General features: G+C 63.7%; 55 protein-coding genes (2 of these 55 only partly in view). 41 read left to right on the top strand and 14 right to left on the bottom strand.

The genetic code is table 11. The features are described from left to right. Together ACW5W4_RS04705 and ACW5W4_RS04710 are read left to right on the top strand one after the other, a co-directional pair. Nucleotides 1–140, top strand: partial view of an MFS transporter gene (locus ACW5W4_RS04705; protein ID WP_408796559.1) — the 3' portion only. The gene continues 1123 nt to the left of window position 1, outside the view; only the last 140 of its 1263 coding nucleotides appear in the window; the start codon falls outside the window, past its left edge; it ends in the stop codon at nt 138–140. Between the two features lie 92 nt (nt 141–232). Then, nucleotides 233–706: a GNAT family N-acetyltransferase gene (locus ACW5W4_RS04710; protein WP_408796558.1), complete on the top strand. Its 474-nt coding sequence runs from the start codon at nt 233–235 to the stop codon at nt 704–706. Nucleotides 707–799: 93 nt separating this feature from the next. Here ACW5W4_RS04710 and ahpF read toward each other — a convergent pair whose 3' ends face one another. The 3 genes from ahpF to ACW5W4_RS04725 form a co-directional block, all read right to left on the bottom strand. Next, nucleotides 800–2383, bottom strand: a complete 1584-nt coding sequence (gene ahpF / locus ACW5W4_RS04715) for an alkyl hydroperoxide reductase subunit F (RefSeq protein ID WP_456688591.1) — start codon at nt 2381–2383, stop codon at nt 800–802. Between the two features lie 134 nt (nt 2384–2517). Continuing rightward, the gene (gene ahpC, locus ACW5W4_RS04720; RefSeq protein ID WP_408796556.1) at nt 2518–3084 is read right to left on the bottom strand and encodes an alkyl hydroperoxide reductase subunit C; all 567 of its coding nucleotides are present in this window, start codon (nt 3082–3084) and stop codon (nt 2518–2520) included. 622 nt (nt 3085–3706) lie between these two features. Beyond that, nucleotides 3707–4183, bottom strand: a complete 477-nt coding sequence (locus ACW5W4_RS04725) for a CBS domain-containing protein (protein ID WP_456688592.1) — start codon at nt 4181–4183, stop codon at nt 3707–3709. 229 nt (nt 4184–4412) lie between these two features. Between ACW5W4_RS04725 and queA the strand changes: the two genes are divergently transcribed. The 7 genes from queA (at nt 4413) to nlpI (ending at nt 11528) form a co-directional block, all read left to right on the top strand. After that, nucleotides 4413–5480, top strand: coding sequence for a tRNA preQ1(34) S-adenosylmethionine ribosyltransferase-isomerase QueA (gene queA, locus ACW5W4_RS04730; RefSeq protein WP_456688593.1), 1068 nt, complete (start codon nt 4413–4415; stop codon nt 5478–5480). A 118-nt stretch (nt 5481–5598) separates the two neighbouring features. Further along, nucleotides 5599–6732 carry a tRNA guanosine(34) transglycosylase Tgt gene (tgt, locus tag ACW5W4_RS04735; RefSeq protein WP_408796552.1) on the top strand — a complete coding sequence of 378 codons (1134 nt, stop codon included), beginning with the start codon at nt 5599–5601 and terminating at the stop codon, nt 6730–6732. 57 nt (nt 6733–6789) lie between these two features. Next, nucleotides 6790–7122, top strand: a complete 333-nt coding sequence (gene yajC / locus ACW5W4_RS04740; RefSeq protein ID WP_041994478.1) for a preprotein translocase subunit YajC — start codon at nt 6790–6792, stop codon at nt 7120–7122. 18 nt (nt 7123–7140) lie between these two features. Continuing rightward, a complete protein-coding gene (gene secD, locus ACW5W4_RS04745) occupies nt 7141–8994 on the top strand; it encodes a protein translocase subunit SecD (protein WP_427262268.1) in 1854 nt (617 codons plus the stop codon). A gap of 10 nt (nt 8995–9004) precedes the next feature. Then, nucleotides 9005–9949 carry a protein translocase subunit SecF gene (secF, locus tag ACW5W4_RS04750; RefSeq protein ID WP_456688594.1) on the top strand — a complete coding sequence of 315 codons (945 nt, stop codon included), beginning with the start codon at nt 9005–9007 and terminating at the stop codon, nt 9947–9949. A 173-nt stretch (nt 9950–10122) separates the two neighbouring features. Further along, nucleotides 10123–10491, top strand: a complete 369-nt coding sequence (locus tag ACW5W4_RS04755) for a rhodanese-like domain-containing protein (protein ID WP_456688595.1) — start codon at nt 10123–10125, stop codon at nt 10489–10491. 89 nt (nt 10492–10580) lie between these two features. Further along, on the top strand, nt 10581–11528 hold the full coding sequence (gene nlpI / locus ACW5W4_RS04760; RefSeq protein ID WP_408796548.1) for a lipoprotein NlpI: 948 nt from the start codon (nt 10581–10583) through the stop codon (nt 11526–11528). Nucleotides 11529–11596: 68 nt separating this feature from the next. On the opposite strand, the gene ACW5W4_RS04765 is transcribed toward nlpI, so the two are convergent. Together ACW5W4_RS04765 and ubiU are read right to left on the bottom strand one after the other, a co-directional pair. Continuing rightward, a complete protein-coding gene (locus tag ACW5W4_RS04765) occupies nt 11597–12469 on the bottom strand; it encodes a U32 family peptidase (protein WP_456688596.1) in 873 nt (290 codons plus the stop codon). 11 nt (nt 12470–12480) lie between these two features. Beyond that, nucleotides 12481–13476 (bottom strand): ubiquinone anaerobic biosynthesis protein UbiU, encoded by a 996-nt coding sequence (ubiU, locus tag ACW5W4_RS04770; protein WP_427262270.1) that lies wholly within the window; start codon nt 13474–13476, stop codon nt 12481–12483. A 185-nt stretch (nt 13477–13661) separates the two neighbouring features. On the opposite strand from ubiU, the gene ubiT reads away from it, so the two are divergent. Beyond that, on the top strand, nt 13662–14186 hold the full coding sequence (gene ubiT, locus ACW5W4_RS04775) for a ubiquinone anaerobic biosynthesis accessory factor UbiT (RefSeq protein WP_456688597.1): 525 nt from the start codon (nt 13662–13664) through the stop codon (nt 14184–14186). On the opposite strand, the gene ACW5W4_RS04780 is transcribed toward ubiT, so the two are convergent. Further along, a complete protein-coding gene (locus ACW5W4_RS04780; RefSeq protein ID WP_111874542.1) occupies nt 14145–14552 on the bottom strand; it encodes a hypothetical protein in 408 nt (135 codons plus the stop codon). The two genes, ubiT and ACW5W4_RS04780, sit on opposite strands and share 42 nt — an antisense overlap. A 154-nt stretch (nt 14553–14706) precedes the next feature. Between ACW5W4_RS04780 and trmJ the strand changes: the two genes are divergently transcribed. From trmJ to ACW5W4_RS04880, 20 genes are all read left to right on the top strand, one after another. Then, on the top strand, nt 14707–15435 hold the full coding sequence (gene trmJ / locus ACW5W4_RS04785; protein ID WP_427262272.1) for a tRNA (cytosine(32)/uridine(32)-2'-O)-methyltransferase TrmJ: 729 nt from the start codon (nt 14707–14709) through the stop codon (nt 15433–15435). Between the two features lie 89 nt (nt 15436–15524). Then, a complete protein-coding gene (gene iscR / locus ACW5W4_RS04790; RefSeq protein ID WP_041994452.1) occupies nt 15525–16028 on the top strand; it encodes a Fe-S cluster assembly transcriptional regulator IscR in 504 nt (167 codons plus the stop codon). Nucleotides 16029–16080: 52 nt separating this feature from the next. Next, nucleotides 16081–17295, top strand: coding sequence for an IscS subfamily cysteine desulfurase (locus tag ACW5W4_RS04795; RefSeq protein ID WP_041994450.1), 1215 nt, complete (start codon nt 16081–16083; stop codon nt 17293–17295). 44 nt (nt 17296–17339) lie between these two features. Next, complete coding sequence (gene iscU, locus ACW5W4_RS04800; protein ID WP_005907033.1) at nt 17340–17726, top strand: Fe-S cluster assembly scaffold IscU; 387 nt, start codon at nt 17340–17342, stop codon at nt 17724–17726. A 15-nt stretch (nt 17727–17741) separates the two neighbouring features. Further along, nucleotides 17742–18065 carry an iron-sulfur cluster assembly protein IscA gene (iscA, locus tag ACW5W4_RS04805; protein WP_041994443.1) on the top strand — a complete coding sequence of 108 codons (324 nt, stop codon included), beginning with the start codon at nt 17742–17744 and terminating at the stop codon, nt 18063–18065. A 9-nt stretch (nt 18066–18074) separates the two neighbouring features. After that, on the top strand, nt 18075–18593 hold the full coding sequence (gene hscB, locus ACW5W4_RS04810; protein ID WP_408796541.1) for a co-chaperone HscB: 519 nt from the start codon (nt 18075–18077) through the stop codon (nt 18591–18593). A 27-nt stretch (nt 18594–18620) separates the two neighbouring features. Continuing rightward, nucleotides 18621–20468 carry a Fe-S protein assembly chaperone HscA gene (hscA, locus tag ACW5W4_RS04815; protein ID WP_456688598.1) on the top strand — a complete coding sequence of 616 codons (1848 nt, stop codon included), beginning with the start codon at nt 18621–18623 and terminating at the stop codon, nt 20466–20468. A gap of 1 nt (nt 20469) precedes the next feature. Further along, nucleotides 20470–20808 carry an ISC system 2Fe-2S type ferredoxin gene (fdx, locus tag ACW5W4_RS04820; RefSeq protein ID WP_005907038.1) on the top strand — a complete coding sequence of 113 codons (339 nt, stop codon included), beginning with the start codon at nt 20470–20472 and terminating at the stop codon, nt 20806–20808. 144 nt (nt 20809–20952) lie between these two features. Continuing rightward, a complete protein-coding gene (pepB, locus tag ACW5W4_RS04825) occupies nt 20953–22242 on the top strand; it encodes an aminopeptidase PepB (RefSeq protein WP_427262276.1) in 1290 nt (429 codons plus the stop codon). A gap of 91 nt (nt 22243–22333) precedes the next feature. After that, complete coding sequence (gene pepB / locus ACW5W4_RS04830) at nt 22334–23617, top strand: aminopeptidase PepB (protein WP_041994426.1); 1284 nt, start codon at nt 22334–22336, stop codon at nt 23615–23617. A 331-nt stretch (nt 23618–23948) separates the two neighbouring features. Then, nucleotides 23949–24377, top strand: coding sequence for a nucleoside-diphosphate kinase (gene ndk, locus ACW5W4_RS04835; protein ID WP_041994423.1), 429 nt, complete (start codon nt 23949–23951; stop codon nt 24375–24377). A 171-nt stretch (nt 24378–24548) separates the two neighbouring features. Beyond that, nucleotides 24549–25652, top strand: a complete 1104-nt coding sequence (locus ACW5W4_RS04840; protein WP_408796537.1) for a bifunctional tRNA (adenosine(37)-C2)-methyltransferase TrmG/ribosomal RNA large subunit methyltransferase RlmN — start codon at nt 24549–24551, stop codon at nt 25650–25652. A 27-nt stretch (nt 25653–25679) separates the two neighbouring features. Next, nucleotides 25680–26456 (top strand): type IV pilus biogenesis/stability protein PilW, encoded by a 777-nt coding sequence (gene pilW / locus ACW5W4_RS04845; protein ID WP_456688599.1) that lies wholly within the window; start codon nt 25680–25682, stop codon nt 26454–26456. Continuing rightward, entirely contained in the window at nt 26446–27369 is a 924-nt protein-coding gene (locus tag ACW5W4_RS04850; RefSeq protein ID WP_456688600.1) for a RodZ domain-containing protein, read from the top strand. The genes pilW and ACW5W4_RS04850 overlap by 11 nt, the downstream gene beginning before the upstream one ends. A 9-nt stretch (nt 27370–27378) precedes the next feature. Next, entirely contained in the window at nt 27379–28494 is a 1116-nt protein-coding gene (ispG, locus tag ACW5W4_RS04855; protein ID WP_427262279.1) for a flavodoxin-dependent (E)-4-hydroxy-3-methylbut-2-enyl-diphosphate synthase, read from the top strand. Between the two features lie 153 nt (nt 28495–28647). Next, nucleotides 28648–29925, top strand: coding sequence for a histidine--tRNA ligase (gene hisS, locus ACW5W4_RS04860; protein WP_427262280.1), 1278 nt, complete (start codon nt 28648–28650; stop codon nt 29923–29925). A 3-nt stretch (nt 29926–29928) separates the two neighbouring features. Then, nucleotides 29929–30579 carry a YfgM family protein gene (locus tag ACW5W4_RS04865; RefSeq protein ID WP_427262281.1) on the top strand — a complete coding sequence of 217 codons (651 nt, stop codon included), beginning with the start codon at nt 29929–29931 and terminating at the stop codon, nt 30577–30579. Beyond that, nucleotides 30572–31777: an outer membrane protein assembly factor BamB gene (bamB, locus tag ACW5W4_RS04870; RefSeq protein ID WP_456688601.1), complete on the top strand. Its 1206-nt coding sequence runs from the start codon at nt 30572–30574 to the stop codon at nt 31775–31777. The genes ACW5W4_RS04865 and bamB overlap by 8 nt, the downstream gene beginning before the upstream one ends. Before the next feature lie 74 nt (nt 31778–31851). Continuing rightward, complete coding sequence (der, locus tag ACW5W4_RS04875; RefSeq protein WP_427262283.1) at nt 31852–33348, top strand: ribosome biogenesis GTPase Der; 1497 nt, start codon at nt 31852–31854, stop codon at nt 33346–33348. A gap of 161 nt (nt 33349–33509) precedes the next feature. Beyond that, entirely contained in the window at nt 33510–33746 is a 237-nt protein-coding gene (locus ACW5W4_RS04880; RefSeq protein ID WP_408796529.1) for a zinc ribbon domain-containing protein, read from the top strand. Between the two features lie 109 nt (nt 33747–33855). Here ACW5W4_RS04880 and ACW5W4_RS04885 read toward each other — a convergent pair whose 3' ends face one another. Continuing rightward, complete coding sequence (locus ACW5W4_RS04885; RefSeq protein WP_456688602.1) at nt 33856–35232, bottom strand: amino acid permease; 1377 nt, start codon at nt 35230–35232, stop codon at nt 33856–33858. 448 nt (nt 35233–35680) lie between these two features. On the opposite strand from ACW5W4_RS04885, the gene ACW5W4_RS04890 reads away from it, so the two are divergent. Next, complete coding sequence (locus tag ACW5W4_RS04890) at nt 35681–35947, top strand: hypothetical protein (protein ID WP_456688603.1); 267 nt, start codon at nt 35681–35683, stop codon at nt 35945–35947. Nucleotides 35948–36064: 117 nt separating this feature from the next. Here the strand turns inward: ACW5W4_RS04890 and ppsR are convergent, their stop codons facing one another. Next, nucleotides 36065–36877 (bottom strand): posphoenolpyruvate synthetase regulatory kinase/phosphorylase PpsR, encoded by an 813-nt coding sequence (gene ppsR, locus ACW5W4_RS04895; RefSeq protein ID WP_408796526.1) that lies wholly within the window; start codon nt 36875–36877, stop codon nt 36065–36067. A 296-nt stretch (nt 36878–37173) separates the two neighbouring features. Between ppsR and ppsA the strand changes: the two genes are divergently transcribed. Both ppsA and modF read left to right on the top strand, forming a co-directional pair. Next, nucleotides 37174–39552 (top strand): phosphoenolpyruvate synthase, encoded by a 2379-nt coding sequence (ppsA, locus tag ACW5W4_RS04900; protein ID WP_456688604.1) that lies wholly within the window; start codon nt 37174–37176, stop codon nt 39550–39552. A gap of 118 nt (nt 39553–39670) precedes the next feature. After that, complete coding sequence (modF, locus tag ACW5W4_RS04905; RefSeq protein WP_456688605.1) at nt 39671–41125, top strand: molybdate ABC transporter ATP-binding protein ModF; 1455 nt, start codon at nt 39671–39673, stop codon at nt 41123–41125. Between the two features lie 18 nt (nt 41126–41143). On the opposite strand, the gene ACW5W4_RS04910 is transcribed toward modF, so the two are convergent. Both ACW5W4_RS04910 and ACW5W4_RS04915 read right to left on the bottom strand, forming a co-directional pair. Continuing rightward, nucleotides 41144–41335 carry a hypothetical protein gene (locus tag ACW5W4_RS04910; RefSeq protein ID WP_456688606.1) on the bottom strand — a complete coding sequence of 64 codons (192 nt, stop codon included), beginning with the start codon at nt 41333–41335 and terminating at the stop codon, nt 41144–41146. Nucleotides 41336–41340: 5 nt separating this feature from the next. Then, nucleotides 41341–41880 (bottom strand): hydrolase, encoded by a 540-nt coding sequence (locus tag ACW5W4_RS04915; RefSeq protein WP_456688607.1) that lies wholly within the window; start codon nt 41878–41880, stop codon nt 41341–41343. Nucleotides 41881–42206: 326 nt separating this feature from the next. Here ACW5W4_RS04915 and ACW5W4_RS04920 point away from each other — a divergent pair, with 326 nt between their 5' ends. Beyond that, nucleotides 42207–43034 (top strand): MetQ/NlpA family ABC transporter substrate-binding protein, encoded by an 828-nt coding sequence (locus tag ACW5W4_RS04920; RefSeq protein WP_456688608.1) that lies wholly within the window; start codon nt 42207–42209, stop codon nt 43032–43034. 52 nt (nt 43035–43086) lie between these two features. On the opposite strand, the gene ACW5W4_RS04925 is transcribed toward ACW5W4_RS04920, so the two are convergent. Further along, entirely contained in the window at nt 43087–43857 is a 771-nt protein-coding gene (locus ACW5W4_RS04925; protein ID WP_456688609.1) for a phosphatase PAP2 family protein, read from the bottom strand. Nucleotides 43858–44212: 355 nt separating this feature from the next. Between ACW5W4_RS04925 and ACW5W4_RS04930 the strand changes: the two genes are divergently transcribed. From ACW5W4_RS04930 to dedD, 7 genes are all read left to right on the top strand, one after another. After that, nucleotides 44213–45334, top strand: a complete 1122-nt coding sequence (locus ACW5W4_RS04930) for a 4-phosphoerythronate dehydrogenase (RefSeq protein ID WP_456688648.1) — start codon at nt 44213–44215, stop codon at nt 45332–45334. Between the two features lie 96 nt (nt 45335–45430). Beyond that, nucleotides 45431–46447, top strand: coding sequence for an aspartate-semialdehyde dehydrogenase (locus tag ACW5W4_RS04935; protein ID WP_456688610.1), 1017 nt, complete (start codon nt 45431–45433; stop codon nt 46445–46447). Between the two features lie 242 nt (nt 46448–46689). After that, nucleotides 46690–48750, top strand: coding sequence for a FimV/HubP family polar landmark protein (locus ACW5W4_RS04940; protein ID WP_456688611.1), 2061 nt, complete (start codon nt 46690–46692; stop codon nt 48748–48750). 105 nt (nt 48751–48855) lie between these two features. Continuing rightward, complete coding sequence (truA, locus tag ACW5W4_RS04945; protein WP_408772944.1) at nt 48856–49665, top strand: tRNA pseudouridine(38-40) synthase TruA; 810 nt, start codon at nt 48856–48858, stop codon at nt 49663–49665. A gap of 119 nt (nt 49666–49784) precedes the next feature. Continuing rightward, on the top strand, nt 49785–50648 hold the full coding sequence (gene accD, locus ACW5W4_RS04950; RefSeq protein WP_408796516.1) for an acetyl-CoA carboxylase, carboxyltransferase subunit beta: 864 nt from the start codon (nt 49785–49787) through the stop codon (nt 50646–50648). A gap of 2 nt (nt 50649–50650) precedes the next feature. Next, complete coding sequence (gene folC, locus ACW5W4_RS04955) at nt 50651–51904, top strand: bifunctional tetrahydrofolate synthase/dihydrofolate synthase (RefSeq protein WP_456688612.1); 1254 nt, start codon at nt 50651–50653, stop codon at nt 51902–51904. 49 nt (nt 51905–51953) lie between these two features. Beyond that, on the top strand, nt 51954–52727 hold the full coding sequence (dedD, locus tag ACW5W4_RS04960) for a cell division protein DedD (protein ID WP_456688613.1): 774 nt from the start codon (nt 51954–51956) through the stop codon (nt 52725–52727). Nucleotides 52728–52791: 64 nt separating this feature from the next. Here the strand turns inward: dedD and ACW5W4_RS04965 are convergent, their stop codons facing one another. The 3 genes from ACW5W4_RS04965 to ACW5W4_RS04975 all read right to left on the bottom strand — a co-directional run. After that, nucleotides 52792–53136, bottom strand: coding sequence for a TusE/DsrC/DsvC family sulfur relay protein (locus ACW5W4_RS04965; protein ID WP_408796513.1), 345 nt, complete (start codon nt 53134–53136; stop codon nt 52792–52794). Nucleotides 53137–53155: 19 nt separating this feature from the next. Beyond that, entirely contained in the window at nt 53156–55312 is a 2157-nt protein-coding gene (yccS, locus tag ACW5W4_RS04970) for a YccS family putative transporter (RefSeq protein ID WP_456688614.1), read from the bottom strand. Nucleotides 55313–55439: 127 nt separating this feature from the next. Further along, on the bottom strand, nt 55440–55960 hold the 3' portion of the coding sequence (locus ACW5W4_RS04975; protein WP_427263191.1) for a Bax inhibitor-1/YccA family protein. Its footprint extends 136 nt past the window's final position; 521 of the gene's 657 nt are visible here — the last part of the coding sequence; the start codon falls outside the window, past its right edge; its stop codon occupies nt 55440–55442.

Here is a 55960-nt window from a genome sequence, read left to right on the forward strand (position 1 = left end):
GGCGCCAGCGGGTGCGGGCCCCCGTGCCCCTGGCCGAGCATCAACAGTTCATCCCCGTGCCGCCCAACACCCCCATGACCGCCGAGCTGGAGCCCAGACCCGATGTGGAGCTGACCCAGGCGCAGGGCCAGACGAGCTGAGCCTGCCCCAGCAAGGTGCCTGGTATTGCCCTGGCATCCGCGATGGGATGGTGGGGCGGGCAAGCGAAACATCAACATATAAAGGAGTCGTCATGCAGACCGAGCTGGTGGCCATGAGCCAGGGGCAGTATGAGCGCTATGTGGCGCAGTCATGGCGTGATTACGCCGAGGAGAATGTGGCGACCGGGCGCTGGCCGCAGGCGGGCGCCCTGGCGCGAGCCAGGGCCGAATATGAGGCCCTGCTGCCTCAGGGGCTGGCGACCCCCTCCCAGCAGCTGTTCGCGATCCAGGATGGCGCGGGGCAGACGGTCGGCGGGCTCTGGCTGGCCATCCGCACCGCGCCGGATGGTCAGCGCAGCGGGTTTGTCTATGACATCACCATCTTGCCGGGCGCCAGGCGCCAGGGTCATGGTCGGCGCGCCTTCACCTTGCTCGAGTCCCTGGCCCGTGCCCAGGGATTGGTCAGCATTGGGCTCAATGTCTTTGCCAATAACCCGGCAGCCCTGGCCCTCTATCGCCGGCTCGGTTATCGGGTGACCAACCTGGCCATGAGCAAGGCGCTTTGACCCCGATGGCGGGGCGAGCGGGACCCGTCGTGCCAGCAAGAGGATAAAAAAAACCGGTGCCTGGGCACCGGTTTGCGATCGAGGGGTGAGGGATCAGGCCAGGGCCGGTTCCGCGTTCGCCACCTGGCTGGGCTCAGGGGTGCGAATGAGGTAATCGAACGCCCCCAGGGCGGCGGTGGCGCCGGCACCCATGGAGATGATGATCTGCTTGAACGGCACCGTGGTGGCATCCCCTGCGGCGTAGACGCCGGGCAGGGAGGTAGCCCCCTTGGTGTCGATCTCGATCTCGCCAAAGCGGGTCAGGGCAATCTCGCTCCCTTTGAGGAACTCGGTGTTCGGCACCAGACCGATCTGGACGAAGATGCCGGCCACCGCCAGGTGCTTGATCTCGCCTGTGGTGCGGTCCTCGTAGTCCATGCCCACCACCTTGCTGCCGTCACCGATCACTTCCGTGGTGCGGGCGCTCATGATGATGTCGATGTTGCTCATGGAGCGGGCCTTCTTCTGCAGCACCTCGTCGGCGCGCAGGGTATCGGCGAACTCCACCACGGTGACGTGCTCGACGATGCCGGCCAAGTCGATGGCCGCCTCGATGCCGGAGTTGCCGCCACCTATCACCGCCACCCGCTTGCCCTTGAAGAAGGGGCCGTCACAGTGGGGGCAGTAGGCCACGCCCTTGGTGCGGTATTCCACCTCACCCGGCACGTTCAGGTCGCGCCAGCGGGCACCGGTCGCCAGGATCACGGCACGGCTCTTCAAGGTGGCGCCGGAGGCGAGATCCACGTTGACGTAACCATCCTTGCTGATGGCGGCGGCGCGCTGCTCGGTGATCACTTCCACGCCGTACTGCTTGACGTGCTGCTCCAGGCTCGCGGCCAGCTTGGGGCCCTCGGTGTAGGGCACGGAGATGAAGTTCTCGATACCGACGGTGTCCATCACCTGACCACCGAAACGTTCGGCGACGATGGCGGTGCGAATGCCTTTGCGGGCGGCATAGATGGCCGCTGCGGCGCCGGCCGGGCCACCACCCACCACCAGCACGTCGTAGGGTGCCTTTTCGTTGAGTTCTTCAGCCTTGCGCTCTGCGGCGCCGGTATCGAGCTTGGCGACGATCTCTTCGAGCGAGGTGCGGCCCTGGCTGAACGGTTGACCATTCAGGTAGACGTTCGGCACCGCCATGATCTGACGCTCGTTCACCTCATCCTGGAACAGGGCGCCGTCGATCATGGTGTGGCTGATGCCGGGGTTCAGGGTAGCCATCAGGTTGAGGGCCTGCACCACGTCCGGGCAGTTGTGGCAGGAGAGGGAGATATAGGTCTCGAAGTGGAACTCGCCCTTGAGGTTTTTCACCTGCTCCAGCACGGCCGGATCGGCCTTGGAGGGGTGACCGCCGCTTTGCAGCAGGGCGAGCACCAGGGAGGTAAATTCATGACCCATGGGGATGCCGGCAAAGTGCACGCGCGGGGCTTGGCCTTGGGGCGCGATGCTCATGGAAGGCTTGCGGGCATTGCTGCCATCGGTCATGGCAATCTTGGGGGACATCTCGCTTATCTCTTGGCCCAAGGCCAGGAGTTCGGCGGATTTGTCGCTGTCATTGCCGGACACGCTGATCTCGATGGGATTGACGATGTACTGCAAGTAACCGTTGAGCTGCTGTTTGAGGTTGGTATCCAACATCTTCGAATTCCTTCTTGTAATTGCGGTCGACACTGTTTGCAGGCCGTGAGAATGCGCCTGGAAAGCAGGACAGAAAGTCATAGGCCAGAAAGCAGACCGGCCCTTGAATGGGCCGGTCTTGGAGAGCAGGAGGCTTAGATTTTGCCTACCAGATCCAGGGACGGGGCCAGGGTGGCGTCGCCTTCTTTCCACTTGGCCGGGCACACTTCACCCGGGTGAGCGGCAACGTACTGGGCAGCCTTGACCTTGCGCAGCAGCTCCAGGGCGTCACGGCCGATGCCACCGGCGTTGATTTCAACGATCTGGATGACGCCTTTCGGGTCGATGACGAAGGTACCGCGGTCAGCCAGACCGGCTTCTTCGATCATCACGCCGAAGTTGCGGGTGATGGCACCGGTGGGGTCGCCGATCATCGGGTACTGGATCTTGTTGATGGTGTCGGAGGTGTCGTGCCACGCCTTGTGAGTGAAGTGGGTGTCGGTGGAGACGGAGTAGATCTCGACGCCCAGCTTCTGGAATTCGGCGTAGTTGTCAGCCAGATCGCCCAGCTCGGTCGGGCAAACGAAGGTGAAGTCAGCCGGGTAGAAGAAGACCACGGACCACTTGTCTTTCAGGTCACGTTCGGAGACCTCAACGAATTTGCCATTGTGATAGGCGGTAGCGGTGAACGGCTTGATCTCGGTATTGATATAGGTAGACATCTATTTGCTCCTGTGAATCCCTGGTGCAACGATTTGCGACCCCGGGTTAGTTGACTTGGGCCATGATAGAGGCTGGTCCCAATCGATTAAAGCGGCAATTATCAATCGGGCAAATCTGTTTTTTAGATTAACCATCCTGCCTGTACCCAGGATGAATATACCGACCCATTATGAATAAACATATGTTTTACAAAGATAAGCTAGATGTTGCATCCCTCTTTGCCCAGCAGTCGGGGTGATGCGAGCTCACCTGAGCCGGGTGAGGAACCAGAGACATACTGCTCGTGGCACGGGGTCGGTTGCAAGGGGAAGCGCATCAGGGGGCAGGGGGGAAGGGGTGACAGATAAAAAAATCCCGGCGCAGGGGCCGGGCTATCAAAACAAGGAATGGCAATAAAAATAAAGACTTGGGGTGTGCAAACGTGCAGATGATGAGAGGAAGCTTGTTGGCTGCACACACCACAGGCACCCCCTCGGCAATTTTGCAGGGGGATAATAGTGTGACGAGCGTCACATTGCAACCCTGCTTTGTTGTTTTATTACCATTTAAGGCCGTTTTCTCGCTGGCAATGGCGATTAAATGGTCTTGTTATCGTTATTTCTGTAACTTTATTACTCTTTTTCAGGGCCGACTCCACTCGCCCTCATCCAGGCTGTCCGAGGTCGGTGGCTCACGCTCTTCCATCAGTTCCAGCAGATTGATGGCCACGGCGATGAAGTCCGACTCGGTGACGATGCCTATCAGCACTCCCTTGTCCTGTACCGGCAGGCAGCCGTATTTGTGGCGTTGCAGATAGAGCGCCGCCTCCTTGATGCCGGCATGGGGGCTGACGCTGGCCACCTTGCGGGTCATGATCTCCTCGAGGCGGACGCTGTCGGTGAACTCGGCCTCCCGCTCCGGGTCTATCAGCAGCAACTTGGACTCCCTAGTCGCCAGGATATCGGTGAGGGTCACCAACCCCAGCAGCTGTTGCTGTTCATCGACGATGGGGACGTGGCGGATCCGCTCCTGCTGCATCAGATCCATCGCCTGCTTGACGCTGTTGTCCGGTCCCAGGGTGAGGGGGTGCTCTGTCATTATCTCGCTCAGGGTCATCATGGGAGCCTCCTATGGCTGATGTCGAGTGCCTGAGTTCACCCTAGCCCAGGGGCCCGGGTTGCAACATGATCGGGGTCAAGGGGGAAGGGGATAGCCGGGTGAGGGGGACCGACGCGCCAGGCTGGCCTCTACCCCTTGTATCCCCTGTGTTTTTGGCCTTTTCGGTTGCCATGCCTGTGGGGGATAACTAGACTAGCCGCCGATCCTATTGCCAAGCCAAGTAGTCACGATGCAAGTATCCGATTTTTCCTTTGAGCTGCCCGACGCCCTGATCGCCCGCTATCCCATGAGCGAGCGCAGTGCCAGTCGTCTGCTGCAACTCGATGGCGACAGCGGCGCCCTGCGCCACGGCCAGTTTGTCGACCTCCTGGAGAGACTCAATCCGGGGGATCTGCTGGTGTTCAACAACACCCGGGTCATTCCGGCGCGCATGTTTGGCCAGAAGGCCAGCGGCGGCAAGTTGGAGGTGCTGGTGGAGCGCATGCTGGACGAGCACAGCGTGCTGGCCCATGTCCGCTCTTCCAAGTCCCCCAAGCCAGGTACCCGCCTCATCCTGGAGGGCGGCCCCGACGGGGAGAAGGTGGAGGCCGAGATGCGTGCCCGCCACGATGCCCTGTTCGAGATCCACTTCCTGGACCCCCGCCCGGTGCTGACTATCCTGGAGGCCATCGGCCACATGCCGCTGCCCCCCTATATCGACAGGCCCGACGAGGACGCCGACAAGGAGCGTTACCAGACCGTCTACAACGCCAAACCGGGCGCCGTGGCGGCGCCCACCGCCGGCCTGCACTTCGATGAGGCCATGCTCGAGCAGATCCGGGCCAAGGGGGTGGAGACCGCCTTCGTCACCCTGCACGTGGGGGCGGGCACCTTCCAGCCGGTGCGGGTGGACAAGATTGAAGATCATCACATGCACTCGGAATACGCCGAGGTGCCGCAAGAGGTGGTGGACGCCATCGCGGCGACCCGCGCCCGGGGCGGCCGGGTGATCGCGGTGGGCACCACCTCGGTGCGATCGCTCGAGAGCGCGGCCAGGGTGACCCTGGCCCAGGGCAAGCCGCTGGCGCCCTTTTTCAGCGACACCGACATCTTCATCTTCCCGGGCTACGAGTTCCAGCTGGTCGATGCCATGATCACCAACTTCCACCTGCCCGAATCGACCCTGATCATGCTGGTCAGCGCCTTCGCCGGGTACGACCACGTGATGGCGGCCTACCGGGCGGCGGTGGCCGAGCAGTACCGTTTCTTCAGCTACGGGGACGCCATGTTCGTCACCCGTCGCCGGGCGCAAGGCTAAGCCTCGCCCTTCAGAAGCCGTTCAGGGACACCTTGTCACTATCCTGGCCGGCTTCTTTGTCTCGGGTCCATCGGGCCCCCTGCTGTCAGACTGTTTCTCTGACTGAATCGAGGTAGCAATGAAATTTGAATTGAAAACCACAGATGGGCGCGCCCGTCGCGGCCAGCTGGTGTTCGAGCGCGGCACGGTCCAGACCCCGGCCTTCATGCCGGTCGGTACCTACGGCACCGTCAAGGGGATGACCCCGGAAGAGGTGCGCGAGACCGGCGCCCAGATCCTGCTCGGCAACACCTTCCACCTCTGGCTGCGGCCGGGTCAGGAGGTGATGCGCGCCCATGGGGATCTCCATGACTTCATGAACTGGCAGGGGCCCATCCTGACCGACTCCGGCGGTTTCCAGGTGTTCAGCCTGGGTCACATCCGCAAGATCACCGAGGAGGGGGTGCATTTTCGTCATCCCATCAACGGCGAGAAGATCTTCCTCGACCCCGAGAAGTCCATGGAGATCCAGTATGATCTGGGCTCTGACATCGTGATGATCTTCGACGAGTGCACCCCGTACCCGGCGACGTACGAAGAGGCGCGCAAGTCCATGGAGATGTCCCTGCGCTGGGCCAGGCGCTCCCGCGACAAGTTTGATGCCCTGGGCAACAAGAACGCCCTGTTCGGCATCATCCAGGGCTCGGTCTACGAGCCGCTGCGGGATGTCTCCCTGGACGGTCTGCTGGAGATAGGCTTCGACGGCTATGCGGTCGGCGGTCTGGCGGTGGGTGAGCCCAAGGAAGACATGCACCGCATCCTGGATCACGTCTGCCCGAAAATTCCGGCCGACAAGCCCCGCTACCTGATGGGGGTGGGCAAGCCCGAAGATCTGGTGGAAGGGGTGCGCCGCGGCATCGACATGTTCGACTGCGTCATGCCGACCCGCAACGCCCGCAACGGTCATCTGTTCACCACGGATGGCGTGGTCAAGATCCGCAACGCCAAGTATCGCGAGGATACCAGCACCCTGGATGCGGACTGCGACTGCTACACCTGCAAGAACTACACCCGCAGCTATCTGTACCATCTGGACAAGTGCAACGAGATCCTTGGTGCCCGTTTGAATACCATTCACAACCTGCGCTATTACCAGCGGGTGATGCAGGGTTTGCGGGACGCGATCGAGCAGGGTAAATTAGACGACTTTGTGACTGAGTTTTATCGTCGGCAAGGGAAGGCCGTGCCTCCATTAGCTGAAGAAAACGTGTAATAACAACAACGTATCAGCGCGTTGTGTCTTGTATCTACATCAATAAGAGGTTGTTAAATGAGCATTATCTCTAAAGCGTATGCTGCCGGTGAAGCGGCCCCCCAGGGTGGCGGCATGGAAATGATCATCATGCTGGCCGTGTTTGGCCTCATCTTCTATTTCATGATCTACCGTCCGCAAGCCAAGCGCGTGAAGGAGCACAAGAATCTGATGAGCTCATTGGCCAAGGGTGACGAAGTGCTCACCTCCGGCGGTCTGGTTGGCAAGATAGTCAAGGTCTCCACCGAGAACGACTACCTGGTGCTGGCCCTGAACGAGCAGACCCAGGTCACCATCAAGCGTGATTTCGTCACCGCCGTTCTGCCCAAGGGTTCTATCCAGTCCCTTTAATCTCCCAAGGAGCACAGCGTGTTAAACCGCTATCCGCTGTGGAAATACCTGATGGTGATCGTCGTGATCGCCATCGGTTTTCTATATGCAGCCCCCAACCTGTACGGTGAGGATCCGGCTCTGCAAGTCTCCGCCAGTCGCGGTGCCGAGGTTCAGCTCAAGACGCTGGATCAAGTCAAAGCGATCCTGGATGAGGCCGCCATTCCGGTCAAACATGCCGCCTTCGAACACGGCCAGATCCTGGTGCGTTTCACCAATACCGAAGATCAGCTCAAGGCCCGCGACCTGGTCGCGACCAAGCTGGGCGATGACTTCGTCACCGCGCTGAACCTGGCCCCTTCCACCCCGGCCTGGCTTGAGGCCATCGGTGCCAATCCCCTCAAGCTGGGTCTGGACCTGCGCGGTGGTGTGCACTTCCTGATGGAAGTGGACATGGCCGAGGCGCTGACCAAGCAGCAGGAGCAGATGGTGCAGGATTTCCGCACCGAGCTGCGCACCCAGAAAATTCGTTACTCCGGCGTGCGCCGTAGTGGCGATCGGGTCGAAATCCTGTTTCGTGACGAGGCGGATCAGGAGCAGGCTATCGCCCATCTGCGCCGCCAGAATGCCGATCTGGTGTTCAACAGCGAGCAGAAAGGGGATGACTTCCTGGTGCTGGCCTCCCTGAGCGAAGCCAAGATCAAGGAGGTGAAGAAGTACGCCCTCGAGCAGAACATTACCATCATCCGCAACCGGGTCAATGAGCTGGGGGTGGCCGAGCCGCTGGTGCAGCAACAGGGTGCCGAGCGCATCGTGGTCGAGCTGCCCGGCATCCAGGACACCGCCCGTGCCAAGGAGATCCTGGGGGCCACCGCGACCCTGGAGTTCCACATGGTCGATGAGACCGCCGATCTCCAGGCCGCCGCCAACGGGCGAGTGCCGCCGAGCTCCAAGGTCTATACCGATCGCAACGGCCGCCCCGTGGTGCTGCAAAAGCGCATCATACTGACCGGTGACCACATAGTGGGTGCCCAGTCCGGTTTCGATGAGTACAGCCGTCCCCAGGTCAACATCAAGCTCGATGGTCAGGGTGGCAACAAGATGGCCAACTTTACCAAGGACAACGTCGGCAAGGGCATGGCCACCGTCTTCATCGAGTACAAGCCGGTCGGTGAACCCGGTCCCGATGGCAAGCGCAAGTTCCGCAAGCAGGAAGAGGTGATCAACGTGGCGACCATACAGTCGCGCCTTGGCAGCCAGTTCCGCATCACCGGGATCGACAACGCCAACGAGGCCCACAACCTGGCGCTCTTGCTGCGTGCGGGTGCCCTGATAGCCCCCATCCAGATCGTGGAAGAGCGCACCATAGGCCCGAGCCTGGGTCAGCAGAACATAGATTCCGGCATGCAGGCCATGGGCTATGGCATGCTCGCCATCGTCATCTTCATGGCCATCTACTATCGCAAGTTCGGCCTGGTGGCCAACCTGGCGCTGGTGGTCAACGTGGTGCTGATCATCGGGCTGATGTCCATGATCCCGGGCGCCACCATGACACTGCCCGGCATCGCCGGCATAGTGTTGACCATGGGCATGGCGGTGGATGCGAACGTCTTGATCTTCGAGCGTATTCGTGAGGAGCTGCGGGCGGGACGCGGTGTGCAGCAGGCCATCAACCTGGGTTACGAGAAGGCGTTTGGCACCATTGCCGACTCCAACATCACCACCCTGATCACCTGTATCATACTGTTCGCGGTCGGAACCGGCGCCATCAAGGGCTTCGCCCTGACCCTGGCCATCGGTATCCTGGCCTCGATGTTTACCGCCATCACGGGAACACGCGCCATCGTGAACCTGGCCTGGGGCGGCAAGCGTCTCGACAAGCTGCCGATCTGAGGGAAGCGCCATGCATGAGTTATTGAAAACCGACAAAGCCATTCCCTTCATGCGCTTTGCCAAACCGGCCTCCGCCCTCTCCATCCTGTTCGTGGTTCTGGCCTTTGCCAGCCTGTTCACCAAGGGACTGAACTGGGGCCTGGACTTCACCGGCGGCACCATCATCGAAGTGGGCTTCGAGCAGACCGTCGAGCTGCCCAAGGTCCGCGAGGTGCTGGAGAGCCAGGGGATAGAGGGCGCGACCGTGCAGAACTTCGGTTCCAGCCGCGACGTGCTGATCCGCCTGGCACCGGAGAAGGGGCTGCAGGCCCAGCAGCAGGGTGACAAGGTGCTGACCGCGGTCAAGACCCTGGGCAGTGCCCAGATCAAGCGGGTCGAGTTCGTCGGCCCCGCGGTCGGTCAGGAGCTGGCCGAGCAGGGTGGTCTCGCCATCCTGGTGGCCCTGCTCTGCATCCTCGCCTACATCAGCTTCCGCTTCGAGTGGCGACTCTCGGCCGGCGCCGTGCTGGCGCTGGCTCACGACGTCATCGTCACCCTGGGCTTCTTCTCCTTCTTCCAGTGGGAGTTTGACCTGACGGTGCTGGCGGCGGTGATGACGGTGGTGGGCTACTCCCTGAACGACACCATAGTGGTGTTTGACCGGGTGCGGGAGAACTTCCGCAAGCTGCGCCGTGGCGATACCGCCGAGATCCTGGATGCCTCCATGACCGAGACCCTGAGCCGTACCCTGATCACCTCAGGCACGACCCTGGTGGTGGTGGTGGCCCTGTTCCTCAAGGGGGGCACCCTGATCCACGGCTTCGCGACGGCCCTGCTGATCGGCATCGGCTTTGGTACCTACTCCTCGGTCTATGTGGCGAGCGCCTTCGCCATGTTCATCGGCATCAAGCGCGAGCACATGATGCCGACCCAGGTCGAGAAGGAAGGGGCGGATCAGCCCGATGTACTGCCCTGAGCGGCATCCCTGATCCTGATATGAAGAGAGCGCCTGCGGGCGCTCTCTTGTTTTGCATCGCCCGGCATCTTCAGGCAGGGTGACAAAGGGGGCGAGACCCCGTATCGTCACTGCGCAGCGGGAGCATGGCACTTCATTCCCTCTCCCATTGGTCACAAGACAAGGAGCATCACATGCAACACAGTCCCCGTTTTTTGGCTCTGATCGAGGCAACCCGAGGCCGGGTTGAAGAGACGGACGTTCATCAGATCAAGGGTTGGCAGGATGAGGGGCGTCACTTTCATCTCATCGACATCCGCGAGGAGAGCGAGTGGGCCCGTGGCCACCTGCCGGGGGCTCGCTACCTCGGCAAGGGGATCATAGAGCGGGACATAGAGGCCAACTACCCGGATCCGGAAACCCCGCTCTACCTCTATTGTGGCGGCGGTTTTCGCTCCATTCTGGCGGCGGATGCCCTGCGCCAGATGGGATACCGCCATGTGATCAGCGTCGATGGAGGCTTCAGGGGCTGGCTCGATGCTGGATACCCTGTCGAATCCTGATTTATTTGTCGGGAAACGGGTCAGCCACATGACAAAGGCGGACTTCCTCTTTACCATATGCCAGTCAAGGGTCTGCGTCGGAGTGTTCATTGAGCGTCAGTAAAGGGATGGGATACCTGCTCGGTGTCCTGGTATTGCTGCCCCTGTCGGGATGCAGCAGTCGTAGTCAGGTAGAGCCCCCTAAAGTAGTGCCACAGCCCACCTCGCTGGTGCTGGCGACCCCCTTGCAGGTTTCTTACCAGAGTGAGCTGGCGTTGGCCCGCCTCGGCCAGATGCTGGGAGAGATGGAGCTGACCCCGGAGCAGCGGGCCGAGCTGTTTTACGAGCGCGCCGTGGTGTTTGACAGGGTCGGGCTGCGTTCCCTCGCCAGGCTGGATTTCAACCGCGCCCTGCGGGAGAAACCGGACTTTGCCGAGGCGTACAACTTCATCGGCGTCTATCTGGTGCAGCAGCAGAACTATGACGAGGCCTACGAGGCGTTCGACTCGGCGCTGGAGCTGGCCCCGGATTACGACTATGCCTACCTCAACCGCGGCATCGCCCTCTATTACGGCAACCGGGCCTCGCTGTCGGTCTCGGACATGAAGCGTTTCTACGATGCCCAGCCCGAAGATCCCTACCGGGTGCTCTGGCTCTACCTGGCCGAGCGCAAGCTCGACGAGGCGAGTGCCATGAGCCATCTGCGCGAGCACCTGCGCCAGCATGGTGATAGCGCCTGGAACTGGGATCTGGTGCGCCTCTACAGCGGCACACTCACGCCTACCCAGCTGATGGCCAGCGTGGTGACCGGGGTGAAGGACAACCGCGAGCTGGCCGAGCGCCTGTGCGAGGCCTACTTCTACCTGGGCAAGTTCGAGCTGGCCAAGGGCAACCGCAAGGAGGCGATCAGCTACTTCAAGCTGGCGCTTGCGAACAATGTCTATGACTTCATCGAGCACAGGTACGCCCTGCTGGAGCTGGAGCTGATGGCGAGAAAGGCGGCGCAGCCGGGGGGTGAGGCCAGGCGCGATCAGGGCAGCAAGCAGCCCGCCATCTGATCTGGGTCTGTTCCTCCCATGAGAAAAGGCCTCGTCACGAGGCCTTTTTCGTCTCTGGCGAACGCAGGTCACTGCGCCAGCTGGATGCCCGGGATCTGGCGCCAGTAGCCGTTGCACTCGCGATCTGCCGAGAGGGGCAGGGGAGCCAGCCCCCCCTGATTGGCCCGAAATCGCTCCAGCATCGCCAGGGTGTCCATCCCCTGGGGGGAGAGGCGCACCACATCCACCAGATCCCGCATCCCCGCCAGCTCGTTGCCGAGGTTGTAGCAGTAGCCGGACTGGGTCTGGATGCCATTGAGGTTGAACAGGGGCTGCCCCTCCCGGCTCAGGGCCTGACGCCCGGTAGGGTAGTGGATGCAGGCCAGCTCGCAGCCATCCTTGGGCTTGTCCAGCGAGCGGGCGGTGAAGCAGCGCGCCGAGTAGGCCAGGGGCAGATAGCCGTAGGCGAAGATTTCCACCTCGAACTGCTGACGCTCCTTGCCCAGATCCTGTGCCAGCTGCACCAGCCAGTCACGGGAGAGCTCCACCGGCATCACCCAGCGCTGCATCCCTTGCTTGAGCAGCAGGCGCAGTACCTCGGCGTTGTAGGCATTGATGGCGGGGCCGCAGACGAAGGGCACCCCCGATTCCCGGGCGAGCTGTACCGCCCCCAGATCGTTGGCCTCTATCATCAGCTCGCCATTGTCGACGAGTCGCTTGAGCTCTTTGAGCTCCGACGGCGCCGAGATGAGGGCCAGGGTGGAGAGCACCACCTGCTTGCCGCTCGCCGCGACCTCCTTGGTGAGCGCCATCCACTCATCGACCTTGAGTTCGCGCCGCTTGGCACAGACGGTTTCCCCCAGATAGACGATATCGGCCTCGCTTTGGGCCGCCGCTTCGTAGAAGGCCCGGGTCTGGGTCTTGGGCCAGTAGAACAGCAGGGGCCCGAGAGAAAATTGCATATGTGCTCCTTTTATTGCCACTTGCGGTGATAGGCGCCGAGGGTGGTCTGGTTGCCCTCGGAGACGCGGGCGAGCTGGGCATCCCACTCGGGTTTGACGCCATAGCGTTCGGGGGAGGCGAGGTAGCTGTCGATGGCGGCGCGCCACACCCGGGTCACCTGCTCCACGTAGGCGGGGCTGCGCTGGCGTCCCTCTATCTTGACCGACTGGATCCCGCTTTGAAAAAGCTCGGGCAACAAGCCGAGTGTGTTGAGACTGGTGGGCTCCTCCAGGGCGTGATAGGTCTGACCATCCACCTCGAAGCGCCCCTTGCACAGGGTCGGGTAGCCGGCGTTCTCACCCGGACCGTAGCGATCGATCAGCACCTCGTTGAGCCGAGATTCGAGCCCGTTCGGGGTCTCCTCCCAGCGCACGAACTTGGCGGGGGAGCAGGCCCCGACCGTGTTGGGGCTCTCCCCGGTCAGGTAGGAGGAGAGGTAGCAGCGCCCCTCGGCCATGATGCAGAGGCTGCCGAAGGCGAACACCTCGAGGCCGACGTCCGTCTCCCGCGCCAGCTGCTTGACCTGATGCATGGAGAGCACCCGGGGCAGCACCACCCGGCCGACGTTGAAGTGGCGTTGGTAGAAGCGGATGGCGGCGGCATTGGTGGCACTGGCCTGCACCGAGACATGGAGCTCCATCTCGGGATGGCGACGGCTGGCGTAATCGAGCACGGCGAGATCGGCGACGATGAGGGCGTCGGCGCCCAGGGCCACCCCCTTGTCCACCGCTTGCTGCCACCTGGCATCGCCGCCCGGGTGCGCGAAGGTGTTGATGGCGATGTGCAGCTTGCGGCCATGTTGGTGCACATAGTCGACCGCCTTCTCCAGCTTGCCGCCATCGAAGTTGAGGCCGGCGAAGTGGCGGGCATTGGTGTCGTCCTTGAAGCCGATATAGACGGCATCGGCGCCGTTATCCACGGCGCTTTTCAGAGCCGGCAGGCTCCCCGCCGGGCAGAGTAATTCCATCGGTTGTGCTCCGATAACGCAAAAGAGCCCCGATTGTATGCAGGGCGGCGGCCGCGCTTTTTGACCTGAGGCAGTTTTAGGTGGCTTTACCCAGCAAGGGTTAACCGCGCACAAGTTTGATTTTCAACAGGATCCGTCTTGCCGGCCTGTGCTTGAATGCCGAAAACCCCGAGGAGGAGAGAACCGTGTTTCAACAACTACAGCGCCGTCTGGTCGCCCAGGCCCCCCAGCTGCTGCGCCGTCCCCTGGGGATGGTGCCCTTTGCCCTGCAACGCCGATTGATGGAGCCGCTGCTGGCCCGGGTGTTCCGAGAGGCCATCGCGGACGGGGATCTCGATTTTCTGGCGGACAAGTGGCTGAAGGTGGAGGTGACGGATCTGGGATTGCGCTGGTTCATCAGTCAGCGGGAGGGGGCGCTGCTGGTGAGCGACGCCGCCCCCAGGGTCGATGTCAGCTTCAGTGGCAGCGGCAGCGATCTCATTCTCATCTCGGCGCGCAAGGAGGATCCCGATACCCTCTTCTTCCAGCGTCGCCTCAAGATCGAAGGGGACACCGAGCTCGGGCTCGAACTCAAGAACTTGATAGACAGCCTGGATCTGGCCGCCCTGCCGGCGCTGCTCAGGTATCCGTTGCAGGATCTGGCCCATTTCATTGTGCAGGGGCAGGCATCAGAGCAGCCGGTGGCGACGGCGCAGGGTGCTGCGCTTTAACTGAGACGCCAGGCCGTCGGCGTGATGGCGATGCCTGTGTCTGGCCCAGAGGCAGCGCAGGGCCCACCCGCTGGCAAGCAGGGCCGGCCAGGTGCCCTGCTCGAGCCGGCCGAGGGCGGCGGCCAACCCCAGCCAGAGGAAGGGCTGCGCCTCATAGAACCATTCGGGGCGAAACCACCAGTGGCTGGGATAGACCACCAGGTCGGTGCGTCGATAGCTGGAGCGCATCATCCAGAGCAGGGCGCCACAGCCAAACAGCAGGGCGCCGCCCCCCAGCAGGAGAGGATGAGCACCAAGGTGCAGCAACAAGAGGCCCCCGCCCAGAGAGGCGGCGGGCAGGCTTTCATACAACCAGAGAGGCAACATGCCATCAACCTGTGTGGGGTACCTATCTTGTTAGTCCCGGGAGATGGGCCAATAAGTTCCCTGGGCCCTCGAAATGGATCGCCATTTACGATGCCAAAAGGGGCATCGGCTATGTTACAATTGCGCGCCATTTTTCACGAAAGATTGACCGGGCATGTTGGATAAGATTCGTATCGTCTTGGTAAACACCTCTCACACCGGCAACATGGGCTCGGCCGCCCGGGCCATGAAGACCATGGGCCTGAGCCAGATGGTACTGGTTGACCCCCAGGCGCTGCCCGATGGCAACGCCAATGCCCTGGCCGCCGGTGCCAGCGACATCTTGGCCAATGCCCGCATCGTTTCTACCCTGGATGAAGCGATCGCCGATTGTGGTCTGGTGATCGGCACCAGTGCCCGCTCACGCACCCTGAGCTGGCCGATGCTGGACTCGCGCGAAGCGGGAGCCAAGCTGGTGGCGGAGGCGGCCCGGCATCCGGTCGCCCTGGTGTTTGGTCGCGAGCGTACCGGCCTGACCAATGACGAGCTGCAGAAGTGCCATTTTCATGTGGCCATCCCGGCCAATCCCGAATACAGCTCCCTCAACCTTGCCATGGCGGTGCAGACCCTCTGCTACGAGGTGCGCATGCACTGGCTGGCGCAGCAGGCACCGTCCCCTGAGCCGGCAGACGAGGCTGTCTACCCGAGCGCCGCTCAGCTCGATGGCTTCTATCAGCACCTGGAGCAGACCCTGCTCAAGACCGGTTTCATCAGCGAGGAGCACCCGGGACAGGTGATGAACAAGCTGCGCCGCCTGTTCAACCGGGCCCGGCCGGAAGCGGTGGAACTCAACATCTTGCGCGGCATCCTGACCTCGGTACAGAAGCCCAGACCCCAGGATTAATCCCGACTAAAACAGTCAACCATAAACTTGACTGTTTTAGTCGGGTATGTGACCATAATTGCCAATTGGTTCGCAAGACGGTAACGGATATGAGACTGACCTCGAAAGGACGTTATGCAGTAACCGCCATGCTAGACGTGGCGTTACATGCCGAGCAGGGGCCCGTGCCCCTGGCTGATATTTCCGAACGCCAGGGCATCTCTCTGTCCTACCTTGAGCAGCTGTTCGCCCGCCTGCGCAAGCACGGCCTGGTGAGCAGCGTACGCGGTCCCGGCGGCGGCTATCGCCTCGGTCTGGATCCGGCGGCCATCTCGGTCGGCCAGGTGATCACGGCCGTCGACGAGTCGGTCGATGCCACCAAGTGCCTCGGCAAAGGGGGCTGCCATGGCGGTACCCAGTGCCTGACCCACTCCCTGTGGCGCGATCTGAGTGAACGTATCTCCAGCTTCCTTGGCGATATCACCCTGGCCGAGCTGGTCGGGCAGGCGGATGTCCGCCGGATTGCCGACAAGCAGGATGAACAGATGAAAACCGTGTTGTCCCTGGTTGACCGGGCGGAACGCGGCGATGTGAGCCTGAAAGTCCAACTATAAACGTGCTTTCCACAGCCAACCGATGTGTGGTCGGTCTGTAACGGAGAAAAAGATGAAACTGCCTATATACCTTGATTATTCGGCAACCTGCCCCGTCGACCCCAGGGTCGCGGAGAAGATGATGCAGTGCCTCACCATGGATGGCCTGTTTGGCAACCCTGCCTCCCGTTCCCACCGCTTCGGCTGGCAGGCCGAAGAGGCGGTCGATCTGGCCCGAAATCAAGTGGCAGAGCTCATCGGTGCCGATCCCCGCGAGATCGTGTTCACCTCAGGTGCGACCGAGTCCAACAACCTGGCCATCAAGGGCATAGCCCACTTCTACGCCAGCAAGGGCAAGCACATCGTCACCTCCAAGACCGAACACAAGGCGGTGCTCGACACTTGCCGCCAGCTGGAGCGTGAAGGCTACGAGGTGACCTACCTCGAGCCCATGCCCAACGGCCTGTTCACCCTGGAGCAGATCGAAGGCGCCCTGCGCGATGACACCGTGCTGGTGAGCATCATGCACGTCAACAACGAGATCGGCGTGGTGCAAGACATCGCCGCCATCGGCAACCTGTGCCGTTCGCGCAAGATCTTCCTGCACGTCGATGCGGTCCAGAGCGCCGGCAAGATCCCGGTGGACGTCGAAGCCCTCAAGGTGGATCTGCTCTCCGTGTCCGCCCACAAGGTCTATGGTCCGAAAGGGATCGGCGCCCTCTATGTGCGTCGCAAGCCGCGGGTTCGTCTGGAAGCCCAGATGCACGGCGGCGGCCACGAGCGTGGCATGCGCTCCGGCACCCTGCCGACCCACCAGATCGTCGGCATGGGCGAAGCGTTCCGCATCGCCAAGGAAGAGATGGCGAGCGAGAGCCAGCGCATGATGGCCCTGCGCCAGCGTCTGTGGGACGGGGTGAAAGACATCGAAGCCGTCTACGTCAACGGGGATCTGGATCAGCGCGTGCCGGGCAACCTCAACGTCAGCTTTGCCTATGTGGAAGGGGAATCCCTCATCATGGCGCTCAAGGATTTGGCGGTCTCCTCCGGTTCGGCCTGTACCTCTGCCAGCCTGGAGCCCTCTTATGTGCTGCGCGCCCTCGGCCTGAACGACGAGCTGGCACACAGCTCCATTCGTTTCAGCATGGGTCGCTTCACCACGGAAGAAGAGATCGATTACGCAATCAAGCTTATCCGTGACTCCATCGGTCGTCTGCGCGAGATGTCTCCCCTGTGGGAGATGTACAAGGACGGCGTCGATCTGAACACGGTCGAATGGGCACACCACTGATCACTGAGGATCAGCGGCGACAACGGAATTAGCAGGAGTTAATCATGGCTTACAGCGAAAAAGTAATAGACCACTACGAAAACCCCCGTAACGTCGGCGGTTTCGACAAGAACGACCCCAGCATCGCCACCGGCATGGTCGGTGCGCCGGCCTGCGGCGACGTCATGAAGCTGCAGCTGAAGATCAGCGACGCCGGCATCATCGAAGATGCCAAGTTCAAGACCTATGGTTGTGGCTCCGCCATCGCCTCCAGCTCCCTGGTGACCGAGTGGGTCAAGGGCAAGACACTGGACGAAGCGGCCGGTATCAAGAACACGGATATCGCCGAAGAGCTGGCGCTGCCGCCGGTCAAGATCCACTGCTCCATCCTGGCTGAGGATGCCATCAAGGCAGCCATCGCCGACTACAAGCAGAAGAAAGGTCTCGTTTAAGGTTCGGAGAGCAGTATGGCCATTACCATGACAGCAGCCGCGGCCGAGCGGGTATCCAATTTCCTGAGCAACCGCGGCAAGGGCCTGGGCCTGCGCCTCGGCGTCAAGACCACCGGCTGCTCGGGTCTCGCCTATGTGCTGGAGTTCGTTGACGAGCTCAGCGACGGCGATCGGGTATTTGAGCAGCAGGGCGTCAAGATCATCGTCGACGCCAAGAGCCTGGCCCACCTGGATGGCACCGAGCTGGATTTCGTCAAGGAGGGCCTCAACGAGGGCTTCCAGTTCAACAACCCGAATGCCAAGGGCGAGTGTGGTTGCGGCGAAAGCTTCAGTGTGTAAGGGGACCTCATGAACCATTTCGAGCTGTTTGGACTGGTACCAGGGTTCGAGCTCGATACCCGCCAGCTGGGGGAGACCTACCGCCAGCTGCAAACCCAGTTCCATCCAGACCGTTTTGCCACCGCTCCCGAACGGGAGCGGCTGGCGTCCGTGCAGCAGGCGGCCCGCATCAACGATGCGTTCGCCACCCTCAAGGCGCCCCTGCGCCGTGCCGAATACCTGCTCTCCCTGCGGGGCACCGAGATCCGCGGCGAACAGCAGACCCTGCAAGACACCGCCTTCCTGATGCAGCAACTGGAGTGGCGCGAGCGGCTGGCGGATCTCAAGTCCGATCCCCAACCTGAGGCGGCCATCGCGGATTTTCGCCAGGAGATAGGGCAGGATCACCGCCATCTGATGCAACGGCTGATCGACAGTCTCGCCGCTGGCGACGATCTCAAGGCCGCCGATTGCGTGCGCAAGCTCAAGTTTGTCGACAAGCTGCTCGATGAGCTGGAACGTTTCGAAGACTCGCTGTTCGAGTCTTGATCCCTTAACGCTGGAATTTTCACTCCCATGGCATTACTGCAAATCGCCGAGCCCGGCCAGAGCGCCGCGCCTCATCAGCATAAACGTGCCGTCGGCATCGATCTGGGCACCACCAACTCGCTGGTTGCCGCGGTGCGCAGCGGCCAGGCCGATACCCTCAGTGACAGTCAGGGGCGGGTCTTGTTGCCCTCCGCCGTGCACTACCAGACCGACACCATCCGGGTCGGATTTGACGCCAAGCGCGAGGCTGCCCTCGACCCCCGCAACACCATCATCTCGGTCAAGCGCATGATGGGCAAGGCCCTGGCGGACATTGACACCCGCCAGCAGCCTTACGAGTTTGTGGCCAGTGACAACGGCTCGCCCCAGATCCTGACCCGCCAGGGGCTGGTCAATCCGGTGCAGGTGTCGGCCGAGATCCTCAAGAGCCTGGCCGAGCGCGGTGCCGCGTCCCTGGGGGGCGATCTCGATGGTGTCGTCATCACAGTGCCTGCCTATTTCGATGATGCCCAGCGCCAGGGCACCAAGGATGCGGCCCGTCTGGCCGGTCTGCACGTGTTGCGCCTGCTCAACGAGCCCACGGCCGCCGCCATCGCCTACGGTCTGGATTCGGGTCAGGAAGGGGTGATCGCCGTGTACGATCTCGGCGGCGGCACCTTCGATATCTCCATCCTGCGCCTGCATCGCGGCGTGTTCGAGGTGATGGCCACCGGCGGCGACTCGGCCCTGGGTGGCGATGACTTCGATCACCTGCTGGCGGACTGGATCAAGGAGCAGGCCGGTCTGGCCGGCGACCTCGATGCCCGCCTGCAACGGGAGTTGCTGGACACGGCGGCCGCGGTCAAGCATGGCCTGACCGATGCCGACACCGTGCCCTGTACCTTTGCCGGCTGGCAGGGGGAGGTGAGCCGTGCCGGCTTTGATGCCCTCATCCTGCCCCTGGTCAAGCGCACCCTGCTGGCCTGCCGCCGCGCCCTGAAAGATGCCGGGCTCGGCGCCGACGAGGTGCTGGAAGTGGTGATGGTCGGCGGCTCGACCCGCGTGCCCCTGGTGCGTGAACAGGTGGGCGGCTTCTTCGGCCGCACCCCGCTCACCAGCATCGACCCCGACAAGGTGGTGGCCATCGGTGCCGCCATCCAGGCCGACATCCTGGTGGGCAACAAGCCCGACGCCGAGATGCTGCTGCTGGACGTGATCCCGCTCTCCCTGGGGCTTGAGACCATGGGGGGGCTGGCCGAGAAGGTGATCCCGCGCAACACCACGATTCCGGTGGCCCGCGCCCAGGAGTTCACCACCTTCAAGGATGGCCAGACCGCCATGGCAATCCACGTGGTGCAAGGAGAACGCGAGCTGGTGGCCGATTGCCGCTCCCTGGCTCGCTTCACCCTGACCGGCATTCCGCCCATGGCGGCGGGGGCCGCCCACATCCGGGTCACCTTCCAGGTGGATGCCGATGGTCTGCTCTCGGTCAGCGCCATGGAGAAGTCCTCCGGGGTGCAGGCTGAGATCCAGGTCAAGCCCTCCTACGGCCTGGCCGAGGAGGAGATCCTCTCCATGCTGACCTCCTCCATCGAGCATGCGGAGCAGGACATGGCCGCCCGCATGCTGGCCGAACAGCAGGTAGAGGCGGATCGCGTCATCGAGAGCCTCAATGCCGCCCTGGCCGCCGATGGTGAGACCCTGCTGAGCGCCGCCGAGCGGGCCGAACTCGATGCCGCCATCGCCCATCTCAGCCAGATGCGCCTGGCCGGGTCGACCAATGAAATCAAAGATGCCATCGAGGCGGCGGATGCTGCCAGTGGCGAGTTTGCCGCCCGTCGCATGGATGCCTCCATCCGCAAGGTGCTGACCGGCCAAGACGTTAACAAGGTGTGATATGCCGAAACTGATCATTTTGCCCCATCCCGAACTCTGCCCGGAGGGCGCGGCCCTGGAAGGGGCGAGCGGTGAGACCATACTGGACATCGCCCTGCGCAACGGCATCGAGATAGAGCATGCCTGCGAGAAATCCTGCGCCTGCACCACCTGCCACTGCGTGGTACGGGAAGGCTTTGATTCCCTCGAGCCGAGCGACGAGCTGGAAGACGACATGCTGGACAAGGCCTGGGGCCTGGAGCCGGAATCCCGGCTGAGCTGCCAGGCGCGTCTGGCGGACGAGGATCTGGTGGTGGAGCTGCCCAAATACACCCTCAACCTCGCCTCCGAGCGCCACTGATCCGCGCCGGGTCAAACGAGTATGCAGCCGGTGCGGATGCAAAAGTGATATGGTGAAGGCCGTGACCCGAGAGGGAGACGGCCTTTTTTATTGCCGCCATTCCCCGACCGACCCATTGCCAAAAAGAAAAGGAAGCAAGAAGAGATGGCTGAGATGATGAATGTAGTGTTGTCCACCCAGGCGGCCGCCCCCCACTGGGGCGAGAGTGCCCTGCTGAGTTTCAACGGTGACGAAGCCCGGGTACATCTTGACCAGGAGCCCCTGCGCGCCATTCAGCGGGCCGCCCGCCGCCTGGAGTCCTCCGGCATCAAGCGGGTGCGCCTGGCCGGTGAGGGCTGGGATCTGGAGCGCCGCTTCGCCTTCGCCCAGGGCTTCTATGCCGCCAAGGGGGAGCGGACACTGGCGTTTGGCGAGCAGTCGGCCCAGGACGCCCAGGCCCTCGATGGCCTGCTCAAGGCCAGCGCCTGGGTGCGGGACGTGACCAACGCCTGCCCGGAGGAGATCTACCCCATGAGCCTGGCGGAATCCGCCCTGCTGCTCATTCGCGGCCTGGCCGGTGACAGTGTCACCGCCCGCATCACCAGCGGTGAAGCCCTGAAGGAAGCGGGCCACATCGGCATCTGGTCGGTGGGCCGGGGCAGCGAGCGCGAGCCCGTGTTGCTGGAACTCGATTACAACCCGAGCGGCAACCCGGATGCCCCCGTGGCCGCCGCCCTGGTGGGCAAGGGGATCACCTTCGACTCCGGCGGCTACAGCATGAAATCGTCCGATGGCATGCTGCCGATGAAATCCGACATGGGGGGCGCCGCCATGGTGACCGGCGGCCTGGCCCTGGCCATCGCCCGGGGTCTGGACAAGCGGGTCAAGCTCATCCTCTGCTGCGCCGAGAACCTGGTCTCGGGCCATGCCTTCAAGCTCGGCGACATCCTCACCTATCGCAACGGCATCAGCGTCGAGATCCAGAACACGGACGCCGAGGGACGCCTGGTGCTGGCGGACGGCCTGCTGACCGCCAGCGAGAGCGGCGCCCCCTACATTCTCGATGCCGCCACCCTGACCGGCGCCGCCAAGATGGCCCTGGGCCGTGACTACAATGCCCTGTTCGCCCTGGACGAGGCCGAGCAGGCCCGTGGTCTGGCCGCCGCCAAGGCGGAAAACGAGAAGGCCTGGGTCCTGCCGCTGGAGACCTGGCATCAGGGCCAGCTCGGCTCCTCGTTTGCCGACATGAGCAACGTGGCCACGGCCGAAGGCACGGCCGGCGCCACCACGGCGGCCGCCTTCCTGTCGCGCTTCGTCCGTGACGAGGGGCGGGGCTGGCTGCACATGGACTTGGCCGGTGCCTACCAGAAGGCGGGCAACGAGCTGTGGGCCACCGGCGCCAAGGGCCATGGCCTGCGCACCATCGCCCGCTGGCTCGAAGAGGTGACGGCATGAACGCCTGCCTGAAACAGGGGGATCATGACCACGGCTACCCGGTGTTAGCCGGGGGGGCCTCCATTGCGATCTGTCTCGAAGAGGTGTCTGTATGAATGTCTGGCTGAGCCGTGAATTTGCCGCCCCCGAGTGGGGGGAGGGCGCCCTGCTCTCCCATCGCGCCGACGGCGCCCTGATCCATCTGGTGAGTGCGAGTCCCCTGCAGGATATCCAGCAGGCGGCGCGCCGCCTCTGCAGCCAGGGGATCCACAGGGTGAGCCTGGCCGGTCACTGGGACAGGGAGCAGCAGTGGGCCTTCGCCCAGGGGCTGCAGACCCCCAAGGTGGAGGTGGAGCTGCAATGGGCCACCTGCAGCGAGGAGGACAGGGCCGAGCTGGAAGGACGCTGGCTGTGCGGGCGCTGGGTACGGGAGATGACCAATGCCACGCCGGAGCAGCTGGGGCCGCTGGATCTGGCGGTGGAGGCGGCGGCCTTCATCACCGAGCTGGCGCCGGACAAGGTGAGCCACCGCATCCTCAAGGGCGAGGCCCTGGCCCAGGCCGGCTGGGTGGGCCTCTATCAGGTGGGCCGTGGCAGCGATCGCGAGCCCGTCATGCTGGAGCTCGACTTCAACCCGGGCAAGGATCCCAAGGCCCCCGTCGCCGCAGCCCTGGTGGGCAAGGGCATCACCTTCGACTCCGGTGGCTACTCCATGAAGACCTCCCAGGGCATGCTGACCATGAAGCATGACATGGGGGGCGCCGCCATCGTCACCGGCGCCCTTGCGCTGGCCATGCTGCGGGGCCTGGACAAGCGGGTCAAGCTCATCCTCTGCTGCGCCGAGAACCTGGTCTCGGGCCACGCCTACAAGCTGGGTGACATCCTCACCTACAAGAACGGCACCACGGTGGAGATAGTCAACACCGACGCCGAGGGGCGTCTGGTACTGGCCGATGGCCTGCAGCTGGCCTGTGCCAGCGGCGCGCCCCTCATCCTGGACGCCGCCACCCTGACCGGGGCGGCCGTGATGGCGCTGGGGGGACGTTACAACGCCCTGTTCGGCCTGGACAAGGGACTGGTGAGCCGGGCCATGACCTACGCCGAGGCGGAGCAGGAGCCGGCCTGGCCGCTGCCCCTCGAGCCCTGGCACCGCACCCAGTGCCCGTCCCACTATGCCGACACCGCCAACAGCCGTCCCGTGCCGGGCGGCGGCCCGGGGGGCGCCTCCAACGCGGCCGGCTTCCTCTCCCGCTTCGTCGCCAACGAGGGGCAGGGCTGGCTGCACGTGGATCTTGCCTCCTGTTTCAGCGAGAACGGTGACAGCCTGTGGGCGCCGGGGGCCAATACCCTGGGGATGCGTACCCTGGCCCGCACCCTGCTGGACGAGACGCGATAGTGCTCACCCCATTGCCACAAGGCGCCTGATGGCGCCTTTTTCATGGCCAAGATCCGCGCCTTCGGGCGATCGCCCGCCGCAAGGCAGCAGGCCAACAGGGCGCCCGAGAGGGGAGGGAGAGCTTGATTTTCATGCATTTGGTCAGAAAAACGTGGGCAAGCGCACATTTTTTTGGGTTAGGCTACGGCAAGGTGAGCTGTCATGTTGTTTTAACGATGACTTTGTTTAACAAAAAGTTGCCTTTTTGTATGTTGTTTCGCTTTTTGTTTACGTATAATCGCCGCCGAACATCAATTCTTACCCTAATTCTCAGTAGTTTAAGGAAGATCTAATGGCTATCGAACGTACCTTCTCTATCGTCAAGCCGGATGCGGTCAGCAAGAACTTGATCGGTGCCATCTACAACCGCTTCGAGAGCGCGGGCCTGCGCATCGTCGCAGCCAAGATGATCCACATGAGCCGCGAGCAGGCTGCCGGCTTCTACGCCGAGCACGAAGGGCGCCCCTTCTATGATGCCCTGGTCGCCTTCATGACCTCGGGTCCCGTCATGGTGCAGGTGCTGGAGGGCGAAGACGCCATCCGTCGCAACCGCGAGATCATGGGCGCCACCAATCCTGCCGATGCCCTGGCCGGTACCCTGCGTGCCTGCTTCGCCGACAGCATAGATCGCAACGCCGTACACGGTTCCGATGCCCCGGCCTCTGCCGCCCGTGAAATTGCCTACTTCTTCGGCGATGACGAGATCTGCCCGCGCGCCTGATGACGTCGGCAGTGAAAACCAGCAAAGGGAGCCTCGGCTCCCTTTCGTTATTTGGCGAAAAGCCGGATAACTCCGTATGCTGCGGGTAGCAAGGCAGACACATTATTTGTACAATGCCGCCCCCTGACGACCGTCAGCAATCATTTCGTAGTGTGTGGACTGAGGCCTTTGATGAGCGAAACAAAAACCAACCTGCTGGATCTTGATCGGGATGCCATGCGTGCCTTCTTCGTCGAACTGGGCGAGAAGCCATTCCGGGCGGATCAGGTGATGAAGTGGATCTATCACTTCGGTTGTGACGATTTCGATCAGATGAACAACGTCAACAAGGTGCTGCGCGAGCGGCTCAAGGCGGTGGCCGAGATCCGCGCTCCGGAAGTGAGCCGTGAACAGCGCTCTTCCGATGGCACCATCAAGTGGGCCCTGCAGGTCGGGGACCAGGAAGTCGAGACCGTCTACATCCCGGAAGCGGACCGCGCCACCCTGTGCGTCTCCTCCCAGGTCGGCTGCGCCCTGGCCTGTACCTTCTGCTCCACCGCCCAGCAAGGCTTCAACCGCAACCTGAAGGTCTCCGAGATCATCGGCCAGGTGTGGCGCGCCGCCAAGGTGGTTGGCGGCAAGCGCCCCATCACCAACGTGGTGATGATGGGCATGGGCGAGCCCCTGCTCAACCTCTCCAACGTGATCCCGGCCATGCGGCTGATGATGGACGATTTTGGCTATGGCATCTCCAAGCGTCGGGTGACCATCTCCACCTCCGGCGTGGTGCCGGCCCTGGACATGCTGGGGGATCAGATCGACGTGGCCCTGGCCATCTCCCTGCATGCGCCGAACGACAAGCTGCGCTCCGAGATCATGCCCATCAACGACAAGTACAACATCGAGGATTTCCTCGCCGGTGTGCGTCGTTACCTGGCCAAGTCCAACGCCAATGGGGGCCGGGTCACGGTGGAATATGTGCTGCTCGATCATATCAATGACGACATGCAGCATGCCCACGAGCTGGCTCAGGTGCTGAAAGATACCCCGAGCAAGATCAACCTGATCCCCTTCAACCCCTTCCCGGGCAACCCGTTTGGCAAGCCGAGCAACAGTCGCATCGACCGCTTCTCCAAGGTGCTGATGGAGTACGGCCTGACCGTGATAGTGCGCAAGACCCGCGGGGACGACATCGACGCCGCCTGCGGTCAGTTGGTCGGAGATGTGATCGACCGCACTAAACGCACCATGAAAAAGCGGATGCAACAGGATGGGATTTCCGTCAAAATGGTCTAACCGCTAAGCCATTGTATAGTCAGGGAAATGGATACACGTAAATTGATTATGGTGGCAGCGCTCTGTGCGCTGTCCGGCTGCGTGACCGAGACTAGCTACGTTGGCCCGAACTCGACACAAAGGGAAGTCGGCCCGGATCTGAAGGCCGCGGCCCAGACCAGGCTGGATCTGGGCATCCAATATCTGCGTCAGGGCAACAGCGAGCAGGCCAAGTTCAATCTGGACAAGGCGCTGCAATATGACCCCGGCAACCCCCAGATCCAGATAGGCTTCGCCTATTTCTTCCAGCAGGTGCAGGATTTCAAGTCGGCCGAGGCGAGTTACAAGAAAGCCCTGGTCATGGATCCGACCAATGCTGACGCCATGAACAACTACGGCGCCTTCCTCTGCAATCGCGGCCGCTTCGACGAGGCCGACCAGGCCTTCAACCGGGCCATCGCCCAGCCAGACTACGTCAAGATCGCCGACACCTACGAGAATGCGGCGCTCTGTGCGTTGCAAAACAACAGAAAAGACAAGGCGAGCGAATACTATCATCTGGCCTTGGGGTATAATCCCCGCGATCCAGGGTTATTGCTGGACTTGGCCGAGCTTTCCATGAAAGATGGCAAGCTGACCGATGTGCAGGACTATCTCGTTCGTTATGCGGCCGTGGCCGAGGAGAGCGAACAGAGCCTCTGGCTGAGACTGCGTCTCGCCCAGTCGATGGACAAACCGGCATTACTTCACCAATTCGGGACTGAGCTGGTACAGCGCTTTCCCTCTTCGCCACAAGCCAAGCGTTACTTAGCCAATGACTATTGAACAGCAACACGACTCTCAAGACGAATCTCAGGCAGCGGGCCCTGGCCAGCTGCTGCGCGCCGCTCGCGAACAGCTTGGCTGGACCCGTGAACAGGTAGCGTCACGCCTTCATCTTCGTCTTACCCTGATTGCGGCTATCGAATCAGATACTTACGACAAGCACACCTCTCATACCTTCATCCGGGGTTACCTGCGCACCTACGCCAAGCTGGTGGGGGTGCCCGAGGAGACTGTGCTCGCCGCCTATACCAAGCTGGGGTTGACCCCCCCGGACAACATCGACATGCAGAGCTTCTCGCGCCGCTCCCGTCAGCAGGCCAATGACAGCCGCCTGAAGTTGGTGACCTGGCTGGTGATCCTGGCCCTGATCGGTCTGTCAGTCGCCTGGTGGTGGCAGAGCACGGCCAAGCGATCCGCCGGGGAGGAGGCGCTGGCCGCCAGCGAGATAGGCGCCTCTGCCTCCCCCGAGGTGAGCGAGGCCACCGAAGGCGAGCTCTCCCTGGTGGAACCGGCGCCCCTGGCCGAGGTGGATCAAGGTGCCGCGTCCGCGAGCGAAGAGCCTGCCGTGAGCGCCGCCATCCCCACGGCCCCGGTCGAAGAGCCCGTGGTCAGCGAGGCCGTGGCCACGGTGGCCGAGCCCGCCGCAGAGCCCGCCGCAGAGCCGGCCAGCGTGCCCCAGCTCAAGCTCAACTTCACCGCCGACTGCTGGCTCGACGTGAAGGATGCCACCGGCAAGACCCTGTTTAGCGGCCTGAAGAAGGCCAATGACGAGCTGGTTCTGAACGGAACCGCGCCGCTGAAATTCATCGTGGGCGCGCCCATGGCGGTCCGGATTGAGTTCGAAGGCCAGTCCATCGACATGAGCCGTTACAATAACGGCCGGACCGCCAAGTTCGCGTTGCCGCAGGAGTAAGTTGTACCCATGTCCGCTCATGTATCCCCGATCATTCGTCGCAAGTCCAAGCAGATCATGGTGGGTAAGGTACCGGTGGGGGGCGATGCCCCCATCACGGTCCAGACCATGACCAATACCAAGACCACGGATGTGGCCGCCACCGTCGAGCAGATCCGGCGGATCGAGCGGGTCGGTGCCGATATCGTCCGGGTCTCGGTGCCCACCATGGAGGCGGCGGAAGCCTTTCGCCTCATCAAGCAGCAGACCCAGATCCCCATCGTTGCCGACATCCATTTCGATTACCGCATCGCCCTCAAGGTGGCCGAGTATGGCGCCGACTGCCTGCGCATCAACCCGGGCAACATCGGCAATGAAGAGCGGGTGCGCGCCGTGGTCGACTGCGCCCGTCATTACAACATCCCGATCCGCATCGGCGTCAACGGCGGCTCCCTGGAGCGGGACATCCAGGAAAAGTATGGCGAGCCGACCCCGGAGGCCCTGCTCGAATCGGCCATGCGCCACGTGGATTACCTGGACCGCCTCAACTTCGACAACTTCAAGGTGAGCGTCAAGGCATCCGACGTCTTCCTGGCGGTCGGCGCCTATCGCCTGCTGGCCAGGCAGATCGACCAGCCCCTGCACCTGGGGATCACCGAGGCGGGCGGCTTCCGCGCCGGCGCGGTGAAATCCGCCATCGGCCTTGGCATGCTGCTCACCGAGGGCATCGGGGACACGCTGCGCATCTCCCTGGCCGCCGATCCGGTGGAGGAGGTGAAGGTGGGCTTCGATATCCTCAAGTCCCTGCGCATTCGCTCCCGTGGCATCAACTTCATCGCCTGTCCCTCCTGCTCCCGTCAGGAGTTCGACGTGATAGGGACGGTCAACGCCCTGGAAGAGCGGCTCGAAGACATCATCACCCCCATGGATGTCTCCATCATCGGCTGCGTGGTGAACGGCCCGGGCGAGGCCCTGGTCTCGGATCTCGGCCTCGCCGGCGCGGCCAACAAGAGCGCCTTCTACGAGGGGGGGCAGCGGGTCGACCGGCTCGACAACAAGGATCTCATCCCGACCCTGGAGCGGCGCATCCGTGCCCGCGCCGCCATGCTGGATCCCGCCAACCAGATCCAGGTGGACAAGGGTTGAACCGGTAAAGGTACAACCAGAGCGGGGGCCCCAGGGGTGGGCCCGCCGTTTTGTTTTTTTTTTTTAATACCGCAACCGGGCCCCCGGATTTTAACAAGGGGTGGAAAAAACCGATAATGCGGCCAAATTTCACGTCTTTTCTCGAGTAGCAACGTGGCAAAACAGATTCAAGCGATTCGCGGTATGAATGACTGCCTGCCGGAGCAGAGCCCGGTATGGCAGAAAGTGGAACAGATCCTGCGTCAGGTTGTCGCCAGTTATGGCTACAGCGAGGTGCGCATGCCCATCGTCGAGCAGACTCATCTGTTCAAGCGTGCCATCGGTGAAGTGACCGACGTGGTCGAAAAAGAGATGTACACCTTCGAGGATCGCAATGGCGACAGCCTGACCCTGCGCCCCGAAGGTACCGCCAGCTGCGTGCGCGCCGGTATCGAGCATGGTCTGCTCTACAACCAGGAGCGCCGCATGTGGTACATGGGCCCCATGTTCCGCCACGAGCGTCCCCAGAAGGGGCGCTATCGCCAGTTCCACCAGTTCGGGGTCGAGCTGTTCGGCATCCATGGGCCTGACATAGACGCCGAGCTCATCATGCTGACTCACCGCCTGTGGCGCCTGTTCGGCATCCAGGATCACGTCACCCTGCAGCTCAATACCCTGGGTCAGAGCGAGGAGCGCGCCGCCTATCGCGATGCCCTGGTCGCCTACCTGGAGCAGTACAAGGAGGAGCTGGACGAAGACAGCCAGCGCCGCATGTACAGCAACCCGCTGCGGGTGCTCGACTCCAAGAGCGAGCGGGTGCAGGAGATCCTGGTGGGCGCACCGCGCCTGTTCGACCACCTGGGTGAAGCGAGCCTGGCCCACTTCGAGGGGCTCAAGCGTCTGCTCACCGCCGCCGGCATCCGGTTCGAGGTGAACGAGCGACTGGTGCGCGGTCTCGATTATTACAACCTCACCGTCTTCGAGTGGGTGACGAGCAGCCTGGGAGCCCAGGGCACCGTCTGTGCCGGCGGCCGCTACGATGGCCTGGTGGAACAGCTGGGCGGCCAAGCCACCCCGGCGGTGGGCTTCGCCATGGGCATGGAGCGACTGGTGCTGATGCTCGAGACCCTGGAGCTCAATGCCGACATTCGCCCTGCGGTGGATGTCTACCTGGCCATGGTGGGCGAGGGGGTGGAAGCGGCCGGTTTTGCCCTGGCCGAGCGGCTGCGCGATGCGCTGCCTGACTTGCGCCTGATGAGTCATTGCGGCGGCGGCAACTTCAAGAAACAGCTCAAGCGTGCCGACAAGAGCGGCGCGGCCATCGCCCTGATCCTCGGCGAGTCCGAGGCGCAAAACGGCGAGGTGACCATCAAGTATCTGCGTGGCCAGGGGGAACAACAGACCGCCCCGGTCGATGCCGTCATTGCCCTGCTGGCAGACAAAGGAGAGTAAGCCGTGGAAGTGTATACCACCGAAGAACAACAGGTTGAAGTCATCAAGAACTGGTGGAAAGAGAACGGCACCTCGGTCATCGCCGGGACCGTCATCGGTCTGGTGGCCCTGTTTGGCTGGCGCTATTACAACGAACACCAGCAGTCGAACCAGGAGGCCGCCTCCCAGGCCTACAACCAGCTGACCCAGACCCTGGCCAAGGGCGACGATGCCGCCTTTGCCCAGGCGCAGAGCTTCATCGCCGAGCACAAGGGCGAGTCCTACAGCGAGCTGGCCGCCCTGCAGCTGGCTGCCGCCGCCGTCAAGGCGGGCAAGCTGGATCTGGCTGCAGAGCAGCTGACCCGGGTCGTGGCCGAGGGTGACGAGAGCGTGCAGCCCATCGCCGCCCTGCGTCTGGCCCGGGTACTGGGGGATCAGGGCAAGTTTGACGAGGCCCAGGCCCAGCTTGGCAAGATCAGCAATGACGCCTTCAAGGCCCAGGTGGCGGAAGTGCGTGGCGACCTGCTGCTCAAACAGGGCAAGCCGGAAGAGGCGCGGGATGCCTACCAGGCGGCGGCCGATGCCGGTGGCCTGCAGGCCAGCCCGGAACTCAAGCTGAAGATGGACGATCTGGCCCTGCCGGCCGCCGCCACTGCAGGAGCTCCAGATGCGTGATCTGACATCGGGTTTGCAGCGCGACCTCAAACGCGTCGCGCTCGCCACCGCCATCGCCGTGGTGCTGCAGGGCTGCTCCCTGTTCAGCAAGGATGAGGATCTCAATCCCATGGCGCCCCTGCCCAAGGTGGAGTCCAGCTTCCAGGCCGACACCCTGTGGCGCAGCTCGGTCGGGGATGGCATCGGCAATTTCTACTCCCAGCTGCGTCCCGTGGTCGAGGATGATGTCATCTATGCCGCCGCCCGCGACGGGGACGTCACCGCCTTCGAGCGCAGCACCGGCAAGGAGCTGTGGAGCGTGGATCTGGCGGACTTGCCGGTCAATGCCGACAAGCGCAGCGCCCGCCTCTCCGGCGGCCTGGTCTCCCGTTACGGCAAGCTGTTCCTCGGCTCCGAGAATGGTCAGGTCTATGCCCTTTCCGAGGAGAATGGCGAGGTGCTGTGGCAGACCAATGTGCCCGGTGAAGTGGTGGCGAGTCCCGCCGTCGAGGATGGCCGTGTGGTGGTGCTGACCACCTCGGGCCGCCTGGTGGCGCTCGATACCGACGAGGGCAAGCTGCAATGGACCCTGGCCGAGGAGCAACCGCCGCTGACCCTGCGCAGCACGGGGGCACCGGTGATCACCAATGGCGCCGTGCTCTACGGCCGCGCCGATGGCAAGGTGGGCATCGCCCTGCTCGGCAACGGCCAGCCGGTGCGCCAGTCCAAGGTGGCCGACCCGCGTGGCGCCACCGAGCTGGATCGCATGGTGGACGTAGATGCCGCCCCCCTCATCGCCGGCGATGAACTCTACGCCATCGCTTACAATGGCCAACTGATGGCCCGCAAGCTGATGACGGGTGACGAGGTGTGGAAGCGCAAGTATTCCGGCTATCGCGACATGGCGGTGACCGGCAATGCCATCGTGCTGACCGACAGCCGCAGCCACTTGTTTGCCATCGACCGTCGCAACGGTCTGGAGCTGTGGTCCAACACCCAGCTCGAAAATCGCAGCGTCACGGCCCCCGTCATCTTCGGTGACTATGTGGTGGTCGGCGATGTGGAAGGTTACCTGTATTGGCTGGATCGTAGCGACGGCACCATACAGGCGATGCAACAGCTCGACAGCAGTGGCCTCTATGCCGCCCCCCTGGTGGATGGCGAGACCCTGTATGTGCAGAGCCGTGACGGCAAGTTGTACGCCCTGAAGCGTCCCTGATCGTCCGACATTATGATTATCCGGCTCCTGGTCTTCGGACCCGGAGCCTTTGTCGTCTTGAGAATGAGGCTTTTATGACTCCTGTAGTAGCCCTGGTGGGCCGCCCCAACGTGGGGAAATCCACCCTGTTCAACCGCCTGACCCGTACCCGGGATGCCCTGGTGGCAGACTTCCCCGGCCTGACCCGGGACCGCAAGTACGGCCAGGCGAAGCTGGGCGAGCTGGAATTTATCGTGGTCGATACCGGCGGTATCGATGGCACCGAGGAGGGGATCGAGCTGAAGATGGCCGAGCAGTCCCTGCAGGCCATCGATGAGGCCGATGTGGTGCTCTTCATGGTGGATGCCCGCGCCGGCCTGACCGCCGCGGATCAGGCCATCGCCGAGCATCTGCGCAAGTCCCAGAAGAAGGTGTTCCTGGTCGCCAACAAGACCGACGGCATCGACGGTGATTCCGCCGTGTCCGAGTTCTACTCCCTGGCGCTGGGGGAGGTCTACCAGATCGCCGCCGCCCACGGTCGTGGCGTACTGAGCCTGCTGGAGCTGGCCCTGGCCCCCCATCTGGAGGAGCTGGTCGAGGCCGCCGCCGACGCCGAAGAAGAGGCGCAGGAAGAGGAGGACTTCGACGAAGAGGCCCTGCTGCGCATGGTCGCCGCCGGTGAGCTCGATACCAGGGAGGACACCAAGGAGACCCCGTTCGCCGACCTGCCCATCAAGTTCGCCATCGTCGGTCGCCCCAACGTCGGCAAGTCCACCCTGACCAACCGCATGCTGGGGGAAGACAGGGTCATCGTCTATGACATGCCGGGCACCACCCGGGACTCCATCTACATCCCCATGGAGCGTGACGAGCAGAAGTACGTCATCATCGACACCGCCGGCGTGCGTCGCCGCGGCAAGGTGCACGAGACGGTGGAGAAGTTCTCCGTCATCAAGACCTTGAAAGCCATTGAAGATGCCAACGTCTGCCTACTGGTGATCGACGCCCGCGAGACCATCACGGATCAGGACTTGAGCATCCTGGGCTTCGTGCTCAACACCGGCCGCTCCGTGGTGCTGGTGGTGAACAAGTGGGACGGCCTGGATCAGAAGGTGAAAGAGGACGTCAAGAACGAGCTGGACCGTCGTCTGGGCTTCATCGATTTCGCCCGGGTGCACTTCATCTCCGCCCTGCACGGCAGCGGGGTCGGCCACCTGTTCGAATCCATCCAGGAGGCGTACCAGTCCGCGACCCGTCGCACCAGCACCGCCATGCTGACCCGCATCATGCAGATGGCCCAGGAAGATCACCAGCCGCCCATGGTCAACGGTCGCCGGGTCAAGCTCAAGTATGCCCACGCCGGTGGCTACAACCCGCCGCGCATCGTGATCCATGGCAACCAGTTGAACGACTTGCCGGATTCCTACAAGCGCTATCTCATCAACTACTTCCGCAAGTCCCTGAAGATCATGGGCACCCCGATCCGGGTCGAGTTCCAGGAGTCGGTCAACCCGTTCGAGGGCAAGAAGAACAACCTCACCCTGAGCCAGGAGCGCCAACGCAAGCGCCTGCTCAAGATGAAGAAGAAGTGATGACGACGGCTGCCTCAGGGCAGCCGTTTTACCTTGATGGGGGTCAAGGTCCGGGGGCCCGGACCCTGTTACCTTGACCCGGGCCAGCCGTCGCCCCCATGCTGATAGCGGTGAACCTGCGCGCCTGCTTGGGCCGGCGCCATCCAATGAGGACCCTTGTCATGAATGATTCCTCCCCCTGCTGCCCCCTCTGCGCGGCGGCGCTGGATCCTCGCCACGGCGAGCAGCGTTGCCCCGGCTGCCATGCCGAGTTGAGGTTCGAGGCCAGCTGCCCCGATTGCGGGGCCCCGCTGGAGCGCCTGCAGGCGTGCGGCGCGGTCGACTACTTCTGCCAGGGATGCAGCTCCCTGATCTCCAAGCGCCGGGTGATCTTTGCCATTACCCGGGTCGATGAATAGGTGGATGGGGCTGGCCCCATCCGGATTGACGGACAAGAAAGAGGCGCCCCTGGGGCGCCTCTTTGCTTAAGGTTTGACTCGGCCTCTTGGCGGGCCTGGTGCGTATCGGTCAGGCAGGCTCCGCCGCGGCGGCGAGCAGGCGCTTGCGTTTGAACTGGTAGCCGATGGCCAGTACCACTATCCAGACCGGGATGAGCAGCACGGAGATCTGGATGCCCGGGGTCAGGTACATGATCACCAGGATGACGGCCATGAAGGCGAGGCAGAGGTAGTTGCCCACCGGGTGCCAGAACGCCTTGAACCTGGGGGTCACCCCTTCGGCCTGCTTGGCCTTGCGAAACTTGAGGTGGGCGAGGCTGATCATGGCCCAGTTGATCACCAGGGCCGAGACCACCAGGGCCATCAGCAGCTCGAATGCCTTGCCCGGGATCAGGTAGTTGATCAGCACGCACAGCAGGGTGGCGGCGGCAGAGACGGAGATGGCCGCCACGGGCACACCGCTCTTGCTGGTCTTGAGCAGGGCCTTGGGACCATTGCCCTGCTTGGCCAGGCCAAACAGCATGCGGCTGTTGCAGTAGACACAGCTGTTGTAGACCGACAGCGCCGCGGTCAGTACCACCATGTTGAGCACGGTCGCCACCAGGTTGCTGTCCAGGGCGTGGAATATCATCACGAAGGGGCTGCCCCCTTCCACCACCTTGCCCCAGGGATAGAGGGACATCAGCACGGCCAGGGCGCCGATGTAGAAGATGAGGATGCGGTAGATCACCTGGTTGGTGGCCTTGGGGATGCTCTTCTGGGGATCGTCCGCTTCCGCCGCCGTGATGCCGACCAGCTCCAGGCCGCCGAAGGAGAACATGATCACCGCCATGGCCATCACCAGACCGCTGATGCCGTTGGGGAAGAAGCCCCCCTGATCCCAGAGGTTGCTGACGCTGGCATCTGGGCCGCCGCTGCCGCTGGCCAGCAGGTAGCCGCCAAAGCCAATCATGCCGACGATGGCGACCACCTTGATGATGGCGAACCAGAATTCCATCTCGCCAAACGCCTTGACGTTGGTGAGGTTGATGGCGTTGATCAGCACGAAGAAGAAGGCCGCCGACATCCAGGTCGGGATCTCGGGCCACCAGTACTGGACATAGATGCCCACCGCCGTCAGCTCGGCCATGCTCACCAGCACATAGAGCACCCAGTAGTTCCAGCCGGAGGCGAAACCGGCAAAATCCCCCCAGTATTTGTAGGCGAAGTGGCTGAAGGAGCCGGCCACCGGCTCTTCCACCACCATTTCGCCCAGTTGGCGCATGATGAGAAAGGCGATGAAACCGCCGATGGCATAGCCGAGCAGCACCGAGGGGCCCGCCATCTTGATGGTCTGGGCGATGCCGAGAAACAGGCCGGTGCCGATGGCACCGCCCAGGGCGATGAGCTGAATATGGCGGTTCTTGAGTCCGCGCTTGAGCTCCTGGCCCTCTTGTTGAAGATCCATGCTTCCTTCCTTACGTCGCTGAGTTCACTCGTCTCTCGCCCCGTTGGCCAGGACACTTCCTGTGCCATGGCTCGGCATGTCGTGCCGAAAACGTGACGAAATCCGTACTTATTTCGTTACATGTGGCCATTTACTGTTTTTTGTAATGGCTACCAACCGCAGCAGAATAGTGATAATCGACCCGCAATGCACCTGTTTTTGCTATCATCCGCTGGCTTTTTCGCCATCAGGCAGCCTTTTCTTGATGTTCTTCTCACTTTCATTAGTCATTGCTCAATCTCTGTTCGCTCGGGTTGGGGCCGCTTGACCTTTCACTCTGCTTGTGAATTGATGCGGGTGGACCTCAAAAGAGGTTCATATGGCGACCGGTGGTGCCGGAGTGTGGTGAGGGGGGCTGGCATCCTCAAGGTGACGGCCTCCCATCATGGTGAACAGCGTGGAGTCAGGAATGATGAAGATAGTGGCCTGGGTCATACAGTCCCTGCTATGGGGGATGCTGTGCCTGGCTCCCCTGCTGTTGCTGCTGGCCCTGGGGGCGGCCCTGTGTCTGGGGCTGCTGGCGCAGGTGCACTGGGGCTGGGTGATGGCGGGGGCGGGCACCATGGGGCTGGCCCTGGGTGTCTGGCTGGCAGAGCGGGTGCGCCATGGTCATGGCCTAGTCTCCTTCCACGGCAAGCTGATGAGCAACCGCGAGCTCGGTGGCCCGGGAGCATGAAGGGCGCCCTCGACGGGCGCCCTCTTGCCATTTTCAGCCGAGGTGCAAGGCGTCCCGCTCTTGGCGATCGGGGCGCCTTGCAGATATCCCAGACCCAGGCTGGGGCCAAAACTTGGGTCAGTAGAGCTGGCGCCGCATGCCGGTGCCTTCGAGGATCTTGGCGCTGATCTCCTCCACCGAGTGGGCGCTGGTGTCGAGGAAGCGGATCGCCTCCTGGCGATAGAGACGCTCCACCGCCGCCAGCTCCTGCTGGCACTGCTCCAGGGAGGAGTAGCGGCTGTTGGCGCGGCGCTGGTTGCGGATCTCGTGCAGCCGCTCCGGGGTGATGGTGAGGCCGAACAGCTTGTGGCGATTGGCCTTGAGGGCGCTGGGCAGCGCCAGGCCCTGCATGTCCTGCTCGATGAAGGGGTAGTTGGCGGCGCGAATGCCAAACTGCAGCGCCAGGTAGAGGCTGGTGGGGGTCTTGCCGCAGCGGGAGACCCCGATGAGGATGATGTCCGCCTCGTCATACTCCTTGGTGGTGATGCCGTCATCGTTGGCCAGGGCGAAGTTGACCGCCTCGATGCGATCGTCATAGAGCTTGCGATTCTCCATACCGTGGGTGCGATGCAGGCGGGGGGTGGCCTTGATCCCCAGCTCCTGCTCCAGGGGGCTGACGAAGGTGTTGAGAAAATCGTGGCTGCTGGCGTGGGCCTTGAGCACCTCCTCCCGCACCAGGGGGTCGACGATGGTGTGGAACAGGATGGGGCGCACCCCGGTCTGGCGGAACTGCTCGTCGATGCGCAGCCGTACCAGACGCGCCTTCTCCAGGGTCTCCACGAAGGGGATGGTGATCTGCTCGAAGATCATGGGGAACTGGCTGAGCACGGCGTGACCAAATACCTCGGCGGTAATGGCGGTGCCATCTGAAACATAAAAAACCGTGTGCACGTCCTTCTCCCTTTTTGCTTGATGCGAAGAAAGTTTCGCTCGATACCAAACGGCCATTGTCAACCGATCTGCCGTTGCCAAGTTGTGAACCAGGTTGCAAACCTGAATCGTTACCTTTTTGTGTTGGCATTGTAGAATGACTGTGTCATTCGGCCTATCCCCAAATCTTGCGTGGGGATTTTTTTGACCGGGAGAGGAAAACGTTTTCTCGGCGGGCGGCGACGGAACAAACCAACAAAAAGCACACAACAAGGCGCAGAGGGTGCCCCGGCCCCCATGCCCACCAACCTGGAGACATGCAAGTGCAACAATACGTACTCTGGTACGAGCAACTCGGAATGCAAGATGTAGAACGAGTTGGCGGCAAAAACGCATCCCTCGGTGAAATGATCAGCCAGCTCTCGGGAGCGGGTGTATCCGTGCCAGGTGGCTTTGCCACCACGGCGTTTGCTTTTAATGAGTTTCTGGACCGCAGCGGGCTCAACGACAAGATCCATGACTTGCTCGACAGCCTGAATGTGGATGACATCGCGGCCCTCGGCGCCGCCGGCAACCAGATCCGCCAGTGGGTGATCGATGCCCCCTTCCAGCCGGAGCTGGAGCAGGCCATTCGCACCGCCTATGACAAGCTGAGCGCGGGTCTCGAGGCGTCGTTCGCGGTGCGCTCCTCCGCCACCGCCGAAGACATGCCGGATGCGTCGTTTGCCGGCCAGCAGGAGACCTTCCTCAACGTGCGCGGCATCGATGCCGTCATGACGGCGGTCAAGCACGTGTTTGCGTCGCTCTTCAACGATCGCGCCATCTCCTACCGGGTCCACCAGGGGTACGATCACAAGGGCGTGGCCCTCTCCGCCGGCATCCAGCGCATGGTGCGCTCGGACTTGGCCGCCTCCGGCGTCATGTTCACCCTGGATACCGAATCCGGCTTCAACGACGTGGTCTTCATCACCGGCAGCCAGGGGCTGGGGGAGATGGTGGTGCAGGGCGCGGTCAACCCGGACGAGTTCTATGTCCACAAGCCGACCCTGAACGCGGGTCGCCCCGCCGTGGTGCGCAAGACCCTGGGCTCCAAGCTCATCAAGATGACCTACTCCGATGACGCAGGTCACGGCCGCCAGGTGAAGATAGTCGACACCCTGGATGCCGAGCGCAACCAGTTCTGCATCAGCAACGACGAGGTGATGGAGCTGGCCAGGCAGGCCCTCATCATCGAGCAGCACTACGGTCGTCCCATGGACATCGAGTGGGCCAAGGACGGGCAGGATGGCAAGCTCTACATCGTCCAGGCCCGCCCGGAAACCGTGCGTAGCCGCCAGGAGGCGAACACCCTGGAGCGTTTTGCCCTCAAGCAATCGGGCAAGGTGCTGATCGAGGGGCGCGCCATCGGCCACAAGATTGGCGCGGGCCCGGCGCGGGTCATCAGCTCCATCAGCCAGATGGACGAGGTGCAGCCCGGCGATGTGCTGGTCACCGACATGACGGATCCGGACTGGGAGCCCATCATGAAGCGGGCTTCGGCCATCGTCACCAACCGGGGTGGCCGTACCTGTCACGCCGCCATCATCGCCCGGGAGCTTGGCATCCCGGCCGTGGTGGGTTGTGGCGATGCCACCGACCACATAGCACCGGGCCAGCTCATCACCGTCTCCTGCGCGGAAGGGGACACCGGCTTCATCTATGACGGCAAGCTCGATTTTGACGTGGCGGTGACCGAGGTGGGCAACATGCCGCGCCTGCCCATCAAAGTCATGATGAACGTGGGCAACCCGGACAGAGCCTTCGATTTCGCCCAGTTGCCCAACGCCGGCGTGGGCCTGGCGCGTCTCGAGTTCATCATCAACCGCATGATAGGGGTCCACCCCAAGGCGCTGCTGGAGTTCGACCAGCAGAGCCCCGAGCTCCAGGCCACCATCACCAAGATGATCGCCGGTTACGACAGCCCGCGGGAATACTATGTGGCCAAGCTGACCGAGGGGATCGCCACCCTGGCCGCCGCCTTCTGGCCGGAGCGGGTCATCGTGCGGATGTCGGACTTCAAGTCCAATGAATACGCCAACCTGGTGGGGGGGCACGGCTACGAGCCCCACGAAGAGAACCCCATGATCGGTTTTCGTGGCGCGTCGCGCTACATCGCCGACAGCTTCCGTCCCTGCTTCGCCCTGGAGTGCGAGGCGATGAAGCGGGTGCGCGACGTCATGGGCCTGACCAACGTCGAGGTGATGATCCCCTTCGTGCGCACGGTCGGTGAGGCGGAGCAGGTGGTGGAGATCCTGGCGGAGAACGGTCTGCGCCGTGGCGAGCGGGGGCTGAAAGTCATCATGATGTGCGAGCTGCCCTCCAACGCCCTGCTGGCGGACAAGTTCCTCGAGCACTTCGACGGCTTCTCCATCGGCTCCAACGACATGACCCAGCTGACCCTGGGACTTGACAGGGACTCCGGGCTGATTGCCCACCTGTTCGACGAGCGCAACGAGGCGGTCAAGGCGCTGCTGGCCATGGCCATCGCCGCCGCCCGCAAGGCGGGCAAGTACGTCGGGATCTGCGGCCAGGGGCCATCGGATCACCCGGACTTCGCCGCCTGGCTGGTGGAGCAGGGCATAGACTCGGTGTCCCTGAACCCCGATACCGTGGTCGACACCTGGCTCTATCTGGCCGAGCAGCACAAGGCCGGCTGACCCGGTCCCCGCACCTTCATGACACGGCGCCGCAATGGCGCCGTTTTTTTTGCTGCGGCGGATTTTCTGATACAAGGGGAGGGCTCAAGGTGAGCGCAACCCCCGACAGGACGACCCCATGACTCTTTTGCAGTGGCAATCAGCCAGCTTGGCTCTTCACGGCGACCAGACCCTCTTCATCCCCGATCTCACCCTGGCGCCTCAGGCCTGCTGGGCCTTCGTCGGCAGCAACGGCAGCGGCAAGACGGCGCTGGCGTCGGCCCTGTGCGGCGAGCTGGCGGTGCGTGCCGGAACGGTATCGGGTCGGATCCGGGCCGAGCGACTCTCGTTCGAGTCGCAGCAACAGCTGGGGGAGCTGGACTGGCAGTGGCGCAATACCGACCTGCTGGGGGAAGAGGAGGAGGCGGGCTATCGGGTATCGACCCTGATGCTGGAGGCCGGCGGCGAGGAGCCAGAGGCCCGCGCGCTGCTGGCGCGCTTTGGCATCGAGTCCCTGTGGGATCGCCCCTATCGCCACCTTTCGAGCGGGGAGGGGCGCAAGCTGCTGCTGGCCCGCGCCCTGCTGGGGCGACCCGAGCTGCTGGTGCTGGACGAGCCCTTCGATGGCCTGGATCAGGGGGCCAGGGCTGCGTTGATGATGTTGCTGGCCGGCCTGGTGGCGCAGGGGCTGCGCCTGGTGGTGATCGTCAACCGTTTTGACGAGATCCCGCCCTTTGCCAGCCACCTCGGCCTTCTTGGTGAGTGTCGCCTGCTGCTGGCGGGGGAGCGTGATGCGGTGCTTGGCAGTCAGGAGGTGGCCCAGCTGGCACGGGCCGAAACCGCCTCACCCCGTCTGCCGCCCCCGCTCATGGCACCCGCCCCCTTGCCGCCGGGTCCCCGGGTGGTCATGAAAGCCATGCGTATCGCTTACGGGGATCAGGTGATCATTGACGGGCTCGACTGGATCATCGCCGAGGGGGAGCACTGGCAACTGGTGGGACCGAACGGGGCTGGCAAGTCTACCCTGCTCGCCCTCATCACCGGGGATCACCCGCAAGGTTACAACAATGAGCTCCATCTGTTCGGACGGCGGCGGGGCAGCGGCGAGAGCATCTGGGAGATCAAGCGCCATATCGGCCTGGTGAGCCCGGCCCTGCACCTGGACTATCGCGTCAACTGTTCGGTGCAGACGGTGATCCTCTCCGGTTTTTATGACTCCATCGGGCTCTATACCCGGCCGGGGGATCGCCAGCTGGCGCTCGCCGACCAGTGGCTGGCCCTGTTGGGACTCGAGGGAAGGGGGGCGCAGCCGTTCCACTCTCTCTCCTTCGGCCAGCAGCGGCTGGTGCTGATCGCCCGGGCCCTGGTCAAGCACCCGCCGCTGCTGATCCTGGACGAGCCCCTGCAGGGGCTGGATCCCCTCAATCGCCACCTGGTGCGGGAGATGGTGGCGCGCCTCATCGGCGCAGGCACCCAGCTGCTGTTCGTCTCCCACCATGCCGAAGACGCGCCCCCCGGCCTAACCCATCGTCTGAGCTTCGTGGCAAACGGCGTGGGGGGGTACGGCTATCTGCAGGAGCGGTTGGGGGGCTGAACCGCCCGGGCGGCATGATCAGAGAGGGGCTGGTTCGGCGAGGAGTGGGGGCATGCCCAGCAGTGTCCACCACAGTCCGAAGAAGAGCATGATCCCCAGCCAGAGCCAGGCCAGATAGTGACGGGTGGCGGCCATACCCGTCACCGCTACCGTGAACGCCGTCCCGAAGGCGATGAGGGCAAACAGAAAGGGGGCCATGTTGTCCATCATGGCGGTCACTTCACCAGGGAGAGGATCGGGCGAAACGCCGGGTGGCGGCAATCCCCCAGCAGCTCGTAGAGGCACATCTCCACCGAGGTGAGGGCCGCACCCCTGGCCGCCAGCTGGCCGATGGCGAGCTCCCGGTTGGCGGCACTGCGCGACGACACCGCATCCACCACCAGCGAGACCCGGGCGCCGCTGGCCAGCAGCCCCAGCACGCTCTGGTAGACGCAGATATGGGCCTCGATGCCGCACACCAGCCAGTGATTGATCCCGGTCTCGGCCAGCGCGGCGGCCACGGCAGGCTCCCCCAGGGCGCCGAAGCTGTATTTGGGCAGCACAAGGGAGCCTGCCTGCAGCGACTGCAATTCGGGCACGGTGGCACCGAGCTTGTCCGGGGTCTGCTCCAGCCAGAGCACCGGCAGGCCCAGCGCCCTGGCCCCTTGCACCAGCCTGGCCGTGTTGCCAATCAGGGCGTCGCTCCCCTCGACCAGGCGGGCCAGCTTGCCCTGGATATCGACGACCAACAGGCCTGTGGTGGATGTGGTCAGCACGGTCACTCCTGATGCAATGGGTTTGCAGATTGAGATAAAGGGGTAGCAAACGACCACCATAAGCCAGGTGAGACCGGCAAGGGGAGGGGCCAGCGCCGATAACTGTGTGCCGGGTCAAAGATTTTCGGCGCGGCTACGGGCCTTGTCGCAATCTGGCAACGCACGTCCGATGTGGCTGTCTGGCTTTTTGTTGCTTGGCGAAGGCTACGAGCTCTGTTATGGTGTGCTCAGTTAGCAGTTTGGATGGCTAGATGGTTGTGGTGTCACCTTTCAGGATGACATCCTCAGCCCCACCGCTTTGATGATCATGTTGACAGGGAGTTTCTATGCAGCGTCGTTCCTTCTTCACCCTCTCCGCCCTGGCCCTGCTCGCCAGCAGCCTGCCGTTGCCCGCCTTTGCCATCGATGAGGCCAAGAAAGAGATCGTCATCGGCACCACGGTTGGCGACTTTGCCGACATGGTGACCGACGCCATCAAGCCCCAGCTCGAAGCCAAGGGCTACCAGGTCAAACTGGTGGAGTTCACCGATTATGTCAGCCCCAACATCGCCCTGGCGGATGGGTCGCTTGACGTGAACTGCTTCCAGCACAAGCCCTATCTGGAGAGCTTCGCCAAGGACAGGGGTCTGTCGCTTGCCCCCATCACCCAGGTGCCGACCGGTCCCATGGGGCTCTATGCCGGCAAGCTGGGGGATCTCAAGGCCCTGAAAGAGGGGAGCACGGTCGCCATTCCCAACGACCCGAGCAACCAGGCCCGCGCCCTGCTGATGCTGCAGGACCTGGGCTGGATCAGCCTGAAGCAGGGGATCAATCCCCTCAAGGCGAGCGAGTTCGATGTGGAGGCCAACCCCCACCAGATCAAGCTGATCTTGCTGGAGGCGGCGCAGCTGCCCCGCTCCCGTGAAGACGTGGACTTCACCGTGATCAACGGCAACTATGCCGCCTCAAGCGGGATCCCGTTCAGCTCCGGCCTCTTCCTCGAGCGCAGCTATGACTTCATCAACTGGGTGGTGGTCAAGAGTGCCGACGCGGACAAGCCCTTTGCCAGGGACGTGACCGCCGCCTACAACTCCCCCGAATTCAAGGCCTATGCCGCCAAGCGCTTCGTCGGTTACAAATACCCCGAAGGCTGGCAGGTTCCCGCCAAGGGGTGAGCGCCGCGCTGGCGCGGGCAGGATGACGACGGGCACCCCAGGGTGCCCGTTTCTATTGCGCCGTCTTGGCCACGAGGGGATGACGGCGCAGCCACCAGCAGGCGGCCGGCAGGGCGGTGAGGCCGCCGAGCAGGGCGCTGGCCAGCAGGTCCCGGGGCCAGTGCATGCCCAGCAGCAGGCGCGAGAGGGCGACCGCCAGGGCCCAGAGCGGCAGCAGCCAGGCCAGGCGCGGCGCCCGCGCCAGCCAGAGGAGGCCGAAGAACTGGGCCAGGCTCATGGCCGCTATGGTGTGCCCCGAGGGGAAGGCGTAGTTGACCTCGTGACGCCAGTGCCGGGCCAGCCAGTCGGGCAGGGCCAGCCATTGGCTGGCGGCGAAGACCTGTTCGCCGCGCACAGCCTGCTCGGCGCCGTAGAAGTGGCTCATGGCGGGGATCAGCCCCTGCTCATAGAGCCAGATGAGGTAGGGTCTCGGCTCCTGGGTCAAGAGCTTGAGGCCGCTCTTTATGGCAAGGTCGGCGCCCAGCACCGCCAGGAGGGCCGCGGCCAGGGTCAGCAGGGCGGCGGGGGAGAGGGCGAGCTTGCGCCAGCTGATGAGCAGCAGCCCCGCCAGGGTCAGCCCCAGGCCCGGCAGATCGACGCTGCGGCTCAGCCAGTAGGGCAGTTGCAGCCAGGGCGAGGTCAGGGCGTTGGCCATGAAGAGCGGCGGCAGGGCGCACAGCAGCAACAGGGGCAGGAAGAGGAGGGCGCCGTGGCCGAGCAGGGCACGGCGGCAGAGGCCGGATGAAGGCGGCGCGGCGCGAGGAAAGCGGGGGGCATGGGGCATGGGCGAGGGACCGGCGTGAGGTGGACTGGCCTGCCCGCGTCACGGCGGGCGGCATGGCGGCGAGCCGGCATCTGCGCCCGGGCTGGCCGTGAAGGGGGCATTGTGCCAGCCGGCTCGTCAGGATCAAGGCGCCGGGGGCGTTTGTCATCTCCCGTTACAGTTTTCCAGGCCGCCAGGGCATCGCCCCTTGCCGTTGCCGAGGGATCTGCCCGCAGCGGATGGGGTCATCTGCCCCGGGGCGCAGATCGGGCTGAACTCTTGGCGCGCTTTGGGCTAGAATGGCCGACCCGCCGGGCGGGCCCGTGTCCGCAGTCCATCGAGAGTGAGAGTCAGGAGAAGTTCCATGCGAATTCCCATGCGCATAGTGGTCGACGAAAACATGCCCCATGCCCAGGCGCTGTTCGCCGAATTTGGCGAGGTGATCCCCCTGGCGGGGCGGCAGATCTGCGCGGCGGATCTTAAGGAAGTGGACGCCCTCATGGTGCGCTCCATCACCCGGGTGGACAGGGCCCTGCTCGCCGACTGCCCCAGGCTGCGCTTCGTGGGTACCGCCACCATAGGCACGGATCACGTGGACAAGGCGCTGCTGGCCGAGCGCGGCATCCCCTTTTTCAGCGCTCCCGGCTGCAACAAGGCGTCGGTCGGCGATTATGTCCTCTCCGCCCTGCTGGTGCTGGCGGAGCGCCATGAGCTCGACCTTGGTCGGATGAGCCTGGCCGTCATCGGCGCCGGCAACACCGGCGAGTGTGTGGCGGGCAAGGCGCAGGCGCTCGGCATGAAGGTGCTGCGCTGCGATCCGCCGCGGGCACGCCAGGAGGGGGCGAGCGGCTTTGTCGATTACCAGACCGCGCTCTCGGCCGACATCGTCAGCTTCCACGTGCCCATCACTGAGCAGGGGCAAGATGCCAGCTTCCACCTACTGGGGGCGCGGGAGATAGCCCAGCGGCCCGCGGGGCAGATCCTCATCAACGCCTCCCGTGGCGAGGTGTGGGACAATGAGGCCCTGCTCGCCCGCCAGCAGGGCCCTGCGCCCCTCAAGCTGGTGATGGACGTGTGGGAGAAGGAGCCCGAGGTGCTGGCGGCCCTGGTGCCTTACACCGAGCTGGCCACCCCCCATATCGCCGGCTACAGCCTGGAGGGCAAGGCCCGCGGCACCTGGATGCTCTATCAGGCCCTCTGCCAGCAGGAGGGGCGTCTGCCCCGGGCGGAGCTGGAACAGCTGCTGCCCGCGCCGGACGTGACCGAGCTCAGCCCGGGGCGGGTGGCGGATCAGGCGCTGATCAAGCAGCTGGTCCACCTCATCTATGATGTGCGCCGCGACGATGCCCGCTTTCGGGCGCGTCTCGCCATCCCGGGCAGCTTCGACGAGCAGCGCAAAGGGTATCCGGAGCGGCGCGAGCTCTCCTCCCTGCGCCTGACGGGCCCCTTTGGCGAGGATCCTGTCCTGGCGGCCCTGGGCTTTCGTACCCAGGGCTGATACCTGGGCGACCCTCAACGATTAACGAAACAGGCAGGATAATCCCTGCGACGGGCGTGCCTTCGGGGGCGCCTATCCCTTTGACAGGAGAGAGCAATGAGTCAGCAGTTCAACGTAGCGGTATTGGGCGCCAGCGGCGCCGTGGGTCAGGCCATGATCGAGATCCTGGAGGAGCGCGGCTTCCCGGTGGCGACCCTCTATCCCCTGGCCTCCAGCCGCAGTGCAGGGGACACGGTGCGCTTTGGCGGCAAGAACCTCGACATCCTGGATGTGGAGGCGTTTGACTGGAGCCAGGTAGAGATCGCACTCTTCTCCGCCGGGGCCGAGGTCTCCGCCAAGTGGGCGCCGATTGCCGCCGAGCACGGCTGCATCGTCATCGACAACACCTCCTGCTTCCGCTACGAGGAGGATGTGCCCCTGGTGATCCCCGAGGTGAATCCCCACGCCCTGGCCGATTTTCGCAATCGCAACATCATCGCCAACCCCAACTGCTCCACCATACAGATGCTGGTGGCCTTGAAACCCCTGCACGACGAGGTGGGCATTGCCCGCATCAACGTGGCGACCTATCAGTCGGTCTCGGGCTCAGGCAAGGAAGGGGTGAGCGAGCTGGCCGGCCAGACCGCCAAGCTGCTCAACGGCCTGCCGGTGGAGCCGACCCTCTACCCGCAGCAGATCGCCTTCAACCTGATCCCGCAGATCGATGAGTTCACCGACAACGGCTACACCCGGGAAGAGATGAAGATGGTGTGGGAGACCCAGAAGATCCTGGGGGATGCCAGCATCGCCGTGAACCCCACCTGCGTGCGGGTCCCCGTCTTCTACGGTCACGCCGAGGCGGTCCACGTCGAGCTGCACCACCCCCTGGATGCCGAACAGGTCAAGGATCTGCTGCGGGCCGCCCCCGGGGTGCGTCTGTTCGACGAGGAGGAGGGCTACCCGACCCCGGTTGGCGACGCCACCGGTCAGGACGAGGTGATGGTGGGGCGCATTCGCCAGGATATTTCTCACCCCAGCGGTATCAATATGTGGATCGTGGCCGATAACGTTCGTAAGGGCGCGGCGACCAACAGCGTGCAGATCGCAGAGCTGCTGATCCGCGACTACCTGTAAGTTCCTATTGACGCTCGGTCTCCCGACCAGGGGGGCCGAGTGTGATCGGAGTGGCAGGAAGTGGCTCCGACATTCCCCCTTAATATCAATTAATTAACTTTGCCCTTACACTCGGGGCGTTTTGGGGCTAATTGCGTCGGATGACTGGCTTGGCGCCCAAGCCTGATTTATATTGAACCGACTGTTTTGAGGCAACTATCCAGATTTTTCAATGTGATAGGCCGTCATACGAAGGAACGAACATGGGACAATCCCGCATAACACTGGCGACGCTGCTTGCGTTGGGTCTGCTCAATACCGCCTCTGCGACTGCCGAGGAGGCAGGCCGGGATCCCTTCTTCGTGGAACTCAGGGGCCCTGACGAGCCCGTCAGCCAGCCGGCGGCGCCGAGCCAGCCTGTCCCCAGGGCCTTGCCCCAGTCCCAGCCGGTGCGCCAGCCGCAACCCGTGGCCGTTCAGGCGCAGAGCGGGAGGCGTTACGGCCCGGTCCGTCCCACCGACACCCTCTGGAGCCTCGCCAGCAGGCACAGGCCCAGCAGCCGGGTCAGCGTCTACCAGACCATGGTGGCCATCTATGACAAGAACCCGACCAGTTTCGCCGATGGCAACATCAACCACATACTGGTGGGGTCGAGCATCGTGCTGCCCAGCGAGGCCGAGGCGCGCCGTCACACCGATGCCCAGGCCCGGCAACGCTTCAACAGCGACAACGCCAGTTGGAAGGGGCTGAGCCCCAAATACCTGGCAAGCAAGCAGAGTGCCCAGCCCGCCGCCCCCGCCAAACCGGCCAGCAAGCCGGTGGTGAAGGCCGCTCCCCAGCCCGTTGCCGCGGCCAAGGCCGTGACTGCCGCCAAGGCGCCGGCTGCGCAGGCCGCCCCGCTGCCGAGCACCCCGGCCAAGGCCGCCGCGCCCAGCCCAGCGACGACCACAGCCGCCCTGGCGGTGGCCCCGGTGCTGGCCACCGCCGCCAGCGGCGCCCCGGCCCCCCTGCCGGTGGCCACCGAGACGGTGCAGGCCAAGCCGGGCACCGAGATGGCCCTGGCCCTGGAAGATGCCAACGCCCAACTCGGCCAGGTGACCGAGATGAACCACAGGCTCAAGCTGCGCCTGCAATCCCTCACCGAAGAGGTGGAGACCCTCAAGGCCCAGCTGCAAGATCAGCTGGCCCTGCAAAAAGAGGTGGCCGAGCTCAGGGCCAACCCTGTGCCCCCCGTGGTGGCGCCGCCTGCACCCCGCAACTGGCTGACCGACCTGCTCGCCTCTCCCCTCAATCTGGCCATGATCATCTTGCTGCCCGTGCTGCTGGTGCTGGCCCTGGTGACGCTCTGGCTGCGGGCCCGGGCGCGGCGCGAGCTGGAGGAGCAGGAGAAGAACCTGGCGGAGACCACCTCCGTGGTGATGGGCCAGGAGACGAGCGAATTCGATCAGCTGATCGGCGCCGACATCGACGAGGAGCCGCTGAGCCGCCCCGAGCCGGCGTTCGTCCCCGATGAGCCGGACGAGCTGGATCTGGTGTTCAGCGACGAGGGGGAGCAGCCCCGGGAGCTGCGGGATCCGGATCTGGTGCCCGAGCTGGATCTCGCCGCCGACGAGCGCTTTGAGCGACCCGAGCGTCCCGAGATGGATCTGGCCGGCGAATTCAACCCCGCCGCCGACGAGGCACTGCTGAGCGAGGAGGCGCTGCAGGCGGCCCTGTTCGCCGACCTCAATGCCGAACTCGATGGCGAAGACGATCGCCTCGCCAGGGACGAGGATGACAGCCTGCCCGAGCTCGACTTCAGCGATTTCGATACCAGCCTGGACGACGAGCCGGCGCCGAGCGAGCACAAGCCGTCTCCCAGCGCCGAGGAGCTGCTGGCCGAGTGGGGCATGGCCCCCGAGACGGCGGATGCCCCAGCGCCTGCCAAGGATCCCAGTGAACTGGCCCTGGCGGACTTTGAGGATGCGTTCGACGATGTCGAGCCCAGCCAGCCCCTCAAGCCCCGCGCCGAGGCGGCCGCCGATGACTTCGTCGAGATAGACAGCCTGCTGGCGGAAGCGGAGGCGAACCAGAGCGAGCAGGAGCCCTATCAGGGCTTCTCCCTGGACGTGGGGCTGGATGGCTTCCCTGAGGTTCTGCCCGAGTCCGGCGGCTTCGACGTGGATGCCGATGACGGCGGGGTGGGGGCCAAGCTGGATCTGGCCCGCGCCTACCTCGAGATCGATGACAAGGAGAGTGCCCGCGAGCTCTTGGTAGAGGCGGCCGAGCAGGGCAACGATCATCAGCGCAGCGAGGCCGAGAAGCTGCTCAAGCGGCTAGCCTGATCGCCGGATGCCAACAGGGCGACCCCAGGGTCGCCCTTCTTTTTGGGACATTTGCCACTGTGTGCGTATAATTCGCCGCGTTTTCTCTCAAAGACAGTGTGACCCATGCGAATTGCCCTAGGTATTGAATATGACGGCAGCCGGTATTTTGGCTGGCAGCGTCAACGAGAAGTGATCAGCGTCCAGCAGGAGCTGGAGAAGGCCCTGAGCCGCATCGCCAACCACGAGGTGGCCATACAGTGCGCCGGGCGCACCGATGCCGGGGTCCACGCCACCGGTCAGGTGATCCACTTCGATACCCATGCCGTTCGCAGCGAATCCGCCTGGACCCTGGGCATGAACTCCAACCTGCCCCCGGACATAGGGGTACGCTGGGTCAAGGCGGTGGACGAGGGGTTCCATGCCCGCTTCAGCGCCACCGCCCGTCGCTACCGTTACGTCATCTACAACCACAACTATCGCCCCGCCATCCTCGGCAGCGGCGTCAGCCACTACCACGAGACCCTGGACGCCGACCTGATGCACCAGGCGGGGCAGAGCCTGCTCGGGGAGCGGGACTTCAGCTCGTTTCGCGCCGTGGGGTGCCAGTCCAAGAGCCCCTGGCGCAACGTGACCCACCTGTGCGTCAGCCGCTCCGGCCCCTATATCGTGCTGGACATCAAGGCCAACGCCTTCCTGCACCACATGGTGCGCAACATCACCGGCTCCCTGCTGCTGGTGGGGCAGGGACAACAACCGGTGGAGTGGATTGCCGAGGTGCTGGCCGCCCGGGATCGCAACCTGGCGGGGCCCACCGCCAAGGCGGGCGGCCTCTATCTGGTGGACGTCGATTATCCCGCCGAACACGGCCTGCCCCGGCTGCCGCTCGGCCCGCTCTGGCTGCCGGACTCGGCACCGGGTACGACCAGTTTTTAGTAACTGCGCCCGAAAAATTGTGGTTTAATGATCCGTCGTTTATTGCCACCGAGCCGATAAGTCATTGAACAATCAAGGCTCGGTGCGTTTTGTCAGGCACAAAAGCATTAAGGAATTCCATGAGCTGGCTTGAGAAGATCCTTCCCAAGAGCAAGATCACTACCCCCCGTCGTCACAACATTCCGGAAGGGGTGTGGACCAAGTGCGGATCTTGTGAACAGGTGCTCTACCGGGCAGAGCTGGAGCGCAACCTCGAGGTGTGCCCCAAGTGTAATCATCACATGCGCATCAGCGCCCGTGCCCGCCTCGAGTGTTTCCTCGACGTCGAAGGTCGCAGTGAAGTCGGCGCCGAGCTGGAGCCGCAAGACATATTGAAGTTCAAGGATTCCAAGCGCTACAAGGATCGTTTGTCCACCGCCCAGAAAGAGACGGGGGAGAAAGATGCGCTGGTGGTGATGAAGGGGACCCTCAAGGGGGTACCGGTCGTCGCCTGCTCGTTCGAGTTCTCCTTCATCGGTGGCTCCATGTCCTCCGTGGTCGGCGCCCGCTTCGTGCGCGCCGTCGAGGAGAGCATCAAGGAGGGCCGCGGCCTGGTCTGCTTCTCCACCTCCGGTGGGGCACGGATGCAGGAAGCCCTGTTCTCCCTGATGCAGATGGCCAAGACCAGTGCGGCCCTGGACCGGCTCACCAAGGCGGGCCTGCCCTACATCTCGGTGCTGACCGACCCCACCATGGGCGGCGTCTCCGCCAGCCTGGCCATGCTGGGCGACATCAACGTGGGTGAGCCCAAGGCGCTGATCGGCTTCGCCGGCCCCCGGGTCATCGAGCAGACGGTGCGCGAGAAGCTGCCGGAAGGCTTCCAGCGTTCCGAATTCCTGCTGGAGAAGGGCGCCATCGACATGATCATCGACAGGCGCGAGATGCGAGACCGTCTGGCCAGCCTGCTGGCCAAGCTGATGAACACCCAGGTCATCGAAGACTGAACATGAGTTCGCACATGCAACAATCTCAAAGCCGGTCGCTGGTCGACTGGCTTTCTTATTTGGAGCAGATCCATCCGGTCAACATCGACATGGGTCTGACACGGGTCGGTGAGGTGGCACGGCGCATGGGGTTGACCCGGCTGCCCGGCAAGGTGCTCACTGTGGCGGGCACCAACGGCAAGGGATCCTCCTGCGCCATGGCCGCCAGCATACTGATGGCCGCGGGCTACCGGGCCGGCGTCTACTCTTCGCCGCACCTGCTGCGCTTCACCGAGCGGGTACGGGTCAATGGCCAGGAGCTGGCCGACAGCGAGCACTGCGCGGCGTTTGCCGAGGTGGAAGCGGCCCGGGGCGAGATTGCCCTCACCTTCTTCGAGTTCGCCACCCTGGCGGCCCTCTGGCTGTTTCGCCGCCATGCCCCCGATGTGGTGCTGCTGGAAGTGGGACTGGGGGGGCGGCTCGATGCCACCAATGTGGTGGAGTCGGATGTGGCCATGATCACCTCCATCGCCCTGGATCACTGCGACTGGCTCGGGGATACCCGGGAGGCGGTGGCGGTGGAAAAGGCCGGCGTCTATCGGGCGGGCAAACCCGCCATCAGCGGCGAGCCCCATCCCCCTGTCACCATCGCGAGCGAGGCGGCGCGCATCAAAGCCTCCTTGCGCCAGGTCGGCATCGATTTTCGAGGCGATGAGCACCAAGGCGACTGGGATTACCACGGCCAGCACCACTGGCTGGGATTGCCCAAACCGGCCCTGCCGCTGATGAACGCGGTCACAGTGCTGGCGGCGTTGGAGTCCCTCGGCCTGCCGCTGCCCGAGCCCGCCATCCGCGAAGGATTGGCAAACGCCAGGCTGGCGGGGCGGATGCAGCGGCTGCAACACGAGCCCCTGGTCATCGTCGATGTGGCCCACAATCCGCACTCGGCGGCCTATCTGGCCAGCCAGCTGCGCCAGATCCCCTGTCAGGGGCGGCGTCTGGCCGTGGTGGGCATGCTCAAAGACAAGGATATGGCGGGATCGCTGGCCGAACTCGATGGCCTCATCGACCACTGGTATCTGGCGAGCCTGACCGGCCCGCGCGGGGCGACGGCGGCCCTGCTTGCCGATGCCCTGGGTCAGGATGGCGCGGCGCAATATGACGCCGTGTCAGAGGCTTATCGGCAGGCCCTGGCCGACGCGAGTCCCAGCGATATGGTCATTGTCTTTGGTTCGTTTTACACTGTCGCCGACATTTTGGCGATACAGCCGGTCTGATCGCCCCAGGGCGACGCACCGGACAGCAACACAAGGGTAGGAGTAAGGTTTGGCTTCCAAGTTCCAAAACAGATTGGTGGGCACTGTGATCCTGGTGGCCCTGGTGGTGATCTTCTTGCCGGATATGCTCGATGGCCAGAAGCTGGCCCAGAAGGATGAGTCGTTCGCCACCATACCGCTGCGTCCCGAGCTCGAACCCGCCAAGCCCGCCCTGCAGGTCTCCGCCGCCAGCACCCTGCCCGAGCAGCACGTGGCGAGCCAGCAGCAGGCGGCCGCCGCCGAGCAGTGGCAGGTGGAAGAGGTGCCCGATCCCATGACGTTGGGCCAGCAGGGCCAGGCAACCCAGCCGCCGGCAGTGCAGCCGGCAGTGCAGCCGGCAGTACAGCCAGCGACTACCAAGCCTCAACCCAAGCCTGAGGTGGTGGCCAAAAAACCGGAACTGCCCAAGCCTGTGGTCAAACCCGAGCCGGCCAAACCGGTGGAGGTGGCCAAACCGGCCCCCAAACCGCAAGCTGGTCAGATCAAGACCATGGACGATCTGTTGCAGAGCAAGCAGCTGGTGGCCAAGGCCCCCGAGCCGGCCCAGGGCAGCTGGATCCTCCAGCTCGGCGCCTTTCGCAACAAGGACAGCGTCAACGCCCTGGTGGGCAAGCTGAGGGCGGCGGGGTACTCGGCTCACACAGTGCCCCGCACCCCGGTGCAGGGGCAGATCAACCGGGTCTTCATCGGGCCGGATGTCTCCAGGGCCAAGCTGCAGGGGATACAGAGCAAGGTGAGCCAGCTGACCGGGCTGAGCGGATCCGTGGTGGCCTACAACCCCTGATCCGCCCCTATCCGCATGAAAAAGACCGCGCCCTGGCGCGGTCTTTTTGTTGGCGGTCAGCCGATCAGATGCACTTCACCGGCTTGGGCAGGCCGGCAATCTTGGTGGCCTGCTTGGCGGGGCCTTGGGGGAACAGCTTGTAGAGGTAGCGGCTGTTGCCCTTCTCGGGGCCATACTGCTTCTCCATCGCCTTGACCAGGGCGCGGATGGCGGGGGAGGTGTTGAACTCCAGGTAGAAGGCCCGCACGAAGCGCACCACCTCCCAGTGGGGTGCCTCCAGCACTATGCCTTCCTGCTCGGCCAGCACAGGCGCCAGCGCCTCGCTCCAGTCGTCCACATTGAGCAGATAGCCCTTGGCATCGGTCGCGATGGCGCGCCCGTCAAAAATCAGCACCGGATTGTCAGCCATGATGCCTCCTTGGGGCAACTCAGGATGGGGTCGGCATGGTAGCGCCTTGGGTCGCCGTGAGCAACCGGCTCTGGTTGGCCAGGGCGAGCAGCTCGTCCGCCAGCTGGCTGATGAGGGTGAGCTGCTGGCTCAGCATCAGCTGCTCCTCCGTGCTGTCCGGGGCGGGCAGGGGACAGGGGCCCTGCTCCTCCTGGGGGGCGTCCCCGGCCAGCTGTCCCGCCGCCTGGGCCAGGGTGTGGCTCAGGTGGCGGCTGATCTGCGCCAGGCCCTGGATGGGCTCGAGCTGATCCCGGTGGGCGCCCAGCGCCGAGATGTAGGAGAGCAGGGCGTGGTTGCGCCAGGTGAGGGTGAAGCAGAGGTCGAGGAAACGGCGGCGCTTGCTCGGCTCCACCAGCATGCTCTGCCAGGCCATGGCCAGCTCGCTGTCGGCCAGATGGGCCTCCTTGCGGGCGATGCGATAGGCCAGGGATTCATCGCGGCGCAGGTGCAGGCTGGCGAGCACCGCCGAGAGGTATCTGGCGTTGGCCGACAGGGAGTTGGCGATGAGCTGGGGCAGGCGCTTGTACTGCCAATCCGGCCACAGCCAGGCCACCAGGGCGTAGGAGAGCAGGCAGCCGAGCAGGGTATCGAGCAGGCGCGGCCCCAGGATGGCGAAGCCGATGCCATCGAGCAGGTTGAAGGCCATCAGCACATAGAGGGTGATGAAGCAGACGGCGGCGCTGTAGTTGCTGCGCACCTGGGTGAAGAAGAGGAAGGCGGCGAGCCCCATCACCACCAGCTGGCCGTGCAGGCTGGGCAGCAGCCAGAGCACGGGTACCCCGATCAGCAGACCGATGAAGGTGCCGAGCATCCGCTGCATCAGGCGGCGCCGGGTCGCGCTGTAGCTGGGCTGGCAGACGAACAGCACGGTCAGCAGGATCCAGTAGCCCTTGTCCAGCTCGAACGCCTGCAAGATGCCGTAGCCCACCACCAGCCCCAGGGAGAGGCGCAGGGCGTGGCGAAACACCATGGAGTCCAGGCTCAGATGCTGGCGCAGCAGGGCCAGCAGGGGCCTGGGCGCCGGCCGCGCCAGGGGAGGCAGCTGCATTGGCACCGCCGCCGGGTTTTGCAGCTCCTCGGCGCTCGCCAGCAGCCCGTTGATGCTGGCCAGGTTGCGGCGCAGGAACTTCATGGGGGTGAGCAGGCTCTGGGGGTAGTGCTGCTTGAGGTGGGTGAATTCGAGCTGATCCTCCAGGGCCTCCAGGGCCCAGCGGATGCGCTTGGGGTGATGATAGGGTTCATGGACCAGGATGGCGTAACCCAGTTGCCGACACGCCTGGGCCAGCTGCTGCAACACCTCCTGAAAACCTGCGATCACCCGCCCTTGCTTGAGGTCGGCCTCGAGCCGGCTGTAGGGGTAGTGGCTGGAGGTGGCCCGCTCGTGGATCTCCAGGGCGAGCAGATAGAGGCGCAGCAGGCCGGCCAGCTCGGGGGAGGCCTGGGCCCGCTGGCTATGGAGACGGGCATTGAGCGCCGTCTTGGCCAGATTCAGGGAGCCGACCAGATTGATGTTGAGCTGGGCCAGATTGTGGCGGATGGCTTGGGCGCCGTGCTCGTCGGCGGGGAAGAAGCGGGACTTCTCCTCCAGATAGCGGGAGAGGGCGAAGTAGCTCTGGGCGAGCTGTTCGTGCAGCGTCTTGTAGGGCAGCAGCCAGAGCCAGAGCAGCGACACCAGGCCGTACCAGAGGGCGCCGGCCCCGAGCGCCAGGGGCTGGTAGAAGAGATCCGGCGCCTTGGCGGCCCCCAGCATGGTGTAGATGGCAATCAGCAGGGAGCCGAAGCTGATGGTGGCGTAACGTTGTCCGAGCGCCCCCACCATCACGAAGAGGAAGGTGGAGCTGGCCAGTCCGAGGGCGAACAGCCAGGGGGTGGGGAAGAGGTACTGGACGCACAGGGAGGCAAACAGGAAACAGACCAGGGTCATGGCCAGGTTCTTGACCCGGCCCCACAGGCTGTCGTCTGTCTCGGCGATGGCCCCGGCCACCACCCCGAGGGAGAGCAGCACGGTGAGCTGGATATCGCCGGTGCCGAGGGCGATGGCGAGCAGGCCCAGCATGGCGATGAGCACCTTGAGGGCGAAGTAGACATGGCTGTCGGTCAGCAGGCGGCGCAGCAGGCCGGAATATTCCACTGGCATGGGGTGAAGCGGTCTCTCTGGAGGTCGAGGCAGTCAGTGTAACGGAGCGGTGACCAAATGGCCCTGATTTGGATCAGGGCGGGCACCGGCAAGTCATAAAAAACCCCGCCGAAGCGGGGTTGTTGATTTAGTTGCGGTTGCCGCCAAGCAGGCTCAGCAGGCTCAGGAAGATGTTGTAGATGGAGACATACAGGGTCACGGTGGCGGAGATGTAGTTGGTCTCACCGCCGCGCACTATCTGCTGGGTGGTCAGCAGGATGGCGCCGGAGGAGAACAGCATGAACATGGCGGACAGGGCCAGGCTCAGGGCGCTCATCTGCAGGAAGATGTTGGCGACCATGGCCACCAGCAGCACCCAGAAACCGACAAACAGCATGCCGCCGATGAAGGAGAGGTCACGCTTGGTGGTCAGGGCATAGGCCGACAGACCGAAGAAGGTGAGGGCGGTGCCGCCAAGGGCCGTCATCACTATCTCGCCGCCACCATTGTTCATGTACATGTTGATGATGGGGCCCAGGCTGTAGCCCAGCAGGCCGGTCAGGGCGAAGGTGAACACCAGCCCCATGCCGTTGTCACGGTTCTTCTCGGTCAGGAACATCAGACCATAGACCCCGACCAGGAAGATGGCCCAGTGCAGGGGCGGCATGT

It is taken from the genome of Aeromonas crassostreae (assembly GCF_054052445.1).

What these genes read in the sequence shown, in the direction of transcription:
- folC (WP_456688612.1), top strand. Translation starts at nt 50,651, where the DNA reads ATGAGTTCGCACATGCAACAATCTCAAAGCCGGTCGCTGGTCGACTGG.
- ACW5W4_RS04885 (WP_456688602.1), bottom strand. Translation starts at nt 35,232, where the DNA reads ATGGATCTTCAACAAGAGGGCCAGGAGCTCAAGCGCGGACTCAAGAAC.
- hscB (WP_408796541.1), top strand. Translation starts at nt 18,075, where the DNA reads ATGAACCATTTCGAGCTGTTTGGACTGGTACCAGGGTTCGAGCTCGAT.
- ACW5W4_RS04725 (WP_456688592.1), bottom strand. Translation starts at nt 4,183, where the DNA reads ATGATGACCCTGAGCGAGATAATGACAGAGCACCCCCTCACCCTGGGA.
- ACW5W4_RS04930 (WP_456688648.1), top strand. Translation starts at nt 44,213, where the DNA reads ATGCGCATAGTGGTCGACGAAAACATGCCCCATGCCCAGGCGCTGTTC.
- ndk (WP_041994423.1), top strand. Translation starts at nt 23,949, where the DNA reads ATGGCTATCGAACGTACCTTCTCTATCGTCAAGCCGGATGCGGTCAGC.
- queA (WP_456688593.1), top strand. Translation starts at nt 4,413, where the DNA reads ATGCAAGTATCCGATTTTTCCTTTGAGCTGCCCGACGCCCTGATCGCC.
- ACW5W4_RS04755 (WP_456688595.1), top strand. Translation starts at nt 10,123, where the DNA reads ATGCAACACAGTCCCCGTTTTTTGGCTCTGATCGAGGCAACCCGAGGC.
- bamB (WP_456688601.1), top strand. Translation starts at nt 30,572, where the DNA reads ATGCGTGATCTGACATCGGGTTTGCAGCGCGACCTCAAACGCGTCGCG.
- ACW5W4_RS04920 (WP_456688608.1), top strand. Translation starts at nt 42,207, where the DNA reads ATGCAGCGTCGTTCCTTCTTCACCCTCTCCGCCCTGGCCCTGCTCGCC.
- iscU (WP_005907033.1), top strand. Translation starts at nt 17,340, where the DNA reads ATGGCTTACAGCGAAAAAGTAATAGACCACTACGAAAACCCCCGTAAC.
- modF (WP_456688605.1), top strand. Translation starts at nt 39,671, where the DNA reads ATGACTCTTTTGCAGTGGCAATCAGCCAGCTTGGCTCTTCACGGCGAC.
- ubiU (WP_427262270.1), bottom strand. Translation starts at nt 13,476, where the DNA reads ATGGAATTACTCTGCCCGGCGGGGAGCCTGCCGGCTCTGAAAAGCGCC.
- truA (WP_408772944.1), top strand. Translation starts at nt 48,856, where the DNA reads ATGCGAATTGCCCTAGGTATTGAATATGACGGCAGCCGGTATTTTGGC.
- iscR (WP_041994452.1), top strand. Translation starts at nt 15,525, where the DNA reads ATGAGACTGACCTCGAAAGGACGTTATGCAGTAACCGCCATGCTAGAC.
- ACW5W4_RS04890 (WP_456688603.1), top strand. Translation starts at nt 35,681, where the DNA reads ATGATGAAGATAGTGGCCTGGGTCATACAGTCCCTGCTATGGGGGATG.
- ACW5W4_RS04925 (WP_456688609.1), bottom strand. Translation starts at nt 43,857, where the DNA reads ATGCCCCATGCCCCCCGCTTTCCTCGCGCCGCGCCGCCTTCATCCGGC.
- secF (WP_456688594.1), top strand. Translation starts at nt 9,005, where the DNA reads ATGCATGAGTTATTGAAAACCGACAAAGCCATTCCCTTCATGCGCTTT.
- yccS (WP_456688614.1), bottom strand. Translation starts at nt 55,312, where the DNA reads ATGCCAGTGGAATATTCCGGCCTGCTGCGCCGCCTGCTGACCGACAGC.
- ACW5W4_RS04965 (WP_408796513.1), bottom strand. Translation starts at nt 53,136, where the DNA reads ATGGCTGACAATCCGGTGCTGATTTTTGACGGGCGCGCCATCGCGACC.
- iscA (WP_041994443.1), top strand. Translation starts at nt 17,742, where the DNA reads ATGGCCATTACCATGACAGCAGCCGCGGCCGAGCGGGTATCCAATTTC.
- ACW5W4_RS04795 (WP_041994450.1), top strand. Translation starts at nt 16,081, where the DNA reads ATGAAACTGCCTATATACCTTGATTATTCGGCAACCTGCCCCGTCGAC.
- hscA (WP_456688598.1), top strand. Translation starts at nt 18,621, where the DNA reads ATGGCATTACTGCAAATCGCCGAGCCCGGCCAGAGCGCCGCGCCTCAT.
- ACW5W4_RS04940 (WP_456688611.1), top strand. Translation starts at nt 46,690, where the DNA reads ATGGGACAATCCCGCATAACACTGGCGACGCTGCTTGCGTTGGGTCTG.
- ppsA (WP_456688604.1), top strand. Translation starts at nt 37,174, where the DNA reads ATGCAAGTGCAACAATACGTACTCTGGTACGAGCAACTCGGAATGCAA.
- ACW5W4_RS04840 (WP_408796537.1), top strand. Translation starts at nt 24,549, where the DNA reads ATGAGCGAAACAAAAACCAACCTGCTGGATCTTGATCGGGATGCCATG.
- yajC (WP_041994478.1), top strand. Translation starts at nt 6,790, where the DNA reads ATGAGCATTATCTCTAAAGCGTATGCTGCCGGTGAAGCGGCCCCCCAG.
- pepB (WP_427262276.1), top strand. Translation starts at nt 20,953, where the DNA reads ATGGCTGAGATGATGAATGTAGTGTTGTCCACCCAGGCGGCCGCCCCC.
- der (WP_427262283.1), top strand. Translation starts at nt 31,852, where the DNA reads ATGACTCCTGTAGTAGCCCTGGTGGGCCGCCCCAACGTGGGGAAATCC.
- ACW5W4_RS04850 (WP_456688600.1), top strand. Translation starts at nt 26,446, where the DNA reads ATGACTATTGAACAGCAACACGACTCTCAAGACGAATCTCAGGCAGCG.
- ahpC (WP_408796556.1), bottom strand. Translation starts at nt 3,084, where the DNA reads ATGTCTACCTATATCAATACCGAGATCAAGCCGTTCACCGCTACCGCC.
- ACW5W4_RS04880 (WP_408796529.1), top strand. Translation starts at nt 33,510, where the DNA reads ATGAATGATTCCTCCCCCTGCTGCCCCCTCTGCGCGGCGGCGCTGGAT.
- ispG (WP_427262279.1), top strand. Translation starts at nt 27,379, where the DNA reads ATGTCCGCTCATGTATCCCCGATCATTCGTCGCAAGTCCAAGCAGATC.
- ahpF (WP_456688591.1), bottom strand. Translation starts at nt 2,383, where the DNA reads ATGTTGGATACCAACCTCAAACAGCAGCTCAACGGTTACTTGCAGTAC.
- ACW5W4_RS04765 (WP_456688596.1), bottom strand. Translation starts at nt 12,469, where the DNA reads ATGCAATTTTCTCTCGGGCCCCTGCTGTTCTACTGGCCCAAGACCCAG.
- ACW5W4_RS04780 (WP_111874542.1), bottom strand. Translation starts at nt 14,552, where the DNA reads ATGTTGCCTCTCTGGTTGTATGAAAGCCTGCCCGCCGCCTCTCTGGGC.
- tgt (WP_408796552.1), top strand. Translation starts at nt 5,599, where the DNA reads ATGAAATTTGAATTGAAAACCACAGATGGGCGCGCCCGTCGCGGCCAG.
- ACW5W4_RS04910 (WP_456688606.1), bottom strand. Translation starts at nt 41,335, where the DNA reads ATGATGGACAACATGGCCCCCTTTCTGTTTGCCCTCATCGCCTTCGGG.
- pilW (WP_456688599.1), top strand. Translation starts at nt 25,680, where the DNA reads ATGGATACACGTAAATTGATTATGGTGGCAGCGCTCTGTGCGCTGTCC.
- pepB (WP_041994426.1), top strand. Translation starts at nt 22,334, where the DNA reads ATGAATGTCTGGCTGAGCCGTGAATTTGCCGCCCCCGAGTGGGGGGAG.
- accD (WP_408796516.1), top strand. Translation starts at nt 49,785, where the DNA reads ATGAGCTGGCTTGAGAAGATCCTTCCCAAGAGCAAGATCACTACCCCC.
- trmJ (WP_427262272.1), top strand. Translation starts at nt 14,707, where the DNA reads ATGTTGGATAAGATTCGTATCGTCTTGGTAAACACCTCTCACACCGGC.
- ACW5W4_RS04710 (WP_408796558.1), top strand. Translation starts at nt 233, where the DNA reads ATGCAGACCGAGCTGGTGGCCATGAGCCAGGGGCAGTATGAGCGCTAT.
- ACW5W4_RS04935 (WP_456688610.1), top strand. Translation starts at nt 45,431, where the DNA reads ATGAGTCAGCAGTTCAACGTAGCGGTATTGGGCGCCAGCGGCGCCGTG.
- fdx (WP_005907038.1), top strand. Translation starts at nt 20,470, where the DNA reads ATGCCGAAACTGATCATTTTGCCCCATCCCGAACTCTGCCCGGAGGGC.